50 protein-coding genes (1 of these 50 running past the window's edge) are annotated in these 57,671 nt (G+C 71.1%); 27 read left to right on the top strand and 23 right to left on the bottom strand.

Annotated features, from left to right (window positions below; translation table 11 throughout):
- From ACTYVM_RS31525 to ACTYVM_RS31500, 6 genes are all read right to left on the bottom strand, one after another.
- Positions 1-370, bottom strand: partial view of a response regulator gene (locus tag ACTYVM_RS31525; protein WP_400026814.1) — the 5' portion only. The gene continues 314 nt to the left of window position 1, outside the view; only the first 370 of its 684 coding nucleotides appear in the window; it begins with the start codon at positions 368-370; its stop codon lies off the left edge, out of view.
- Entirely contained in the window at positions 367-2,910 is a 2,544-nt protein-coding gene (locus ACTYVM_RS31520; RefSeq protein ID WP_445529242.1) for a sensor histidine kinase, read from the bottom strand. The genes ACTYVM_RS31525 and ACTYVM_RS31520 overlap by 4 nt, the downstream gene beginning before the upstream one ends.
- Before the next feature lie 146 nt (positions 2,911-3,056).
- Positions 3,057-3,749 (bottom strand): ABC transporter ATP-binding protein, encoded by a 693-nt coding sequence (locus ACTYVM_RS31515; RefSeq protein WP_400026810.1) that lies wholly within the window; start codon positions 3,747-3,749, stop codon positions 3,057-3,059.
- 182 nt (positions 3,750-3,931) lie between these two features.
- The gene (locus ACTYVM_RS31510; protein ID WP_445529241.1) at positions 3,932-4,699 is read right to left on the bottom strand and encodes a DUF3710 domain-containing protein; all 768 of its coding nucleotides are present in this window, start codon (positions 4,697-4,699) and stop codon (positions 3,932-3,934) included.
- Position 4,700: 1 nt separating this feature from the next.
- Positions 4,701-5,252: a dUTP diphosphatase gene (gene dut / locus ACTYVM_RS31505; RefSeq protein WP_400026806.1), complete on the bottom strand. Its 552-nt coding sequence runs from the start codon at positions 5,250-5,252 to the stop codon at positions 4,701-4,703.
- Positions 5,249-5,833: a PaaI family thioesterase gene (locus ACTYVM_RS31500; RefSeq protein ID WP_400026804.1), complete on the bottom strand. Its 585-nt coding sequence runs from the start codon at positions 5,831-5,833 to the stop codon at positions 5,249-5,251. Before ACTYVM_RS31500 ends, dut begins: the two co-directional genes overlap by 4 nt.
- A 58-nt stretch (positions 5,834-5,891) precedes the next feature.
- Between ACTYVM_RS31500 and ACTYVM_RS31495 the strand changes: the two genes are divergently transcribed.
- Positions 5,892-6,368 carry a DUF3093 domain-containing protein gene (locus ACTYVM_RS31495; protein WP_445529240.1) on the top strand — a complete coding sequence of 159 codons (477 nt, stop codon included), beginning with the start codon at positions 5,892-5,894 and terminating at the stop codon, positions 6,366-6,368.
- Between the two features lie 66 nt (positions 6,369-6,434).
- On the opposite strand, the gene ACTYVM_RS31490 is transcribed toward ACTYVM_RS31495, so the two are convergent.
- From ACTYVM_RS31490 to ACTYVM_RS31475, 4 genes are all read right to left on the bottom strand, one after another.
- Complete coding sequence (locus ACTYVM_RS31490) at positions 6,435-7,406, bottom strand: hypothetical protein (RefSeq protein WP_445529239.1); 972 nt, start codon at positions 7,404-7,406, stop codon at positions 6,435-6,437.
- A gap of 13 nt (positions 7,407-7,419) precedes the next feature.
- Positions 7,420-7,716, bottom strand: a complete 297-nt coding sequence (locus tag ACTYVM_RS31485; RefSeq protein ID WP_003997302.1) for a DUF4193 domain-containing protein — start codon at positions 7,714-7,716, stop codon at positions 7,420-7,422.
- Positions 7,717-8,108: 392 nt separating this feature from the next.
- Positions 8,109-9,410 carry a sensor histidine kinase gene (locus tag ACTYVM_RS31480; RefSeq protein WP_445529238.1) on the bottom strand — a complete coding sequence of 434 codons (1,302 nt, stop codon included), beginning with the start codon at positions 9,408-9,410 and terminating at the stop codon, positions 8,109-8,111.
- Positions 9,411-9,416: 6 nt separating this feature from the next.
- Positions 9,417-10,070, bottom strand: a complete 654-nt coding sequence (locus tag ACTYVM_RS31475) for a response regulator transcription factor (RefSeq protein WP_306189769.1) — start codon at positions 10,068-10,070, stop codon at positions 9,417-9,419.
- A gap of 423 nt (positions 10,071-10,493) precedes the next feature.
- On the opposite strand from ACTYVM_RS31475, the gene ACTYVM_RS31470 reads away from it, so the two are divergent.
- Complete coding sequence (locus tag ACTYVM_RS31470) at positions 10,494-10,667, top strand: hypothetical protein (RefSeq protein ID WP_019981855.1); 174 nt, start codon at positions 10,494-10,496, stop codon at positions 10,665-10,667.
- An 80-nt stretch (positions 10,668-10,747) separates the two neighbouring features.
- Here ACTYVM_RS31470 and ACTYVM_RS31465 read toward each other — a convergent pair whose 3' ends face one another.
- Both ACTYVM_RS31465 and ACTYVM_RS31460 read right to left on the bottom strand, forming a co-directional pair.
- Positions 10,748-11,563 (bottom strand): inositol monophosphatase family protein, encoded by an 816-nt coding sequence (locus tag ACTYVM_RS31465; RefSeq protein WP_445529237.1) that lies wholly within the window; start codon positions 11,561-11,563, stop codon positions 10,748-10,750.
- 8 nt (positions 11,564-11,571) lie between these two features.
- Entirely contained in the window at positions 11,572-12,699 is a 1,128-nt protein-coding gene (locus tag ACTYVM_RS31460; RefSeq protein ID WP_445529236.1) for a ferrochelatase, read from the bottom strand.
- A gap of 147 nt (positions 12,700-12,846) precedes the next feature.
- Here ACTYVM_RS31460 and ACTYVM_RS31455 point away from each other — a divergent pair, with 147 nt between their 5' ends.
- Together ACTYVM_RS31455 and ACTYVM_RS31450 are read left to right on the top strand one after the other, a co-directional pair.
- Positions 12,847-14,085 carry an MFS transporter gene (locus tag ACTYVM_RS31455; protein ID WP_445529235.1) on the top strand — a complete coding sequence of 413 codons (1,239 nt, stop codon included), beginning with the start codon at positions 12,847-12,849 and terminating at the stop codon, positions 14,083-14,085.
- Entirely contained in the window at positions 14,045-15,364 is a 1,320-nt protein-coding gene (locus tag ACTYVM_RS31450; RefSeq protein ID WP_445529234.1) for a D-arabinono-1,4-lactone oxidase, read from the top strand. The genes ACTYVM_RS31455 and ACTYVM_RS31450 overlap by 41 nt, the downstream gene beginning before the upstream one ends.
- Here the strand turns inward: ACTYVM_RS31450 and ACTYVM_RS31445 are convergent.
- Positions 15,288-16,205, bottom strand: coding sequence for a hypothetical protein (locus tag ACTYVM_RS31445; protein ID WP_445529233.1), 918 nt, complete (start codon positions 16,203-16,205; stop codon positions 15,288-15,290). The two genes, ACTYVM_RS31450 and ACTYVM_RS31445, sit on opposite strands and share 77 nt — an antisense overlap.
- A gap of 499 nt (positions 16,206-16,704) precedes the next feature.
- Here ACTYVM_RS31445 and sepH point away from each other — a divergent pair, with 499 nt between their 5' ends.
- A complete protein-coding gene (sepH, locus tag ACTYVM_RS31440) occupies positions 16,705-17,724 on the top strand; it encodes a septation protein SepH (RefSeq protein WP_445529232.1) in 1,020 nt (339 codons plus the stop codon).
- A 186-nt stretch (positions 17,725-17,910) separates the two neighbouring features.
- On the opposite strand, the gene ACTYVM_RS31435 is transcribed toward sepH, so the two are convergent.
- Positions 17,911-18,762 (bottom strand): sulfurtransferase, encoded by an 852-nt coding sequence (locus ACTYVM_RS31435; protein WP_445529231.1) that lies wholly within the window; start codon positions 18,760-18,762, stop codon positions 17,911-17,913.
- Positions 18,763-19,064: 302 nt separating this feature from the next.
- Here ACTYVM_RS31435 and ACTYVM_RS31430 point away from each other — a divergent pair, with 302 nt between their 5' ends.
- A complete protein-coding gene (locus tag ACTYVM_RS31430) occupies positions 19,065-19,868 on the top strand; it encodes a VOC family protein (RefSeq protein WP_445529230.1) in 804 nt (267 codons plus the stop codon).
- Between the two features lie 563 nt (positions 19,869-20,431).
- Here ACTYVM_RS31430 and ACTYVM_RS31425 read toward each other — a convergent pair.
- The 7 genes from ACTYVM_RS31425 to ACTYVM_RS31395 form a co-directional block, all read right to left on the bottom strand.
- Positions 20,432-21,457, bottom strand: coding sequence for a Gfo/Idh/MocA family protein (locus tag ACTYVM_RS31425; protein WP_445529272.1), 1,026 nt, complete (start codon positions 21,455-21,457; stop codon positions 20,432-20,434).
- Positions 21,454-22,851: an NDP-hexose 2,3-dehydratase family protein gene (locus ACTYVM_RS31420; RefSeq protein ID WP_445529229.1), complete on the bottom strand. Its 1,398-nt coding sequence runs from the start codon at positions 22,849-22,851 to the stop codon at positions 21,454-21,456. Before ACTYVM_RS31420 ends, ACTYVM_RS31425 begins: the two co-directional genes overlap by 4 nt.
- A gap of 174 nt (positions 22,852-23,025) precedes the next feature.
- The gene (rfbH, locus tag ACTYVM_RS31415) at positions 23,026-24,330 is read right to left on the bottom strand and encodes a lipopolysaccharide biosynthesis protein RfbH (RefSeq protein ID WP_445529271.1); all 1,305 of its coding nucleotides are present in this window, start codon (positions 24,328-24,330) and stop codon (positions 23,026-23,028) included.
- 2 nt (positions 24,331-24,332) lie between these two features.
- The gene (locus ACTYVM_RS31410) at positions 24,333-25,331 is read right to left on the bottom strand and encodes an NAD-dependent epimerase/dehydratase family protein (protein ID WP_445529228.1); all 999 of its coding nucleotides are present in this window, start codon (positions 25,329-25,331) and stop codon (positions 24,333-24,335) included.
- Complete coding sequence (gene rfbB / locus ACTYVM_RS31405) at positions 25,318-26,304, bottom strand: dTDP-glucose 4,6-dehydratase (RefSeq protein ID WP_445529227.1); 987 nt, start codon at positions 26,302-26,304, stop codon at positions 25,318-25,320. Before rfbB ends, ACTYVM_RS31410 begins: the two co-directional genes overlap by 14 nt.
- Entirely contained in the window at positions 26,301-27,368 is a 1,068-nt protein-coding gene (locus ACTYVM_RS31400) for a glucose-1-phosphate thymidylyltransferase (RefSeq protein WP_445529226.1), read from the bottom strand. Before ACTYVM_RS31400 ends, rfbB begins: the two co-directional genes overlap by 4 nt.
- Positions 27,369-27,430: 62 nt before the next feature.
- Positions 27,431-28,720 carry a nucleotide disphospho-sugar-binding domain-containing protein gene (locus tag ACTYVM_RS31395; protein ID WP_445529270.1) on the bottom strand — a complete coding sequence of 430 codons (1,290 nt, stop codon included), beginning with the start codon at positions 28,718-28,720 and terminating at the stop codon, positions 27,431-27,433.
- Positions 28,721-29,083: 363 nt separating this feature from the next.
- Between ACTYVM_RS31395 and ACTYVM_RS31390 the strand changes: the two genes are divergently transcribed.
- The 4 genes from ACTYVM_RS31390 to ACTYVM_RS31375 all read left to right on the top strand — a co-directional run bounded on the left by ACTYVM_RS31390 (position 29,084) and on the right by ACTYVM_RS31375 (position 35,594).
- Positions 29,084-30,064 carry an AfsA-related hotdog domain-containing protein gene (locus ACTYVM_RS31390; RefSeq protein WP_445529225.1) on the top strand — a complete coding sequence of 327 codons (981 nt, stop codon included), beginning with the start codon at positions 29,084-29,086 and terminating at the stop codon, positions 30,062-30,064.
- A gap of 7 nt (positions 30,065-30,071) precedes the next feature.
- Positions 30,072-32,765: an AfsR/SARP family transcriptional regulator gene (locus ACTYVM_RS31385; RefSeq protein ID WP_445529224.1), complete on the top strand. Its 2,694-nt coding sequence runs from the start codon at positions 30,072-30,074 to the stop codon at positions 32,763-32,765.
- Between the two features lie 302 nt (positions 32,766-33,067).
- Positions 33,068-33,844 (top strand): thioesterase II family protein, encoded by a 777-nt coding sequence (locus ACTYVM_RS31380; RefSeq protein WP_445529223.1) that lies wholly within the window; start codon positions 33,068-33,070, stop codon positions 33,842-33,844.
- Positions 33,845-33,911: 67 nt separating this feature from the next.
- Positions 33,912-35,594: a 1-deoxy-D-xylulose-5-phosphate synthase N-terminal domain-containing protein gene (locus ACTYVM_RS31375; RefSeq protein ID WP_445529222.1), complete on the top strand. Its 1,683-nt coding sequence runs from the start codon at positions 33,912-33,914 to the stop codon at positions 35,592-35,594.
- A 46-nt stretch (positions 35,595-35,640) separates the two neighbouring features.
- On the opposite strand, the gene ACTYVM_RS31370 is transcribed toward ACTYVM_RS31375, so the two are convergent.
- Complete coding sequence (locus ACTYVM_RS31370) at positions 35,641-37,179, bottom strand: MFS transporter (protein ID WP_445529221.1); 1,539 nt, start codon at positions 37,177-37,179, stop codon at positions 35,641-35,643.
- A 257-nt stretch (positions 37,180-37,436) separates the two neighbouring features.
- Between ACTYVM_RS31370 and ACTYVM_RS31365 the strand changes: the two genes are divergently transcribed.
- The 4 genes from ACTYVM_RS31365 (at position 37,437) to ACTYVM_RS31350 (ending at position 42,349) form a co-directional block, all read left to right on the top strand.
- Complete coding sequence (locus ACTYVM_RS31365) at positions 37,437-38,720, top strand: FAD-dependent oxidoreductase (RefSeq protein ID WP_445529220.1); 1,284 nt, start codon at positions 37,437-37,439, stop codon at positions 38,718-38,720.
- Positions 38,717-39,943, top strand: coding sequence for a cytochrome P450 (locus ACTYVM_RS31360; protein ID WP_445529219.1), 1,227 nt, complete (start codon positions 38,717-38,719; stop codon positions 39,941-39,943). Before ACTYVM_RS31365 ends, ACTYVM_RS31360 begins: the two co-directional genes overlap by 4 nt.
- Before the next feature lie 65 nt (positions 39,944-40,008).
- Positions 40,009-40,389, top strand: a complete 381-nt coding sequence (locus tag ACTYVM_RS31355; RefSeq protein ID WP_445529218.1) for a YrdB family protein — start codon at positions 40,009-40,011, stop codon at positions 40,387-40,389.
- Positions 40,390-40,432: 43 nt separating this feature from the next.
- Positions 40,433-42,349, top strand: a complete 1,917-nt coding sequence (locus ACTYVM_RS31350; protein WP_445529217.1) for an HAD-IIIC family phosphatase — start codon at positions 40,433-40,435, stop codon at positions 42,347-42,349.
- A 93-nt stretch (positions 42,350-42,442) separates the two neighbouring features.
- On the opposite strand, the gene ACTYVM_RS31345 is transcribed toward ACTYVM_RS31350, so the two are convergent.
- Positions 42,443-42,904 carry an SRPBCC family protein gene (locus ACTYVM_RS31345; protein ID WP_445529216.1) on the bottom strand — a complete coding sequence of 154 codons (462 nt, stop codon included), beginning with the start codon at positions 42,902-42,904 and terminating at the stop codon, positions 42,443-42,445.
- Positions 42,905-43,133: 229 nt separating this feature from the next.
- On the opposite strand from ACTYVM_RS31345, the gene ACTYVM_RS31340 reads away from it, so the two are divergent.
- From ACTYVM_RS31340 to ACTYVM_RS31280, 13 genes are all read left to right on the top strand, one after another.
- A complete protein-coding gene (locus tag ACTYVM_RS31340) occupies positions 43,134-44,894 on the top strand; it encodes a fatty acyl-AMP ligase (protein ID WP_445529215.1) in 1,761 nt (586 codons plus the stop codon).
- A gap of 1 nt (position 44,895) precedes the next feature.
- On the top strand, positions 44,896-46,707 hold the full coding sequence (locus ACTYVM_RS31335; RefSeq protein ID WP_445529214.1) for an acyl-CoA dehydrogenase family protein: 1,812 nt from the start codon (positions 44,896-44,898) through the stop codon (positions 46,705-46,707).
- Complete coding sequence (locus tag ACTYVM_RS31330; protein WP_445529213.1) at positions 46,701-48,464, top strand: acyl-CoA dehydrogenase family protein; 1,764 nt, start codon at positions 46,701-46,703, stop codon at positions 48,462-48,464. Before ACTYVM_RS31335 ends, ACTYVM_RS31330 begins: the two co-directional genes overlap by 7 nt.
- A 45-nt stretch (positions 48,465-48,509) precedes the next feature.
- On the top strand, positions 48,510-48,803 hold the full coding sequence (locus ACTYVM_RS31325; RefSeq protein WP_445529212.1) for an acyl carrier protein: 294 nt from the start codon (positions 48,510-48,512) through the stop codon (positions 48,801-48,803).
- On the top strand, positions 48,803-51,805 hold the full coding sequence (locus ACTYVM_RS31320; protein WP_445529211.1) for a type I polyketide synthase: 3,003 nt from the start codon (positions 48,803-48,805) through the stop codon (positions 51,803-51,805). Before ACTYVM_RS31325 ends, ACTYVM_RS31320 begins: the two co-directional genes overlap by 1 nt.
- A complete protein-coding gene (locus ACTYVM_RS31315) occupies positions 51,802-52,836 on the top strand; it encodes a 3-oxoacyl-ACP synthase III family protein (RefSeq protein WP_445529210.1) in 1,035 nt (344 codons plus the stop codon). The genes ACTYVM_RS31320 and ACTYVM_RS31315 overlap by 4 nt, the downstream gene beginning before the upstream one ends.
- Positions 52,833-53,078: an acyl carrier protein gene (locus tag ACTYVM_RS31310; RefSeq protein WP_445529209.1), complete on the top strand. Its 246-nt coding sequence runs from the start codon at positions 52,833-52,835 to the stop codon at positions 53,076-53,078. The genes ACTYVM_RS31315 and ACTYVM_RS31310 overlap by 4 nt, the downstream gene beginning before the upstream one ends.
- Complete coding sequence (locus ACTYVM_RS31305; RefSeq protein WP_445529208.1) at positions 53,075-53,956, top strand: 2-oxo acid dehydrogenase subunit E2; 882 nt, start codon at positions 53,075-53,077, stop codon at positions 53,954-53,956. Before ACTYVM_RS31310 ends, ACTYVM_RS31305 begins: the two co-directional genes overlap by 4 nt.
- Positions 53,862-54,740, top strand: coding sequence for a 4'-phosphopantetheinyl transferase family protein (locus tag ACTYVM_RS31300; protein ID WP_445529207.1), 879 nt, complete (start codon positions 53,862-53,864; stop codon positions 54,738-54,740). Before ACTYVM_RS31305 ends, ACTYVM_RS31300 begins: the two co-directional genes overlap by 95 nt.
- A gap of 130 nt (positions 54,741-54,870) precedes the next feature.
- The gene (locus tag ACTYVM_RS31295; protein WP_445529206.1) at positions 54,871-55,320 is read left to right on the top strand and encodes a DUF4260 family protein; all 450 of its coding nucleotides are present in this window, start codon (positions 54,871-54,873) and stop codon (positions 55,318-55,320) included.
- 18 nt (positions 55,321-55,338) lie between these two features.
- Positions 55,339-56,445, top strand: coding sequence for an alpha/beta fold hydrolase (locus tag ACTYVM_RS31290; protein WP_445529205.1), 1,107 nt, complete (start codon positions 55,339-55,341; stop codon positions 56,443-56,445).
- Complete coding sequence (locus tag ACTYVM_RS31285) at positions 56,438-56,620, top strand: hypothetical protein (protein ID WP_445529204.1); 183 nt, start codon at positions 56,438-56,440, stop codon at positions 56,618-56,620. Before ACTYVM_RS31290 ends, ACTYVM_RS31285 begins: the two co-directional genes overlap by 8 nt.
- 5 nt (positions 56,621-56,625) lie before the next feature.
- Positions 56,626-57,594, top strand: coding sequence for an alpha/beta fold hydrolase (locus ACTYVM_RS31280; RefSeq protein WP_445529203.1), 969 nt, complete (start codon positions 56,626-56,628; stop codon positions 57,592-57,594).
- The last annotated feature ends 77 nt before the right edge of the window (positions 57,595-57,671 follow it).

Below are 57,671 nucleotides of genomic sequence, written 5' to 3'. Positions count from 1 at the left end.
TCCCGACGGGCTCGGCGCGGCGGACGGCGGCCCGCAGCCGGGCCAGCAGTTCGTCCATGCCGAACGGCTTGGTGACGTAGTCGTCGGCGCCCGCGTCCAGCGCCTGGACCTTCTCGTCGGAGGAGTGCCGGGCGGACAGGACCAGGATCGGCACCCGGGTCCAGCCGCGCAGGCCTCTGATCACCTCGACGCCGTCCATGTCGGGCAGGCCCAGGTCGAGGACGACCACGTCGGGGTGGCGGGAGGCGGCGAGGTCGAGGGCGGCCCTGCCGTCGGAGGCGGAGTCGACCTCGTACTTGCGTGCCTTGAGGTTGATCACGAGGGCCCGCACGATCTGCGGCTCGTCGTCGACCACCAGCACCCGCGTCATGTGGTTTGCCTTTCTGGTTCTGCGAGTCGTGCGGGCACACGAAGGCTCTTCGCGGCCCGCAGGGTGAGGACCATCGTCAGACCGCCGCCGGGCGTGTCCTCGGCGTCGAGCGTGCCGCTCATGGCCTCGGCGAAGCCGCGTGCCACGGCGAGACCGAGGCCGACGCCGGCTCCGCGCGGGGCGTCGCCGTGCCGCTGGAACGGCTCGAAGATGCGGTCCTTGGCCTCGTCCGGGACGCCGGGTCCGCGGTCGACGACCCGGACCTCGACGCGGGCGGCCATGGCGCTGGCGGACACCAGCACCGGCTCGTCCGGCGGACTGTACTTCACGGCGTTCTCCACCAGGTTGGCGACCGCGCGCTCCAGCAGTCCGGGGTCGACGGCGACCATCGGCAGGGACTCGGGGATGTCCAGGTGCACGCTGTCCTCGGGCACCCCGCCCAGCGCCATCGGCACCACCTCGTCGAGGTCGATCTCGCGGATCAGCGGGGTGACGGTGCCGGTCTGGAGGCGGGACATGTCCAGCAGGTTGCCCACGAGGTGGTCGAGCCGGTCGGCGCCCTCCTCGATGCCCTGGAGCAGTTCCGCGCGGTCCTCCTCGGACCAGTCGACGTCCTCGGACCTGAGCGAGGAGACGGCCGCCTTGATCCCGGCGAGCGGCGTGCGCAGGTCGTGGCTGACGGCGGCGAGCAGCGCGGTGCGGATCCGGTTGCCCTCCGCGAGGGCGCGGGCCCGGTCGGCCTCCTCCTGGAGGCGACGGCGCTCCAGGACGACGGCGGACTGGGCGGCGAAGGCGGCCAGCACCCGGCGGTCGGAGGCGGGCAGCACCCGTCCGGTCAGCGCCAGCGCCATGTGGTCGCTGACGGGCATGTCCACATCGGCGTCCTCGGGGCGCTGGAGGGGTCCGCCGGTGCCCACCCGGCCGGCGCAGGTCCAGGGGTCCACGTCGCTCTGCCGCTCCAGGAGCGCCACCGACTCCATGCCGAAGGTCTCGCGGACCCGCTCCAGGAGGGCCTCCAGGCTGGTCTCGCCGCGCAGCACGCTGCCCGCGAGGAAGGACAGTATCTCCGCCTCGGCGCGCAGCCGGGCGGCCTGGTGGGTGCGGCGGGCCGCGAGGTCCACCACCGAGGCCACGGACACGGCGACCCCGACGAAGATCGCGAGAGCGACGATGTTCTTGGGGTCGGCGATGGTCAGCCGGTGCAGGGGCGGGGTGTAGTAGTAGTTCAGCAGAAGCGATCCGACGGCGGCCGAGGCGAGCGCCGGCAGCAGCCCGCCCAGCAGGGCCGCGGCCACCGTCAGGGCCAGGAACAGCAGCATGTCGTTGGCCAGGCCGATGTCCCCGGTGTTCAGCAGCAGCGCGAGGGCCACCGGTCCGGCGACCGCCACCGTCCAGCCCGAGACGATCCGGGCGCGGCCGAGCCGGGCGCCCCGGGCCACCGGCAGTCCGCGCCCCTTGGCGACCTGCCCGTGGGTGACGATGTGCACGTCGAGGTCGGGACCCGACTCACGGGCCACCGTGGCGCCCACGCCCGGCCCGAAGACGTACTGCCAGGTCTTGCGGCGCGAGGAGCCCAGCACGATCTGGGTCGCGTTGACCCCGCGGGCGAAGTCGAGCAGCGCGGCCGGTATGTCGTCGCCGACGACGTGGTGGAAGGTGCCGCCCAGGTCCTCCACGAGGGTGCGCTGGACGGCCAGCTCCTTCGGGGAGGCGGAGGTCAGTCCGTCGCTTCGGGCGACGTAGACGGCCAGGACCTCCCCTCCGGCGCCCTTCTCGGCCAGCCGGGCCGCCCGGCGGATGAGCGTGCGCCCCTCGGGACCGCCGGTCAGGCCGACCACGATCCGCTCGCGCGAGCCCCAGATCCTGGAGACCTGGTGCTCGCTGCGGTAGCGCTGGAGGTACTCGTCCACCCGGTCGGCCACCCACAGCAGGGCCAGTTCGCGCAGCGCGGTGAGGTTGCCGGGCCGGAAGTAGTTGGACAGGGCGGCGTCGACCTTGTCCGATTTGTAGATGTTGCCGTGCGCCATCCGGCGGCGCAGGGCCTCCGGCGACATGTCGACCAGCTCGATCTGGTCGGCCCGCCGCACCACCTCGTCCGGGACGGTCTCGCGCTGCCGTACGCCCGTGATCGACTCGACCACGTCGCCGAGGGACTCCAGGTGCTGGATGTTGACCGTGGAGATGACGTCGACACCGGCCGCGAGCAGTTCCTCGACGTCCTGCCAGCGCTTGGCGTTGCGGGAGCCGGGGATGTTGGTGTGGGCGAGTTCGTCCACCAGGGCGACGGCCGGGGCGCGGCGCAGCGCGGCGTCGACGTCCATCTCGGTGAAGGTGGCCCCGCGGTACTCCAGCTCCTTGCGGGGGACCTGCTCGAGGCCGTGCAGCATCACCTCGGTGCGCGCCCGGTCGTGGTGCTCGACGAACGCCACGACGCAGTCGGTGCCCCGCTCAACCCGGCGGTGCGCCTCGGACAGCATCGCGTACGTCTTGCCGACGCCCGGTGCCGCACCGAGGTAGATCCGAAGCTTGCCGCGTCCCATGGCCCCATTGTCTTCCCGTCACGGCTCTGTGTGCCGCGTCGACCCTACGGCCGATATTCGCGGCATAAGGGGTCGCGCGGGGGCGGATGACCGTCTTTGACGCAACCCTGACGTCCACGGCGTCAGGGCGTCAGGGCGTCAGGGCGTCACGATTCGACGATTTTCCCGTCGCGCAGCTCCAGGACCCGGTCGGCGAGGTCCAGCAGGGTCGCGTCGTGGGTCGCGACCAGTGCGGTGACCTGCTCGCTGCGGACGACCGCGCGCAGCAGCTCCATCACGGCGTGGCCGGTCTCCGCGTCGAGCTGGCCGGTCGGCTCGTCGGCTATCAGGAGCGCCGGCTCGTTGGCGAGGGCGCGGGCGATGGCCACGCGCTGCTGCTGGCCGCCGGAGAGCTCACCGGGCCGCTGCCGGGCGTGGTCGGCGAGGCCGACCAGGGACAGCAGCAGCTCCACGCGCTCCTCCCGCGCGCGCGGATCGGCGCGGCGCAGCCGCATCGGCACGCCGACGTTCTCCGCGGCGGTGAGGATGGGGATGAGCCCGAAGGACTGGAAGACGAACCCGATGCGGTCCCGGCGCAGGGCGAGGAGGCCGTCCTCGCCGAGTTCGGACAGGTCGCGGCCGTCGACGTGGACCCGGCCCCGGTCCGGCTCGTCCAGCCCGCCGACGATGTTGAGCAGCGTGGTCTTGCCCGAGCCCGAGCGGCCCTTGAGGGCGACCAGTTCGCCCCGCGGCACCTCGAAGGAGACGCCGCGCAGGGCGTGCACGGCGGCCGCCGCGTGCCCGTAGGACTTGTGGACGTCCTCGACGCGCACCATGGTCTCGGTGATCACCTGGCTCATATGCCCTCCCCGTTTCCGTCCCCCGTGGACCGGGCGCCAGTATCACCAGCCGCGCGCGTCCCTTCAACATCCCAACGGACGGACGTTCGCGAAGGTTTCCGGCCCAGGCCGCGCGAAGGTCCGCGCACGGCAGAGGGCCGCACCCCCGAAGGTACGGCCCTGGGTCCTGTCGATGACCGTTCTCAGCGGACCTCGGTGATCTCCGGGCCGCGCTGGAGCTGGCCCATCCCGCCGGAGAAGCGGGACTGGCCCTCGTCCTGCTGGACGCCCTCGGGCACCATCTGCGCGTCGTTCGGCAGCTTCAGGACGATCGGGTCGCGGGGCGCCATGGGGCCCTCGCCGCGGACCACGACCGTGTCCCGGAAGATCTGCTCGAGCAGTCCGGCCGCCTGCGGCTGCACCGCGCCCTGCCCGGAGATCACCCCGCGCAGGAACCAGCGGGGACCGTCCACGCCGACGAACCGCACGACCTGGTAGCCGCCCGTGCCGTCCGGAAGCTGCACCGGAACCTGCGCGCGCAGCTCCCAGCCCAGCGGCCCCTCGACCTCGTCGACGATGCCGCCCTGCTGGGTGATGCCGCTGCCGATCTCCTCACGCACCTCGCCCCAGATGCCCTCGCGCTTGGGGGCGGCGAAGGCCTGCAACTGGACGGCGCTGTCCCGCAGGACGACGGTCGCCGCGACGATCGCGTCGCCCGCGACCTCGACCCGCAGCTCCATGCCCTCGACACCCGGCACGAACAGGCCGCCGAGGTCCACCCGGCCCTCGGCCGGCTCGCGCACCTCGGATCGGTCCCAGGGCCCGTCGGGCCGCGGCTCGGGCTCGAGCCGCACTCGCTCGCGCTCGCCCTCCACGTCTACGTCCGCCTCGGTGTCGACGCTGTCGACGACCTGCTCGGCCTCGCCGGCCGCGTCCTCGGCGGCACCCTTCTTCTTGCGACGTCCGAACACGTCACTGTCCTTCCCGGTCGGATACGACCGAAGCGTATCGATTCCCACCCGCCGCGCCGCCTACGGCGGCCCGGCCGTCTGTGCCGCTCACGCCGTCCACGGCGGCGTGGCCGCCGGTGGACCCGAAGCCCCCCTCGGCCCGCGCCGAGCCGGGAAGCTCCGCCACCTCCTGGAAGCGGACCCTCTCGACCTGCTGGACGACCAGTTGGGCAATCCGGTCGAAGCGCTCGAACCGCACGGACTCGCGCGGGTCGAGATTCACCACGATCACCTTGATCTCCCCACGGTACCCGGCATCAACCGTCCCCGGGGCATTCACGAGGGCGACACCGCAGCGGGCGGCGAGTCCGGAACGCGGGTGCACGAAGGCCGCGTACCCCTCGGGGAGCGCGACAGACACTCCCGTGGGCAGAACGGCCCGCTCCCCCGGCGCCAGTTCGCACGCCGCAGTGGTGCGCAGATCGGCGCCCGCGTCACCGGGGTGCGCGTACGCCGGAAGCGGTACGTCGGCGTCGACACGCCGGATCAGCACGTTCAGGGGCTCACGGCTCACGGGTTCACCTCGAAGGCGCGGACGCGCCGGACCTGGTCCGGGTCGCTCATGGCGGCGTGGATCTCCTGCTCACGGCCGTGATCGACGAAGTGGTCGACCTTGACCTCGATGAAGAGGGCCTCGGCGCGGACGGCGACCGGCCCGTCGGGGCCGCCGACGCGTCCGGTGGCCCTGGAGTAGATCTTCCGGCCGGCCACCGCGGTGACCTCGGCCGCCAGATGCAGGGTGGTGCCGACCGGCACCGGACGCACGTAGTCCGTCTCCAGCCGCCCGGTCACGGCGATCGTCCGCAGCAGCCAGTTCAGCGAGCCGAGGGCCTCGTCGAGGGCGGTCGCGAGGACCCCGCCGTGGGCGAGTCCGGGCGCGCCCTGGTGGGCGGGCTGCACGGTGAACTCGGCGGTGATGCCGACGCCCTCTCCGGCCCGCGCCTGGAGGTGCAGTCCGTGCGGCTGCTCCCCGCCGCAGCCGAAGCACGCGGCGTAGTGCGAGCCGAGGAGTTCTCCGGGCGCGGGGGCGTCGGGGTGCCGGACCGGGTCCACGGCGTCGGGCGGGGGCTGAAGAGCTGCGGAACTACCACTCACAGGCGCAGACCTTACCCGCGCGTCGGCGTACGCCCGACACCGTGCCAAGCTTGGTTTCATGCAGCTCTCCGCCCAGCCGTACGAAGAACGCCTCACCGCGCCCCGCTCCTGGTGGCTGATCAGCCTTCTGATGGGTGTCTCCTGCGCCCTGGTCCTGCTTCCGTTCGGCACCCTGCCGCTGCTGGGCGGCCTGGTCGGCGGTACCGCGGCGGCGGCGGTCGTGGTGAGTTCCTACGGCTCGCCGCGCATCCGGGTCGTGGGCGACCAGCTGATCGCGGGCGAGGCGAAGATCCCGGTCGCGGCGCTGGGCGAGGCTCAGGTGCTGGACGCGGAGGAGGCGCGCGCCTGGCGCACGTACAAGGCCGACACCCGCGCCTTCCTGCTGCTGCGTGCCTACATTCCGGGGGCGCTGCGGGTGGAGGTCACCGACCCGGAGGACCCGACGCCCTACCTGTACCTGTCGACGCGGGAGCCGGAGCGGCTGGCTGAGGCGCTGCGTGCGGCACGGACGGCCGCGGCGCCCGAGGCCGCGTAGTCCCGGGGGCCGCGCGGTCCCGAGGCCGCACGGCCTCGTCCACGGGGTCGTGGGGCGGGGGGCTCGTCAGCTCCCGGGTTCCCCGGAGCCGCCGCTGGTGTCGGTGGTGTCCAGGGGCGGCAGCGGGTGCCCGGGCGTCTCCAGGGGCGGCAGCGGGGGCAGTTCGTCCCACGGGACCTGGATCTTGCGCAGGTCGGCCCGGATGCGGGCGGCGAGCCTTCTGGTCTCGCGACGGTTCATGACGGCGCCGGCCGCCGCGCCCACCATGAAGGGCGTCAGCTTGGGCAGGCCCCGCGCCGTCCGCTTCATGATCTGCCGGCGCAGCTGGCGCCTCATCCGGCCCCCGAGGGCCACGTCGATCGACGACGGGTTCCGCACGTCGATCCTGCGCTCGTGCGACCAGACCGACAGATACGCGGTGCTGCGGGCCTTCAGATTTCCGGGGGGCCGCACCCCGTACACCTCGTGGAGTTCCGCGATCAGTTTGAGTTCGACCGCCGCGACTCCGGTGACCTCGGCGGCCAGCTGGGTCGGCATCGCGGGCGGTACCGGCAGCATCGCCGCTGCCCCGACACCTGCTCCGACCGTGGAGGAGGCTCCCGCCGCGCCCGCCACCAGCTTGTCCGCGAGCTGTTCGGGCCCGAGGGCCGGGAACTGCCGGCGCAGCGTGGTGAGGTCCCGTACGGGGATCCGCGGGGCCATGTCGATGACACGGTCGGTGAGGTAGGAGAGGGCCGCCCTGGCGTGGCTGCCGCCCACGCGGGCGCCCGTTCTGGCCGCGTCCTGCGCCTTCCGGGCCCGGTGCCGGATCGCCGCGGCCTGCCGCCGGGCCACGGGCGCGGATCCACCCGCCGGGACGGCGGGGTCACCGCGCCCGGGGACCGATGCGAGCGCGGGCGATCCCGCCGACCCGTCCGGGTCGGATGCACGGGAAGGCCCTCGCTCTTCGTCACGCGCGCCGTGAGGGCCGTCGGACGGCCCCGAGTCCGCTCCCCCGCGGGGGATGCGGCGCTTCCAAGGAGGGGTCGAGCCAGTCACGGCCGACCCTGCCTCAGTCGCAGTCGCGGCAGATCGGCTGACCGTTCTTCTCCCGGGCCAGCTGGCTGCGGTGGTGCACCAGGAAGCAGCTCATGCAGGTGAACTCGTCCTGCTGCTTGGGCAGCACCCGGACGGCCAGTTCCTCGTTCGAGAGGTCCGCTCCGGGCAGCTCCAGGCCTTCGGCGGCCTCGAACTCGTCGACGTCCACGGAGGAGGTCGACTTGTCGTTCCGCCTGGCCTTCAGCTCTTCCAGGCTGTCCGAGTCGACGTCGTCGTCGGTCTTGCGTGGGGTGTCGTAGTCGGTTGCCATGTCGCTCTCCCCCTCTGGGTGTATGCGGTGTCTCCAGCGCACGTAACGCGTGAGAGGCCGGACTTGTGCCCGACCTGAGGCGGAGATTTTGCCTCACATCAAGGTCTGTTACTCAATCGACACCCAACCGCACTCCTCAAGAGTGATCGGCTTGGATGGCGATGGGGACCGTACACGGTCCGAATGTCCCGCTCCAAAGCGGTCTCACCGTGTACTTCCCGTGATCACGCCCTCTGAAAACCGGGATTTTTCCGGCATTTCACGGCCCACTTGGCCACGGAGCGTGGATGGCTGGAAATCCGCCCCTGTGATCGATCACACACGGTGAGACCCGGAACGGTCCCGGGAATTTCCGCCTAAAGCGAACATCCCCGCGTGTCGGCGCAATGATGTCAGATCGGCAACATCACCCGCATCACGAGTCCACCCCCCTCACGCGGCTGGGCCGAGATGTGGCCGCCGTGCGCCCTCGCCACGGAGCGGGCGATGGACAGGCCCAGGCCGACGCCCTTGTCGCTGCCGGTGCGCTCGGTGCGCAGCCGCCTGAAGGGCTCGAAGAGGTTGTCGATCTCGTACGCCGGGACGACCGGCCCGGTGTTCGTGACGACGAGTATCGCCTGACCGTGCTGGACGTCGGTGGTGACCTCCACCCAGCCGCCCTCCCGTCTCCCGCCGCCACCCTTGTTCGGAAGCGCTTCGCGCTGCACCTCCTCATGGGCCACGTTGTACCGCACCGCGTTCTGCACCAGGTTCAGGGCGATCCGCTCCAGCAGCACGCCGTTGCCCTGGACGACCGCCGGCTTGCGCTCGCCACGGATCACGACCCCCTTGGCCTCCGCCTCCGCGTGCACCTGGTCGACGGCCTGCGAGGCGACCTCGGCGAGGTCCACCGGCTTGCGCTCCACGATCTGGTTGTCGCTGCGGGCGAGCAGCAGCAGGCCCTCGACGAGCTGCTCGCTGCGCTCGTTGGTGGCCAGCAGGGTCTTGCCGAGCTGCTGGAGCTCCACCGGCGCGTGCGGATCGGAGAGCTGCACCTCCAGGAGCGTGCGGTTGATCGCGAGCGGGGTGCGCAGCTCGTGCGAGGCGTTGCCGACGAAGCGCTGCTGGGCGGTGAAAGCCCGCTGCAACCGCTCCAGCATGTCGTCGAAGGTGTCCGCGAGCTCCTTCAGCTCGTCGTCCGGGCCGTCCAGCTCGATCCGCCGGGACAGGTCGGAGCCGGCCACGGCCCGGGCGGTACGGGTGATCCGGCCGAGCGGGGACAGCACGCGGCCGGCCATCGCGTAGCCGAACGCGAAGGCGATCACGGCGAGCCCGAGCAGGGCGAGGAGCGAGCGGCTGAGCAGGCTGTCCAGGGCGACCTGGCGCTGGTGGTCGATGCAGGCGCTGATCGCGGCGTTGAACTCCGACAGCGACAGGTTGCCGTTGTCGACGCCCGGGCAGTCGTTGCTGGTGACCCTGAGGGCGTTGAAGTCGACGATCTTGAACAGCGGTTGGTTGCCGGTGCGCAGGGCCTGAGCGGCGAGCAGGTAGATGATCGACAGCAGCAGGATGCCGGCGATCAGGAACATGCCGCCGTACAGCAGTGTCAGCCGTATCCGGATGGTCGGGCGCAGCCACGGGAAGGCGGGCTCCGGCCTTCTGGGGTCCCAGGTGGGTTTGGGGGGCGCCTGGGGCGGCGCCGGGGTCGCGGCCACGGCGGATCAGATCCGGTAGCCGGAGCCGGGCACCGTGACGATCACCGGGGGCTCGCCGAGTTTGCGCCGCAGGGTCATCACCGTGACGCGCACGACGTTGGTGAACGGGTCGGTGTTCTCGTCCCAGGCCTTCTCCAGCAGCTGCTCCGCGGAGACCACGGCGCCCTCACTGCGCATGAGGACCTCCAGGACCGCGAACTCCTTCGGCGCGAGCTGGACCTCCCTGCCGTCGCGGAAGACCTCGCGGCGGTTGGGGTCGAGCTTGATCCCGGCGCGCTCCAGGACGGGCGGCAGGGGCATGCTGGTGCGCCGGCCCAGGGCCCGCACACGTGCCGTCAGCTCGCTGAACGCGAAGGGCTTGGGAAGGTAGTCGTCGGCGCCGATCTCCAGGCCCTCGACACGGTCGCTGACGTCGCCGGAGGCGGTGAGCATCAGCACGCGCGTCGGCATGCCCAGCTCGACGATCTTGCGGCAGACGTCGTCGCCGTGCACCAGCGGGAGGTCCCGGTCGAGGACGACCACGTCGTAGTCGTTGACGCCGATGCGCTCCAGGGCGGCCGCACCGTCGTACACGACGTCGACGGCCATGGCCTCCCGGCGCAGTCCGGTGGCCACCGCATCGGCGAGCAGTTGCTCGTCCTCGACGACGAGTACGCGCACGTCTGGTCCTTCCTGTGTCCACCCGCGTAGCGCCGCTCGGGGCGCACGCCGGCAGGGTCTTCGTGAGTGTGTTCTTCCATCCTGCCCTTTTCGGCCATAAGTCGGCGGTAAGCCGTGGAAGCGGCCGGTGCACGGCGGGCGAGCGGCGGGCGAAGAGGCCGCGAATCCCGAATTTTCTTGTCCGGTCGAGGTTTCCACCGCGATGAGTCGGGGGAGGACGGGTTTACACCCCGCGATCACGCTCTGCATGTGCCGCAGCACCATGCGGTACTCCGCGATCCGCTTCCGCAGAGCGGGTGTGGGTGTCCAGCGCCGTCGCCGCCCGGTCGGGCAGCGCCGGGCACCTGCTGAGACGTGATCGCCCCTTCCGAACGGCACACCCCCGTGCCACCGACCCACCGACCCAGGACGAGGGGGCGCAGCATGGACGCATTCACCGCAGGACTTCTACAGCGCATAAAGGCGACCGAGTCCGACCTGACCCGGGCTCGTGACGAGGGCGACGACTTCCTCGTCGAGGTCGAGCTGGCCGAACTCGACGACCTGCGCCGCCTCGCCGCCGAACACGGTGTGGAGGTCGGCGTGTCCGGCGTCTGATCAGCCTGCACGCGTGAGAGCGGGACCCCGGCGAATCCAGCGCCTGGGTCCCGCTCCTGCGTGGTGCTCCCGCCCTGCCCTCAGTCGTGCCAGGCCCCGAGCTCCTCCAGGAGGCCCTGGAGGGGCTCGAAGACGCCCGGGGTGGCCGCGACCGTCAGGTCGCGGGAGGGACGCTCTCCGGGGCGGCCACCGGTCACGGCGCCCGCCTCCCGGGCGATCAGGTCGCCGGCGGCGTAGTCCCACGGGTTCAGACCGCGTTCGTAGAAGCCGTCCAGGCGGCCCACCGCCACGTCGCACAGGTCCACCGCGGCCGAGCCGCCGCGGCGGATGTCGCGCACCAGCGGAATCAGCCGGCGGGCCACGTCGGCCTGGTGGGCGCGTACCTCGGCCACGTAGTTGAAGCCGGTGGAGACCAGGGCCTGGTCCAGGGGCGGCGCGGCACGGCAGGCCAGCTTGCGCTCGCCGGCCCAGGCTCCGGTGGCCCAGGCCCCGCGGCCGCGCACGGCGTGGAACGCCTCGCCGCGCATCGGGGCGACCACGACCCCGACGACCGCCTCGCCGTCCTGCTCGGCCGCGATGGAGACGGCCCAGGTCGGCAGTCCGTACAGGTAGTTCACGGTGCCGTCGAGCGGGTCGATCACCCAGCGGACGCCGCTCGTGCCCTCGACGGAGGCACCCTCCTCGCCGAGGAAGCCGTCCTCGGGGCGCCGGTCGGAGATCAGGCCGGTGATCAGCTTCTCGGCGGCGATGTCCATCTCGGTGACGACGTCGACCGGACTGGACTTGGTGGCGGCCACCGCCAGGTCCGCCGGGCGGCCGTCGCGCAGCAGCTCTCCGGCGCGCCCGGCCGCCTGGCGGGCGAGTTGCAGCAGTTCCGCGGGCAGGGTGTCGGTCACGGGGTTCCTCACGCGTAGGGGCTGTCGGCGCCCGCGGCGGCCGGCCGGGGCGTGCGGGCGGGGCAGCAGCCCACCGGGCAGAGGTCGTGGTCCGCGCCGAGCGAGCCCAGGGCGCACGGTGCGACCCGCTGTCCGCGTTCGGTGGCGGCACGCTCCGCGATCAGGTCGCGGATGGCGGCGGCGAACCGCGGGTCGGCGCCGACGGTGGCGGCGCGGCGTACCGGAAGGCCCAGTTCCGCGGCCTTGGCCGTGGCCTCCGTGTCGAGGTCGTACAGGACCTCCATGTGGTCGGAGACGAAGCCGATGGGCGCCATGACCACGGCCGGGGCGCCCGCGGCCTGCCGCTCCTCGAGGTGGTCGCAGATGTCGGGCTCCAGCCACGGGATGTGCGGGGCACCGGAGCGCGACTGGTAGACGAGCTGCCAGGGGTGGTCGACGCCGGTGCGCTCACGGACCGCGTCGGCGATCAGCCGCGCCACGTCCAGGTGCTGGCGGACGTACGCCCCGCCGTCCCCGGGGCCGGGGACCGGCCCGGAGGTGTCCGCGGCGGAGACCGGGATCGAGTGGGTGCAGAAGGCGATGTGCGCGCCGTCGCGGACGTCCTCGGGGAGGTCGGCGAGCGACTCGAGGACGCCCTCGATCATGGGCGTCAGGAAGCCGGGGTGGTTGAAGTAGTGCCGCAGCTTGTCGACCTTCGGCAGCTCCAGGCCCTCGGCCTCGAGGGCGGCCAGCGAGTCGGCGAGGTTCTCGCGGTACTGCCGGCAGCCGGAGTAGGAGGCGTAGGCGCTGGTGGCCAGGACCAGGATGCGGCGGCGGCCGTCGCGGACCATCTCCCGCAGGGTGTCCGTCAGATACGGGGCCCAGTTGCGGTTGCCCCAGTAGACCGGCAGGTCGAGGCCGTGGTCGGCGAAGTCCTTGCGCAGGGCGTCGAGCAGGGCGCGGTTCTGGGCGTTGATCGGGCTGACCCCGCCGAACCGGAAGTAGTGTTCGCCCACTTCCTTCAGGCGCTCGGTGGGGATGCCGCGCCCGCGCGTCACGTTCTCCAGGAACGGGATCACGTCGTCCGGCCCCTCGGGGCCGCCGAACGAGAGCAGGAGCAGGGCGTCGTACGGGGTGGCGTCGAGCACGTCAGGCATGCCTCGATCCTGCCACCCCCCACCGACGGGCGGGATCCCGGCCCGCAGGGGTGCCGGGCAGGGCACAGGGGCGCGGTGCACCGGGAGCCGGCCGATCCGTAAGCTGGATCAGCTTCCCTCACTCCTTACCGGATTCGCGGAGACCCTGTGCCCAGCCCGTACCGTGCCCTGTTCGCCGCTCCAGGCTCCAGGGGTTTCTCCGCCGCGGGGTTCCTCGGCCGGATGCCGCTGTCGATGATGGGCATCGGCGTGGTCACGATGATCTCCCAGCTCACCGGGCGCTACGGGCTCGCGGGCGCGCTGTCGGCGACCATCGCCCTGGCCGCCGCGGTCCTCGGCCCGCAGATCTCCCGGCTGGTCGACCGGCACGGCCAGCGCCGGGTGCTGCGCCCCGCGACGCTCGTCTCGCTGACCGCCGCGGCGGTCCTGCTGTTCGCGGCGCACTTCCGGTGGCCGGACTGGGTGCTGTTCGTCTGCGCGGCCGGGATCGGCTCCGTGCCCAGTCTGGGCGCGATGGTCCGCGCGCGCTGGGCGGCCCTGTACCGGGGGACACCGCAGCTGCACACCGCCTACTCGTTCGAGTCCGTGGTGGACGAGGCCTGCTTCATCTTCGGGCCGATCGTCTCCATCGGACTGTCCACGGCCTGGTTCCCGGAGGCGGGGCCGCTGCTGGCCGCGTGCTTCCTGGCGGTGGGCGTGTTCTGGCTGACCGCCCAGCGCGCCACCGAGCCCGCGCCGCACGCGCGCGAGCATCACGGCGGCGGTTCGGCCCTGCGTGCGCGTGGACTCCAGGTGCTGGTGTCGACCTTCGTGGCGACCGGGACGATCTTCGGGGCGGTCGACGTGGTCACCGTCGCCTTCGCCGAAGAGCAGGGCCACAAGGGCGCCGCGAGCCTCGTGCTCGCCCTGTACGCGGCGGGCTCCTGCACGGCGGGCGTCGTGTTCGGCCTGCAGCGCTTCGCGGGACCGCCGGCCCGGCGCTGGCTGCTGGGCATCTGTGCGATGGCCGTGAGTATGATCCCCCTCCTACTGGTCGGAAACCTGCCGTTTCTGGCCGTGGCGCTGTTCGTTGCGGGCCTGTCCGTCGCTCCCACGATGATCACGACGATGGCCCTCGTCGAAGAGCACGTACCACGCTCGCACCTGACCGAGGGCATGACCTGGGTGAGCACCGGGCTCGCGGTCGGGGTGGCACTGGGCTCCTCGGTGGCCGGCTGGGTGATCGACGCGGCCGGGGCGAGCGCCGGGTACGGGGTTCCGGTGGTGTCCGGGGCCGTCGCGGTCGCGGTCGGTTTCCTCGGGTACCGCCGGCTGAGCAGGCCGGCTCCGCGTCGGGGAGGCTTCGTTGAGCAGCACGACGAGCGCGAGGAACGGCACGTGGCATAACTGGGGCGGCAACGTCGGCGCACGCCCCGGGCGGCAGGTCGCGCCGGCGACGGTGGAGGACGTCGCCGCCACCGTACGGCAGGCCGCCGAGGACGGGCTGAAGGTGAAGGCCGTCGGCAGCGGTCACTCCTTCACGAGCATCGCCGCGACGGACGGCGTGATGATCCGCCCGCAGCTGCTGACCGGCATACGCGGGATCGACCGCGAGGCCATGACGGTCACGGTCGAGTCCGGCACCCCGCTCAAGAGACTCAACGTCGCTCTCGCGCGCGAGGGACTCACGCTCGCCAACATGGGCGACATCATGGAACAGACGGTGTCCGGGGCGACCAGCACCGGCACCCACGGCACGGGCCGCGAGTCGGCCTCGATCGCCGCCCAGATCAGCGGCCTTGAGCTGGTCACGGCGGACGGCTCGGTGCTCACCTGCTCCGCGAAGGAGCATCCGGAGGTTTTCGCGGCCGCCCGCATCGGCCTGGGCGCGCTGGGGATCGTCACGGCCCTCACCTTCGCGGTGGAGCCGCTCTTCCTGCTCACCGCCCGCGAGGAGCCGATGCCCCTGGACCGTGTGCTCGCGGAGTTCGACCAACTCTGGGCGGAGAACGAGCACTTCGAGTTCTACTGGTTCCCGCACACCGGCAGCACCAACACCAAGCGCAACAACCGCAGCGCCGGACCGGAGCGGCCGGTGGGGCGGCTGGCCGGCTGGTTCGAGGACGAGTTCCTCTCCAACGGCGTCTTCCAGGTGGCCAACTGGCTCGGCCGCGCGGTGCCCGCCGCCATCCCGTCGATCGCCGGGATCTCCAGCCGCGCGCTGTCCGCCCGGACGTACACCGACATCCCCTACAAGGTCTTCACCTCGCCGCGCCGGGTGCGCTTCCTGGAGATGGAGTACGCCGTGCCGCGCGAGGCCCTGCCCGACGCCCTGCGCGAGCTGAAGGCGATGGTCGACCGCTCCGGACTGCGGGTGAGCTTCCCGGTGGAGGTGCGCACCGCGCCCGCCGACGACATCACCCTGTCCACCGCCTCGGGCCGGGACAGCGCGTACATCGCCGTCCACATGTTCCGGGGCACCCCCTACCAGCGGTACTTCACGGCCGCGGAGAGCATCTTCACCGCGTACGAGGGCCGGCCGCACTGGGGCAAGATCCACACCAGGGACGCCGGCCACCTCGCCGCGGTCCACCCGCGCTTCGGCGAGTTCACGGCGCTGCGGGACCGGCTGGATCCCCACCGGCTGTTCCAGAACGACTACTTGCGGAGGGTGCTGGGGCCGTAGCGCTCGCGCCGGGTGCCGGGGCCGTGGTGCCGGCGCCGGACGGCCGGTCCGCTCCCGCGCCCGCTCCCGCGCCGTCGGAGCCCGCGCTCCCGGTGTCCCCGGTGCTCCCGCCGTCTCCGCTGCTGCCCGTGGCCCCGGGCGTGGGCGTCGGGCTCACTCCGGTCCCCCGGTCGGGGCCGTCGGAGGCGGCGCCGCCCGGCAGCGTCCCGTCCCCGGTCCCGGGCGTACGGGCGGGCGAGGAGGCGGGCACCGGCTCGTCGGACGTCACGGGCGGCCTGCGGTGGCCGCTCACGGCGTCGCCGACCGTCGTGCCCCGGCCGCCGCTGAAGCTGTCGCCCGACACCAGTTCGTAGGCGGTGATTCCGGCCATGGTGACCCCGAAGACGAGGGTGGCGGCGACCACGGGCCGCTTCCAGCTCTTGATCCGGGCCCGGTAGACGGTCCCCTCGGTGAACTCGCCCACCGGCGGTGTGCTCCGCCCGGCGGGGGTGCCCGCCGGAACCGGCTCGGGAACCGGCCCGGAGACCGCCCCGGGGGAGGCGGTCGGAGAGAGGGCCGGGGAGGCGGTCGGGGTGGCGGTCGGGGTGGCGGCCACCCCGCGCAGCTGCTCGCCGGTGCGCCGGAAGAAGTGCTGGAAGACCGTGCCGCCGCAGGTGGCCACGACGCTGACCACGCCGGCCCCGAGGATCGTGCCGTAGACGCCGAAGTACGAGGCGAGCTTCGCGGCCACCACCGCCGCCAGGGCGCTGCCCGCGACCTGGGCGACGCTCAGGTCGACCCGTCTCCTCCTGGTCTCCTCCCCCGCGCTCGGCACCCCACCGCCGTCGGACCTTTCGCTCATCACCGGACCTTGCCTGCCTCTGTCGTACACGGCCGTACACAACCGCGGTCCCTGGTGAATGACCGGCCGGCTGCACGAGAAAGGGACGTACCGACGAAACCGTTAGTTCCGTTTGCGGTGATTAAGTGAAGTTCGCCACGGGCATGATCGAGAGACCGGCCGGGGGCGGCCGGGTATCACCTCTGACAAGAAGTCGGGCGGCGCGCCCATCCACGCACGTGGCCCGAATGGAGTACCGTTATGGGCCCTGGGCCCGGCCTCCCTTCGGGGTGTCCGGGACCTTGCTGGACCGCCGGGAGGGGGCTGCTTGCACAGGGTGACGGAGTTGGTCACTTAGCGTTGTGAACAGGTAACCGTGCCATAACGGCGTTCCAGGGCCCGTGCCCGACACGCCGGGCAACTCGGCAAGGTTGTGGCAGGCTGCACCCGGGCAGGCCACACTCGACTAGCGGAAGCAGCGACGCACGTGACGTCGGCAGGCACCACCCGGGAGGTCCCCATGCCCGAACTGCGTGTCGTGGCCGTCTCCAATGACGGCACACGGCTGGTGCTCAAGGCTGCGGACAGCACGGAGTACACGCTTCCGATCGACGAACGGCTCCGCGCCGCCGTGCGCGGCGACCGTCCCCGCCTCGGCCAGATCGAGATCGAGGTGGAGAGCCATCTCCGCCCCCGCGACATCCAGGCCCGGATACGAGCGGGCGCGACCGCGGAAGAGGTCGCCCAGCTCGCCGGCATCCCCGTCGACCGGGTACGGCGCTTCGAGGGCCCCGTCCTCGCCGAGCGCGCCTTCATGGCCGAGCGGGCCCGCAAGACCCCCGTCCGCCGCCCTGGCGAGAACTCCGGTCCGCTGCTCGGCGAGACCGTCCAGGAGCGGCTGCTGCTGCGCGGCGCCGAGAAGGACACCGCCCAGTGGGACTCCTGGCGCCGCGACGACGGCACCTGGGAGGTCCTGCTGGTCTACCGGGTCGCGGGCGAACCGCACTCGGCGAGCTGGACCTACGACCCGCCGCGGCGTCTGGTGCAGGCCGTGGACGACGAGGCACGCGCCCTGATCGGGGAGTCCGACGACCTAGGCGCCCCGGAACCCAGCTTTCCGTTCGTGCCGCGCATCGCGCGTCTGCCGCGCGAGCGTTCCTTCGACCGGGACCGTCCGGCGCTGCCGGGCCAGGCGCCCGAGCCCGCCGAGGAGAGCGTGGGCGAACGCGACACGCTGACCAGCCTGCTGGAGGCGGTGCCGAGCTTCCGCGGCGACCTGGTGGTGCCCGAGCGCGCGCCGGAGCCCGTGGAGGAGCCCGAAGAGGACCTGGTGGCCGAGGAGCCCCCGGCCCCCGCGGCCTCGGCCGGCTCCGCCTACGCGGACGTCCTCATGCCGCGCTCCGTCACCAGCCACCGCGACCGCCTCACCGGCGCCACCGACCGCCAGGCCGAGGCGGACGGGGTCCGGCCCGGACGCCGGGCCGCCGTGCCGAGCTGGGACGAGATCGTGTTCGGCACACGCCGCAAGAAGCAGGATTAGCGCGCAGCGGCAAGCCCGTACAAGGGAAGGGCACCCGACTGGTGCGGCCCTTCCCTGTGCGGGGCGTCGCCGCAGGGGTCCTGGTGGTCCGGTGGCTCGGTGTGGGCCGTTCCGGCTGACCGACCATCACTCGTTATGAGTATCTTTCCCAGCCGGCGACCTGACGTCCTGTCACTGCCGGTCCCGTCACTGCGGGTCCGGCCCCACCGCGACCGGCCGGGACGGATCCGAGGACCACTCCGACCACGAGCCCACGTACAGCGCGGCCGGGATCCCGGCGACGGCCAGCGCCAGCGCCTCGTGCGCCGCGGAGACACCGGAGCCGCAGTAGACACCGACGTCGCGCCCGTCGGCCGCGCCCAACTTCGCGAATCGCGCCCGTAGTTCCTCGGCCGGCAGGAACTTCCCGTCCGGGCCGGCGTTCTCCGTGGTCGGCGCGGACACCGCGCCCGGGATGTGGCCGCCCACCGGGTCGATCGGCTCCACCTCGCCCCGGTAACGCTCCCCCGCGCGCGCGTCGAACAGCACCCCGGACCGCGCCAGCGCCGCGGCCCCGTCGGCGTCGAGCAGCGGCAGCGCGCCGGGCTCCGGTACGAAGTCACCCTCGGCCGGCTCGGGCACGGCGGTCTCCAGCGGGCCCTCCCAGGCCTCCAGGCCCCCGTCCAGGACCCGCACGTCGGGGTGTCCGGTCCAGCGCAGCAACCACCACGCGCGGGCCGCCGCCCAACCCAGTCCGCCGTCGTACACAACGACCGGCCGGGCCGTCGACACCCCGGCACGGCGCATCGCGGCGCCGAACACCTCCAGGTCGGGCAGCGGATGGCGGCCGCCCTTGCCCGGCGGCGAGGTCAGTTCACGGTCCAGGTCGACGAAGACGGCGCCGGGAATGTGCCCGGCCGCATGGGCGGCGCGCCCGTCGAAGGGCGCCGCGCCGGCCGCCGCGGCCAGGCTGAGCTGCCAGCGGACGTCGAGCAGCACGGGAGGCCGCGGCCCCGCGAGGGCGTTCGCGAGATCGGATGCGGAGATGATGGCGTTCATGGTCCCATCCTTGCGCACGGGGTGGCCGCATCGTCCAGGTCGGGCTACTCTGCTCGGCCGGACAGGTCCGATCACGAGGCGTACGGGATCGGACACATGCTGTACAGCCGATCGACATCCTTCGGTAAGCGCGACGAAACAGGCCGGACACCGCACACCGGGCACATTCCGGACGGGACCCGGCCTCGCAGGCACCTCGGGGTGCGCGCCCGCGCGCGCCCGGCACGGGTGACGGAGCGTCGGCAACGGGTCCGGGGAACGGAATCGAGGCGCCCGTCGCAGGGGCCGAGGGGAAGGTGACGATGACCGAGGCACCGGAGCCGGATGTCCCGAACGGCCGGGCACACGCCCGCAACAGACCCGGAACACCCTGCCGGGTAAGCCTGATGGTCCAGGAGATGGCCGCCGCCCAGGCCTTCTACGGGGAGTTCTTCGGCTGGGAGTTCCAGCCCGTACCCCGTCGGCTCGGTCCCGGCGTCCGGGCCCTGCTGGACGGCCGCGAGGTGGGAGGTATCGGACAACTTCCGCCCGGCGAGCATCTGTCGGTGGCGTGGACGCCGTATCTCGCCTCGGACGACGTGGACCTGACGGCTGAGCAGGTACGGCTGTGCGGCGGCACGATCGGGGTGGGCCCGCTGGACGGGGGCGGCAACGGGCGGCTGGCGATCGGCTCCGACCCGTGGGGCGCGGTCTTCGGCCTGTGGCAGGCCGAGGCGCATCCCGGCGCGGAGCTCGCCGGGGTGCCCGGCACACCGGTGTGGCACAAACTGCTGACCTACGAGACCGCGGGCGCCGCCACGTTCTACACCAGGCTGTTCGCCTACGACCCAAAGCCGCACGGCTCCGCCGACGCCGACCGGGTGGCCCTGCACCTCGACGGCCGTCCGGTCGCCGGAGTGCACGGGGTGGGCCGGGCCCTACCACGCGACCGGGGCCCGCACTGGATGACGTACTTCGAGGTCGCCGACACCGACGAGGCGACCGAACGTCTCGTCGCCCTGGGCGGGCGCGTCCTCACCCCCGCCCGGGACACCACCCACGGCCGCGTGACCACCGTGGCGGATCCCGAGGGGGCCCGGTTCGCCCTGATCCGGAGGGCACGTTGATTCCAGGCAAACCGTGTTGACGACAGGCGTCACTCAGGAGGTTGATGCCGGCAGGGCATCCCGTGACCACGCCGCGACACAGGCCTCGGCAGCCGTCACGCTTCGCCGCGGCGGGTGAGATGGCCGGAAACCGACCCTGTCCTGGTGGATGCCGTGGCCGAACCTCCCCTGGACGGCGTTCGTCATGGGTGGGACGGCGGTCGGACCGTCGCCTCGTTTCGGACAGCGAGCCCGTATCGGTGCCAGGGGCGACGCGGTAGGGCCCCGTCCATCGCTTTGCGGACAGGGCCAGGTGGGGTTGGCGAGTTGGGAAAAGACGATCTCGGTCAGGGATTGACTGCGGCCCGCTCGCCGTCGGTGAGGGGCGGCTCGGACAGGAACGGCCGCTTCGGCCCGAGCAGCATCGGGGGCGAGTATGTCCGAGGAGAACAAGCGGGTGGCCCGCTTCTCCACAAGCAATCCCGCTCCGATCGCTCAGCACCGGCGGCTCGCGCTGCTGCGACAGCTCCTGTCCACGACGACGTGCCGCTCCAGGACCGCGTCGCCGCGGTGCTCGTCCTTCTCTACGCGCAGCCGCTCACCCGAATCGCCCGACCCGGCACTGACAACGTCCCGACACGTCTGCTGCGCGAGGCAAGTCGGCTTATCCTACTGAGAAGTTCTGACTGCCGCAGTGTGTCGCCGACATCTGGGCGGGTTCCAGCGCGCACCGCAGCGACGAAGGTCGCCACGGTGGCCGCCACCTGATCGTGCGGCTCAAGCCGGATCTCCTCGGCCTTCGCGCCGCGGTGGAGGCCGATCACGGGGACATCGCCGGCGGGCGGGGTGAACGCCCGGTCGACGGTAATGCCGCCCTCGCTTCCCCGCAGCTCGTAAGATGAGCGGTAGGTGTGCTCCATGCCGAAGGTGATCTGGGCCGTGACGCTGCCGGGAGTACTCAGCAACGCAGCGCCGGAGGTTTCGACCTGCCGTCCGGCACCCTGGACGAGGCAAGCGCCGATGACGTCGAGTTCGGGGCCCAGGAAGTGCAGTGCGGCCCGGAGGGGATAGACCCCGACGTCCGCCAACGCCCCACCGCCGAGGTTCGCATTGTACCTGATGTCACTGTCCGCAAGCGGGGGAATGGTGAACGCCGCGTGGAATGAGCGCAGTTCACCTATCGCGCCGTCTGCGACCATGCGCTGTACGACCCTGTGCCGGTGATGATGGACGAACATGATGTTCTCCATGAGCACCAGGTCACGAGAGGCGGCGAGTTCGAGTAGGTCCCTGGTGCGGTCGTAGTGGGTGGTCACGGGCTTCTCGGCGAGAACGTGTCTGCCCGTATGCAGGGTCGCCTCGATCCACCGGGCGTGCAGGGCCGCGGGGAGCGGCACATAGACGGCCTGGATGTCGTCCAGTTCCAGGAGCTCGCCGTATCCGTGGATGGCACGGCAGCCGAAGCGCTCCGCGACCTGCCGCGCCTTGGCCAGGTCACGGCTGGCCACTGCCGCAATCTCGATGTCGGGACAGGAGGCGAAGGCGGGAAGCATGCGGCGTACCGCTATATCCGCGCATCCGATCACCCCCACACGGAGGGGGCCGGTCATCGGGTGCTGGTCTTCATTGCGTTGAGACAAGCAAGCATGGTGCGCGCCTGGACGTTGAGGTAGTGGCTGTGCTGGACCAGGGACGTGAGTTGCGCGGGGGTGACCCAGGCGTAGCCAGGCGGAGGGTCCAGCGGAGCGTCTGCCTCGTCTGCCTCGACGACGAGACAGCGGCTCTCGGCGTTGAGGAAGCGGCCGCCTTCCTCTGCATGCACGACGTCGTAGCGGATGCGGTCGGCACCGGCACGAAGCACCGAGTCCGCGAACAGGGGGTGCTCCTTCTCGTGCACGTGGGCGTAGTTGTGCGGCGTGTACTGCACGGTCGGTCCCAGCTCGATGGTGTCGAGGAGTCCGGGTTCGATCCGGGCATGCACCAGCACATGTGGGATACCACCGAAATCGCGCGTGAGGAAGGCGATGATGCCCGAGCCGACCGGCTCGAACAGGGGCTGGGTCCAGCCCGCCACCTCACGGTTCTCTGCCTGTGCGGACACGGCCACGACATTGAAGTAGCTGCCCGTTTCGTGTTCGATCACACTGTCGTGGCGCTTCCAGTCGGGAAGGAGGTCCAGCGGGACCCGCTCGGTTCGCACACAGTGCCGTGTGCGCTCACCTGTGATCCATGAGAGCAGTTCGGTGTCGGAGAGCAGGGCGTCGCCCGACGCGTCCCCGACAGGCAGGCAGGACAGCACCGTACGCGAGTCCATGTTGACCACATTGTCCCGGTGTAGCAGCTCGTTGATCTGACCGAGAGTAAGCCAGCAGAAGTCGTCCAGCAGCGGCACGTCGCCCACTGCCTCCACAACCATGTTGCGGTTGGACTTGCGGAAGAACCACGAGCCGTGCTCGGACTGGCGCACGTCCGCGACAATCCGGCCGCGGTTCGGCCCGACGAAGTACTCGATGTACTTGACGTCCCCGCCCTTGTGGGCCTTGGTGTAGTTGCTGCGGGTCGCCTGGACCGTGGGCGAGAGCTGGAGCAGGTTCGGATTGCCCGGCTCCATCTTCGCCTGCATCAGAAAGTGCAGCACCCCGTCGAACTCCTTGACGAGAATACCGAGGATGCCCACCTCGGACTGTCTCATGATGGGCTGGTACCAGTCGTTGTACGGACCGTCGCCATGCGGTTGCCCGTCCTCCGTGAAGTGCAGGCCCTCGATGGTGAAGAACCGGCCGCTGTGGTGCACCAGGTTCCCGGTGTGTTCCTGGAACGACCAACCGTCCATTTCCGCGAACGGTATTCGGTCCACCCGGAAGGTGTTGGCCTTGCGCCGTTCGGCAAGCCAGTCATCGAAACGCTCGGTGCCCAGCTGTACACCTTGAGTGATTGCGGCCGACATGGCGATGCGTGCCGACAGGCTCTGGATCTCACGCGCCTGGAGAACGTGGGACGGCATCGGAGTAACTCCCCTGCCTTTCTGGTGATGTGGATGCGGCCGTGTCGCGCATGTCACGCCGCGTCGAGGCGGCCGAGTGGATCGGCAGTCGCCGACTTGTGGCCGCGTGCTGGTGCGCGACCTCGTACAGCAGCGCCCCGGCCTCTTCCGGAAGCGGGTTCGGCCGGCGGACTCTCAGCCATGCCGGGCCACAAACTCCTTGATCGTGGCGACCACGTAGTCCAGCATCTCGTCCGTGAGCCCCGGGTAGACACCGATCCAGAAGGTGTGCTCGGTGATGATGTCGCTGTTGGTGAGGTCGCCGACGACGCGGTGCGGTTGGCCGATGTACGCGGGCTGGCGCGTGAGGTTGCCGGAGAACAGCCGCCGGGTTCCGATCTTGCATTCCTCCAAGTGCGCGACCAGTTCGGCGCGCGTGTAGCGGGCCTCGGGTTCGACGGTGATGACGAAGCCGAACCAGCTCGGATCGGACCGTCGGGTCGGCTCGGGGAGCAACAGGCCCGGCAGGCCGTCCAGCCCCTCGCGCAGCCGCCGCCAGTTGTGCCGTCGCGCCTCGATGAAGCTGTCGACCTTGGCGAGCTGCGTCAGGCCCAGCGCCGCCTGGATGTCGGTTCCCTTCAGGTTGTAACCCACGTGGGAGAAAATGTATTTGTGGTCGTACCCGGCGGGAAGGTTGCCCATCTGGTACTCGAACCGTTTGAAGCAGGTGTTGTTCTTACCGGGTTCGCACCAGCAGTCCCGCCCCCAGTCGCGCAGCGATTCCACGACGCGGGCCAGGCGGAGGTCGGAGGTGAGGACGCAACCGCCCTCACCCATGGTGAGGTGGTGCGCGGGGTAGAAGCTGACGGTGCTCATGTCGCCGAAGGTGCCGGTGATCCGACCGTCGTAGGTGGAGCCGACCGCGTCGCAGTTGTCTTCGACGAAGAAAAGGTCGTGGTCCTTGGCGAGCTGGGCCACCTCGGCCACCTCGAAGGGGTTGCCGAGCGCATGAGCGATAATGATCGCCCGCGTCTTGGGTCCGATCGCCTGCGCCACCCGGTCGGCTGTGGTGTTGTATGTTGGCAGGTCCACGTCCACAAAGACGGGTATGAGCCCGTTCTGCAGGATCGGGTTGACGGTGGTGGGAAACCCCGCCGCGACAGTGACCACCTCGTCCCCCGGTTTCAGCCGCCTGTCACCGAGCGTGTGCGAAGTGAGAGCCGAGACAGCAAGGAGGTTCGCCGACGAACCCGAGTTCGTCAGATGGGCCTTTCGTCGCTTCAGGAGCTTGGCGAAGTCGGATTCGAACTTCCTGGAACTGGGTCCGGCGGCGATGCGCATGGTCAGTGCGGCCTCGACGATGGCGACCCGGTCCTCTTCATCCAGGACCGCGCCGGACGGCCAGATCTCGGTCACGCCGGGCTCGAACCGGACCTCTGGTGCGGTCTCCTGGTGGTACCTGCGGACCGCGTCCAGCACCATTTCCTTGTTGTCGCTCATCGTCATTCCCTTCCATTGGCCGGCACCGGCACTGTGGCCGCGAGCAGGTTCCGCAGCGAGGCATCGAGGGCGCGCCGCGGCTTCCACCCCAGGAGTCGCATCGCTCGTGAGATGTCCAGTTGCTGCCACTGCGCGGCAGAGCGTGGCGACTGGTCAGGAACGGCCTCGACGACCGGGATGTTCACGCCGCTGAGTTCGACCATGCGGTCGATCAGCACACGCATCGAGACCGCTTCGCCGCCACCGATATTGATCACCTGGCCGCTGACGTCCGTTCTTGGTGCAGTGGCAGCGGTCCGTACGGCGTCGACAACGTCGTCCACATCCACGACGTCGCGGTGTACGCGCAGCGGCGGGAGTCTGAGCTCTTGGGGCTTCTCGCTCAGGGACCGGGCACGGGCGGCCTCGCCGAGGTGCGCGGCGACCATGCCGAAGAGGCTACGGGCCGGCACCACGGCACCGATCACATTGGCGAGGCGCAGCACCACACCGTCCACGCCGTGGTCCGCCGCGGCCCGTAGCACGACCCGGGTGCCGACGAGTTTGGTGCGCCCGTACGGTGTGACGGGATCAGGCTCGTGCTCCTCGGAGAGGCCGACGCCCGGTATACCGGCGCCGTACTCGTGGACGCTGCCGAGCTGGATCAGCCGTGGCGGACGTGGCAGGCCGCCAAGTGACTCCAGGACACGGACGACCAGCTCTGCGTTGCTCGCGGTCATCTGGGCCTCGTCGCCGTCCCAGACCCGGCCGGCGGCGTTGACGATCACATCAGGCCGCAAAGACCCGAAGAACCCGGTGAGTTCCCGTGGGCCGGTGGCCAGCAGGTCCATGGGGACGAAGCGCGGGTCCCCCGGGCCGTCCGGTGCCGGGCTCCGGGACACCAGGTGCACCACGGAACCGTCGGCGGAGAACGCCTCTCCGATACAGCGGCCCAGGTACCCGGTGCCCCCGAGCACCGCGACACGAAGCCCGGCGGCTCCGCCGTTGTCAGACGCCCGCACCCTCAGCCCCGTACTTGACGGCCTTCCACCAGCCGGGATTGTCGCGGTACCACTCCACTGTGGCGGCCAGGCCCTCCTCGAATCCGGTCCACGGCTCGTAGCCCAATTCTTCACGGATCTTGGAATCATCGATGGAGTACCGCAGGTCGTGTGCCTCGCGGTCGGCGACGTGGCGGATCATCTCCTGCCCCGAGCCGGTCAGTTCGAGCAGACGCTCGGTGATGGCGCGGTTGGTCCGGTCGTTGCCGCCGCCGATGTTGTAGATCTCGCCGGCCCGGCCGCTTTGGAGCACGAGATGGATACCGCGACAGTGGTCGTCCACGTGCAGCCACTCGCGGATATTGCGTCCGTTGCCGTACAGCGGCACCTGCTTCCCCTCGAGCAGGTTGGTGACGAACAGCGGGATGAGCTTCTCGGGGTGCTGGTACGGCCCGTAGTTGTTGGAGCAGCGCGTGACGGAGAGGTTCACTCGGTGTGTGCGCCAGTAGGCGCGGGCCACCAGGTCGGAACAGGCCTTGGAGGCCGCGTAGGGACTGTTGGGCAGCAGCGGACTGCCCTCGGTCCAGGAGCCCTCGTCCATCGAGCCGTACACCTCGTCAGTGGAGACGTGCACAACCCGCTGGACACCGCTGGCCGGCATGGCGTCGAGCAACGTCTGGGTGCCCAGGACATTGGTGCGGTAGAACTCTCCTGCGTCGGCCAGCGAGCGGTCCACGTGGGACTCCGCCGCGAAGTGCACCACGGCGTCGTGTCCGGGCAGCAGTTCGTGCAGCAGCCCCCCGTCGCAGATGTCGCCCCGGACAAACTCCAGGCGCGGGTGCGAGGCCGGCAGGTTGTCGCGGTTACCCGCGTAGGTCAGCTTGTCCAGGACGGTGACCTGGGCGTCCTCGTACCCCTTGTAGTTGTTCGCGAGGAGGTTGCGGACGAAATTGGAGCCGATGAAACCGGCTCCACCGGTGACGAGGATCTTCATGCCGCGACTTCCACTTGGGTGTGGTCTCCGACGACCAGTCGGTAACGGTCCGCGCTCTGACTTGTGATGCCGACGGAGGCGGAGCGACCGACGACTGAACTGTGCAGGCCCTGGACGCCGGTGACCGACGCCCCGTCCAGGACTATGGAGTGCTCCAGTCGGCTTCCGATGACCGCGCAGCCGCGCCCCACGGACGTGTGCGGGCCGATGTGACTGTCCTTCACCAGCGTGCCCGCACCGATGATCGCCGGTCCCTTGATGCGGGAGCGCACGATGCGTGCCCCTTCCTCCACGACGACCGGCCCCACCAGCACGCTGACGTCGTCGACTTCTCCGTCCATGGAGGACCGGAGGCCGTCCAGGATGCGCTCGTTGCACGCGAGAACGTCCCCGACCTTCCCGGTGTCCTTCCAGTACCCCTCGTACCGGCTTGCCCGTACGTCGGCGCCCGCCGACACCAGCCACTGGATCGCATCGGTGATCTCCAACTCACCGCGGCCACTGGGCCTGATGGCCGCGATCGCCTCGTGGATGGCCGCGGTGAAGAAATACACGCCGATCAAGGCCAGGTCGCTGCGCGGTTGCTGCGGTTTCTCCACCAGGCGCAGCACCTCACCGCCGGGCCCCAGCTCAGCCACGCCGAAGGCGCGCGGGTCCGCGACCTTGCACACCACAACGTGGGCTGCCGAGCGGCCTACGGCGAACTCCTCGGCGATATCCGCGATTCCGTCGGGCAGCATGTTGTCGCCCAGGTACATCACGAAGTCGTCGTCACCAAGGAAATCCCGGGCGATGGAGACGGTGTGGGCAAGGCCGAGGGGAGCCTCCTGCCGGATATAGGTCAGACGCGCTCCGAATCGCGATCCGTCCCCGAGTGCCTGTTGGATCTCGTTGACGCGGTCACCGACGATGATACCGATCTCGGTCACGCCCAGGTCCAGAATGTTCCTCACGACGTATTCCAGGACCGGCGTGTTCGCTATGGGGATGAGCTGTTTGGGCATCGAGTAGCTGAAAGGCCGAAGACGGGTGCCCGATCCGCCGGCCAGCACCAGAGCTCTCATGGAGGTCCTCTCAATTCGTGTGTGGTGATGCCGCTTCGATCCGGCGCGCGGCTCGCGGCCGCTCAGCCGCGATGCTCCGCGGTCAGCCTCTCCAGGACCGGAAGCACGTCCTTCGGTGCCGGGGCAGCCAGCATGTCCTCGTACAGGCTGCGGGCCCCAATCTGGAAGGACGGTTCCGATATCAGCCGGAGCAGGTCTTTCCGCATGCTGTCGACGTCGATCGCCGCGGGGTCGGCGACCAGTCCCGCGCCCCGGCGGCGGACGTACTGCGCCACGACCTTCTCGTCCCACAACGGGAGCGGTACGACCAACTGCGGTACTTGAAACGCCACCGAGGCACCGAAGGTACCCGCGCCACCGTGGTGGATGATGGCCGAGCTGGTGGGAAGTATCTGATTGAGCGGTACGTACTCGAAGGCACGGATGTTGTCCGGGAGCGTGCCCATGGTGGCCAACTGGTCACTGTTCAGCGTCGCGACGATCTCTAGGTCCAGGTCGGAGACAGAGTCAAAGAACTCCCGCAACGGGAAGCCGTTCGGCTGACCAGCGATGAGTCGGCGGCTCTGGCCGAGTGTGAACACCACACGGGACCGCTCGGGCCGGTGGTGCAGCCACTCCGGAAGCCTGCTGCCGCCGTTGTACGGGATCCGGCGGACCGGTACGTACGGCAGGTCCACCAGGTAGCTCATGCGCGCCGGATTCAGGTCCAGGGTCCACTGACCGACCAGCGTCTCCTCAGTGAAGTCGAGACCATACCGCTCCAGTACCGGTCCCAGCCACGGCATCCACGGGTCCTCCGTCAGGCCGGAGGACGGATCTGCCAGCTCCTGCCGCGTCTTGGAACGGACCAGACCGACGTTGTCCATGCCGAACAGAAGACGGGCGTGGGCGGCGCCGCAGGTGCGTGCGGCCACCGCCCCAGTCGGCGCCAGTGGGTCCCACAGCACCAGGTCCGGGCGCCAGTCCCGGGCGAATTCCACCAGCGTGTCCAGGACCGGCCGACGTCCGCCGCTCACCGACTCTGGCGGATAATACGCGTTGAGCAGGCCAACCAGCATGGCCCGGGACGCGCACCAGGCGTTCTCGTCATCCGGGTCGATCGCCGCCGTGCCCCGGCTGGGCCTGCCCGCAGCGGCGATGAGGGGCGCCAGCGAGGCGGTGAGTTCCTCCTTGCCGCCCAGTGACACTGCGGTGAGGCCTGCTGAGGCGATGTTCGCAATTACGTTCGGGTCGATCACACACTCAGGGCTAGCCACCACGACCTCGTGGCCGGCACTCTGCAGCGCCCATGCCAGGGGGACGACTGGATATACATGTGACGATGCCGGAAAGACGGTAAAGAGAATGCGCATCGCTGACCCCTTGAGACTGCCCGCACGACGGCGGCGGCTACCGTTCCCCAGTAGCGTGCGGGCTGGCTCTAAAGAGCCGCTTGCGCAGACGAGGCAGCCGTAAGTTGCGATCACGCCGCCCCACCATCGCAGCCCTGCACCCCAACCGGTCACTCCCCAACCAGGCGCAACACACCGGAACTTGCAACCGCCCTGCTCTCCCAGAGGAACAAGACCAGTTGATGGCCGAGATCCTCGTGTTTCCTTGCAGCCGCACCCATGAATGCGTCATGGCCAAGGCATGAGTTGCTTCCTTTCCGGAAACCGGCCGGTGCGCGAGACTCGTGGTCTCCCAGGATCCAGCACACGCCGCGGAGGAACGTTATGAACCGCTCGGCCACACACATCCCTTCCTTCCCCGGCCCTCAGCATCTCGTGCACAAGCCGGACAGTCCCGAGGCGTACCTGCTCGGCACGAACGCACCGGTCCGCCAGCACTTCGCCTTCGCTGCCGAGCTGCCCTCCGCGCGGTCGGCGCCCGACGAACCGACGCCGCGCTTCCACGATCTACTCTTCCCCGTCGAGGCGCTGCGCCGGACCGCGCTGTTCGCTGCTCGCCAGTACTTCCGGGTGCCGGACAAGCGCGTCACCGCGATGTCCACCGCGACGGCCCAGATCACCGATGTCGAGCCATGGCGGCACACCGAAGAGCTCGCCCATCTCGCACTCGACCTGGAGCTCATCCCCATCGACGTTGTCACCGGCGTTCCGCGGGGGCTCGGGTGCCGGGCCACCGTGGCGATCGACGGGCAGACCTGCGGTACCGCGCAGGGGCGGCTCGTCTTCCTCACCCCCGGAGTGCACCGCGCCCATCGCGCGGCCGGACGGCGGCAGAGCGAGCAGAGCACGGCCGGGCTGCCTGCGGGTGTGACCTCGGCCGACAGCCCGGCCCCCGAACAGGTGGGGCAGCCGGCCGCACATCTCGTCTGCGTCGGACTGCCCGTGCGGGACAAGGACGGCGGACTGATCATGCCCGTGGACACAGCGGCTGCCGGGGCCCTGGTGCCCGACGACACGTCAGATGACGTACCCGCCGCCCTCTACCTGGAGGTCTCCCGACAGGCCGCGCTCTTCGCCGCCGCCGAACTCCACGGCTTCCTGCCCAAGCACAGCCTGATCACCCGTTGGCGCGCTGCGTTCCGCGGATACGCCGAACCGGACCTCCCGCTGCACTGCGATGTGCAGGCGAAGGGCCAAACGGTGCGGGACGTGGCGGGCCGGCCGCAGGCCCGGTTCCATCTGTCGTTCCTGCAGGGCGCGCGCGAAGTGGCGCAGGTGGCCGTGACCGTCCTGCAGGATTGCTGAGTCCACTATGCGATTCCGTGTCCTCGGCCCGATCCGGATGGCCCCGGTCACCCCGTCCGCGGCCAAGCCGCGGGCCGTGCTCGCCACACTGCTGACCCAGGCGAACAGCATCGTGTCGACCCACACCCTGATAGACGAACTGTGGGGCACCGAGCCGCCGCGCACCGCCACGACCACGCTGCAGGTCTACGTCTCCCAACTGCGCAAAGACCTCCTGAGCGGCGCCCCCGACGGAAAGCAGCCGCTGCTGACCAGACCACCCGGCTACCTCCTCCAGGTGGGCCAGGACGACCTCGACCTGTTGGTCTTCGAAGCCCTGCGCGAACACGGCCGAGCCGCCCATGCCCGTAAGGAGTACGCCGAGGCGTCCGCCGTGCTCAGCCGCGCCCTGGCCCTGTGGACCGGTCCTGCGCTGTCCGGCATCGCGCACGGCTCGGCCCTGGAGAGCTCCGCGATCCGGCTCGACGAGTTGCGCACGGAGGTCCTGGAACAGCGCATCGGCGCCGATCTGTACCTGGGCAGGCACCAGGAGCTCATCGGCGAACTGCGGTCCCTCGTCCACGACCAGCCGCTGCGCGAGACCCTGCACTGCCATCTGATGGTGGCGCTGTACCGCTCGGGCCGGCAGTCGGACGCGCTGAAGGTCTACCGCCAGGCACGACTCGCGCTCGTCTCCGAACTCGGGGTCGAGCCCGGTCCGGTGATGAGTCGGCTGCACAAACGGATCCTCGCTGGTGACCCGCGGCTGGCCTGGGCGGGTGACGAGCAGCGGACGACGGCCGTGCGTCCCGCCGCGCCCCAGGACACACCGACGCTGCTGCCGCCTCTGATTCCCGACTTCACGGGCCGCAGCGCCCAACTCTCAGTGGGGCGGCGCTTCCTGGACGCGGCCGGTACCACGGCGGAACGGATCCTCGCGGTGTCCGGACGCCCAGGTGTCGGCAAAACTGTGCTGGTCACGCGGCTCGCGCACGAAGCAGACGAGCACTTCCCCGACGGGCGTGTTTTCCTCCGGCTTCGCAACGCGAGCGGAAAGCCACTCGCCCCGCAGGACGTGGTGGGCGCGCTGTTGCAGCGGCTGAACGACGGTGCTCCCACCTCCGACGGCACTGGGCACGACGCCCTCGGCGATGTGCCGCCGGAGAACCTGCTGCGCAAACGGACGGCGGGCCGCAAGATGCTCTTCGTACTGGACGACGCCGTCTCCGAGGCACAGATGCGATCCGTGCTCTCTGCTCTGCCGGACAGCACCGTGGTTCTGACGAGTCGGCACCCGCTCAGCGCGATCGGCGAGGCCCGGCATGTAGTGCTCGACGTGTTCGACGCGGCAGAGGCACGCGCCTTTCTGCTGCGCTGCGGCGGCGCGCGGATACAGGCGGGGCAGGACGCCTGCGCCGAGATCGCCCGACTGTGCGGGCATCTGCCGCTGGCGCTCCGGATCGCCGCCGCCGGCCTCGCCTCCCGCCCGCACTGGACCGCGCGGGACGTGGTCCGCCGACTCGCCGACGACCGGACCCGGCTCAGCGCCCTCACTCTCGGCGACCTCGACGTCCGCAGCAGCCTGCTCGCTGCCTACGAGGAGATGGGTGCGCCGGAGCGCCACGCCTTCCGACTGCTCGGCCTCGCCCCGCAGCCGACCTTCGCCCCGTGGTCCGCGGTCGCCCTGCTCGGCACGAACATGCCGGGGGCCGAACAGAGCGTGGAGGAGCTGGTCCGCGCCCAACTCCTGGAGGCCCGCACCGCCGCAGGACGGTCGGCGCGGACCCGCTACGGATTCCATCCGCTCCTGCGGTCGCTTTCACTCGAACTCCTCGGCAACGGCTCGCCAAAGGCGACCGAGCGGCTCTGCCAAGCCTGCACGGTCCTGGCCAGGACCGCGGACGCCCTGCTCACGCCCGGTCGCGACCTGCGCGTGCACGCGGTGGCGACGCCGACCGGCATCGACCCGGCGCCGCTGGTGGGCCCGGCGCCGCTGCTGTGGTTCCAGGACGAGGCCAAGGGGATCCTCGAGATCGTGCGGCAGGCGCACGCGGTAGAGCTGTGGCAACTGTGTGTCTCGATCGCCTCCGCGGCCACGGGTTTCTATGAGGCGACGGCCCGTTGGGAGGAGTGGGAGCAGAGCCACCGTCTCGCCCTGGAGGCCGCGCGGCGGTCAACCGACGAACACGGTGAGGCCGTGGTGGTGTTGGCACTGGCCGACCTCGACTGGCAGCGCCACTGCTTGCGCGCGGCCGTCGACCGTTACCGGAACGCCCGGCGGCTGTTCACCCGGCACGGCGACCGTGCCGGCGAGGCCCGCTGTCTGTGCGGTGAGGCGGACGTTGCCCTGAGCCTGGGACTGCTGGACCACGCGGAACGGCGATACTCGGGCGCGCTCTCAGCCGCCCGCACGGCCGCGGACGCCCGCGCCACCGCGCACGCGCTGCGCGGCCTCGCGCTGACCGCACAAGCGCAGGGCCGCGACGCCGAGGCGCGGCACTACCTCGCCGACTGCTCAGCGGCGGCGCGGGAGACGGGCGACCGGCGCTGGCAGGAGCACACGGTCCGGCTCACCGAGGCCGGTGGCGCACTGCCCGACGCGCGGCACCCCGCATTCGCGGCGGGCGGGCACCTGGAGATGCGTCCCGGCGTCTGGCTGGTGCCCGCGGATCTCCGCCAGGACGAGGAAGATGGCCATGACCTTGCCGTCGGCCGACGCTGACGCATCCGTCGACCCTGCCGCTCCACCGGGTGGCACCCCCGTCGGCCTTCAGCAGCGTTTGTCAGCCATCATCGGCCTCAGTTGGTTTGGTCGTCCTTTAGCCGCCTTTGGCATGCTGCTCTCTGTGTCGGCCGGGGTCCGCCCCGCCAGTGAGGGCGACGTCCTCCCGGTCGGGTGTGCTCCCCTCCCGTGCCGCTTCCGCGACACCGGCCGGGCCGCGCCCCTCCGGTCGTCCGTCGGATCCACCGCGTGGCGGATCCTGCCGACGCACCGACGCCGGACTGACCCCGAGGCGGAGCAACATGACACGATACCTGTCCCGGAGCAGCATCGACGAGTGCCTGAGCTCGGACGTACGGCTGTTCTGCTTTCCGTACGCGGGCGGCGGCGCCTCGGCGTACGGCCGCTGGCAGCGCACCCTGGACGCCCATGGCGCACACATACGGGTCCTGCCCGTACAGCTCCCCGGCCGCGAGGGCCGGATCGACGAGCCGCGCTTCACGGATCTCAGCACGCTGATCGACGACATGGACGCGGAGCTCGACGAGGAGCTGGAGCGTCCGCACCTCTTCTACGGGCACAGCATGGGCGCGCTGATCGCCTACTCGCTGGCCTGGCGGCGCCAGCAGCGGAGCGCCCCGCTGCCGCTCGCCGTCGTCCTCAGCGCCTACCGGGCGCCCCATCTGCCTGCTCCCCAGATCGCCCGTCCGGAGGCCAGCGACGAGGAGCTGATCGAGAGTCTCGCCGCGCTCGGCGGGATTCCCCAAGTCCTCCTTTCTCACCCCGACTTCCTCTCCGCGCTGCTGCCCGTGGCCCGTGATGACCTGATGCTGTGCACGGGGTCCCCAGTGGCGCCGACGTCGGCGCCACTGCGCGTTCCGCTGCATCTCTTCGCGGGGCGCCGGGACCGGCTGGTGTCGGTGCCCGAGGTGGTGTCGTGGCGCAAGCACGCGGGGCGCGGCTGCGAGGTGCGCACCATGCCGGGCGGGCACTTCTTCGTCCGGGCGCACGAGGACTCCTTCCTGCGTGAACTGGCCTTGCTGTCACGCCGCTACGCGGAGGTCCCGGTCGCCGCGTGAGCCCCCGGGGCCCCGGTCCGCTTTCCCGATCCCCGTCCCGGCCGGTCCCGATCAAGGAAAGAGTGCCTTGTCACCGACAGCGCAGACCCACACGCCACTGCTCGCCGAAGTGCACGGCCCCCACGACGTACGCGCACTTGCCCCACAGCGCCTCTCCCAGCTCGCCGCCGAACTTTGCGCCGCGGCGGGCGGCCGCCCCGGAACAGCAGAGCTGGCCATCGCCCTGCACCGTGTCTTCGACGCCCAGCGCGACCATGTGGTGTGGGAGGACGAGGCTCTCGCGCGCCCGTACCGGCTCCTGGCCCCGGATTCCACTGCTGGCGGGGCCGCACGGCACACCGGATCCGTCGTGCAGGCCGATCGTGCCGGGCACGCGGACGGCGCGGCCCTCGCGTACGCGGAGGGGACGGCCCGGGCCCTGCGGCTACGCGGCCGCCCCGAACATGTGGTCGCGGTCGTGAACGCCTCAACCGTGGCGGACGGCGCCACCCTGCGCGGCCTGGCCGCCGAATCGGGGCTGCGCCTGGTAGTCGTCGTCCTTACCGACGGCGGGCAGCCGCTAGCGCCCGACGGCTCCTGGCCCGGTGCGGCCGTCCTGCGGCACGCCCGCACGCTCGGGGGGCCGCTGGCCAGCCCGCTGCGCGCGGCCGGCCGGGGGCTGCTCGAGCGCCTGGATCCACTGGCCGCGGCGGTCCCCGCGGGCCTGCGTCCGAGCCCGTACGAGGTGGTCGACGGCCGGAGCACCGCACGATTGGAGGCTGCCCTGCGTACCGCCGGGTCGGCGGGCCGCCCCGTGGTCGTGCACAGCATGACGCGGGCGGCCGAGGAGAGCGTGCCACGGCCCACCACGGGCGACCGATCATGGACCTCGCTCCTCGCCACAGAACTCGCGCGGGCCGGCATGCGGCATCCGGAGGCCGTGGCCGTCCGGGCGACGGCCCGGCCGGCCGATGAGTTGGCGCTGTTCGCCGACCGTTACCCGGACCGGGTGGTCGACTGCTCGCACGGCCCCCGGCTCTCCGCTGTCCGCGCCACCGGTCTGGCCGCCGGCGGGCTACACCCGGTGCTGACGGTGCCGGACGGCTTGCTGGGGCAGGTTCTGGGGCAGCTCGTGCCGGACCGCATGCGGCCGTCGTGCGGGGCTACCCTGATCTACCGCGAGGCAGGCCCGCCCGAGGGCGGGGACTCGACGGTCCTGTCCGCGCCGGTCCCCGGGCTGCGCTGCGCCAACCCGCGCGACGGCTCCCGGCTGCGCGCCGAGCTGGACCGCGCGCTCGCCCGCGACGACGCGCCCACGGTGCTGTACGTTCCCCGCGGCTCCGCCGCACCCGACGTCGACGCCCTCTCCCAGGAGCAGGGCGTCGACGTCCTCTACGCCGGCCCCGGCGGGCACCGCGACGTCCTCATCGTGTCCGTCGGGGCGTCGGCCGGGGTGTGTCTCGCCGCAGCCGAGCTGCTCGCGGAGCACGGCGTCGTGGCCACGGTCGTCGACCCGGTCCAGCTTGTGCCGCTTCCGCACGGGCTCGCCGAGCTCTCGGGCACCCACCGCCTGTGCGCCGTCGTCGAGGACGAGCGCGGCATCCGCACCGTGGCGCCGGCCCTGGCCCAGCACCGCGCGACCGTGCTTCCGGTGCGCTACCGCATCGCTTCCGGCCATCCGCTCTCGGACGCCGCGAGCTCCGTCGCGCAGAACGTGGTCCTGCGGCTGACGGAGCTGGGTAGGTTCGGCGGGCAGGCCCTCGGGCTCTGACGTGGCGGCGGGCACCGTCCCGGTCCCTGGTTGTATCTGTCTGGGGTCAGCCGCCGACCCGTTCCGGGCGGGGCTCCCGCACGGCGCCGGTCTCCTGGACGTGCGCAGGAGCAGGGACGGTCGGAGCCGGGGCCGCGTCGGCGGCGGCATCGGCGGCGTCCGGCGGCACGATCACACCGCGCCGGAACCCGAAGAGACCGTTGACCACGGACAGCGCCAGGAAGACCAACAGGACGGTGAAGGCCGCCTGCAGTCCGTGCACGAACGCGACATGCGGGCCGGCACCCGCGGCTGTCTGCGAGGCGACCCGGTTGTTGAGCACCGTGACGCTGATGGCGATACCGAATGCGGCGCCGATCTGCGTCGAGGCGTTGAGCAGCGCCGACGTTGTGCCCGCGTCCTCGTCGGTGGCCTCGGAGGTGCCCACCATGGGTGTGGGAATGAGGCAGCACACGAGCGCCACGCCGAACAGCGCCGTGACGGGCAGAAGGAACTGCCAGTAGCCGCTGTGCACCGGCATCCGGGTCAGCATGGCGAGCGTCGCGGCGAACGCGACGGCACCGGTCAGATACATCTTCTGCGGTCCGGTTCGCCCGATCAGGTTCGACGCGAGCGGCGCGAGGACCATGAAGGCGATAGTCACCGGCAGATACGCAAGGCCGGTCTGCAAGGGGCTGTACCCGAGCACTCCCTGCATCCACAGCGGCAGCAGGAAGAAGATCGGCATCATCATGGCCGCAGTGAGGAACTCCCCGAGGCCACCGGCCACCACGGACCGCGTCCGGAACAGCCGCAGCGGCACGAGCGGTGCGGCGCTGCGACGCTCCACGACGACGAAGGCGACGAGCAGCGCCACGGCCGCAGCCAGCGAGCCGAAGGTCCGCCAGTCCGTCCATCCGCGGTCGCTGCTGGTCACGGTCCCGTACACGAGCAGCAGCAGTCCGCCGGTGGCCGTTACTGCACCCGCCAGGTCCTTGGGCGGACGCTCACCCGACGGCCGGGGCAGCTTGATGAGGGCGACAGCGGCCGCGCCGACGATCAGCCCGACCGGCACGTTGATCCAGAACGCCCACCGCCAGTCGGCGTCGACAATGGCGCCGCCCAGGATGGTGCCGATGCCGGCGCCGATCCCGATGACCGCGCCCCACACGCCGAACGCCTTCGCCCGTTCCTTGGCGTCCGGGAACACCGTCACCAGGATGGAGAGCGAGGCCGGCGAGAGCGCTGCCGCGCCGATCCCCTGCAGTGCGCGCGCCGTCAGCAGCGCGCCTTCGGATTCGGCGAGGCCCGCGCCCAGCGAGGCGAGCGTGAACAGGGCCACGCCGGTCAGGAAGATCACGCGGCGGCCGATGACATCGGCCAGTCGGCCGCCGAGCAGCAGGAGCCCTCCAAAGAGGAGGACGTAGATGTTCATGACCCACTGCAGTCCGGTCGTGGACAGGCCGATGGCTTCCTTCAGCCGCGGGCCCATCACGTTGACCACGGACGAGTCGATGGCGATCACGAACTGGGCAAGTGAAATGACTCCGAGCACCCACCAACGCCGAGGATCCGGTGGGGCGGTTACGGCCGAGTCGGTGTTCATGGGGGGTCTCCTCGCACGCCGGGCCGGGGGGACCGGCCAAGGCTGGATACAGGGGTGGACCGCGCGGCTGCCGCACATGGGCACGGCACGGTATGTCGCAGCAGGGTGCCCGCGCTCTCTTGTGCGGCGCTGAAGCCGGTGGCCATCCGAGGTTGCGGACGGCGGTGCAAGGGGGCCTTTAGGGGGCTGGTGCACGGTGGGGCCGTTCGGACAGCAGGACGTGAACAGCAGGCGGGAACAGGCAGGAAGGGGAAGCCATGGCTGCGGCAGTGTCCGCGCAGGTGTGCGTCGTCGGGGGCGGTCCGGCCGGCTTGACGCTCGCCCTGGAACTGGCCCGGCGCGGCGTCGAGGTCGTGGTCGTCGAACAGAGCGCTCACTTCGACCGGTCGTTCCGAGGCGAGTCCATCTCACCCGACTCGGTGTGGCTGCTGCGCCGGCTCGGCATCCTCGACAAGGTCGAGGACCAGACCCTTGTGACCCGGCGTATGGAGGTCGTGGACGCCGGACGCACCGTACTGTCCGCCGACTTCTCAGCGTTCCGGCAGCCGTCCCCCTACCCGATGGAGCTGCCGCAGCCGCCGCTGCTGGAGGCGCTCGCCGCAGAGGCGGACACCCTGCCGTCGTTCCGCATGCTGCGGCGTGCCAAAGCCGTACGGCTGCTGGAGGAGGGCGGCCGGACCACTGGTGTGGTGGCCCAACTGCCGGACGGCCCTGTGGAGATCGAGGCGGCGCTGACCGTCGCAGCCGACGGCCGGTTCAGCAAGGTCCGGGAGATGGCGCGCATCGCCTACACGAAGATCCCGCTGGAGCGCGACTTCGTGTGGTTCAAGGCGCCGATGCCCGCTGTCTGGGACCTGCACACCTATCGGGTCCGCATCCTCGGCGACCGGCACGGCCTGTTCATCCCCACGGTACCGGACCTGGTGCGGATCGGCTTCAACATCCCCAAGGGCGGCCTGCGGGAGCTGCGCGCCCAGGGCATCGAGGCGCTGCACGCCCGTATCGACGAGCTGGCCCCGCAGGCCGGTCCTGGCGTGCGCGAGCACGTCACCAGCTGGTCCGAGACCACCATGCTGGACATCTTCACCACCGTCGTGCCCACGTGGTGGCGGCCGGGCGTGGCACTGATCGGGGACGCGGCGCACACGCTGACGCCGGTCCTTGGGCAGGGCGTCAACCACGCCATTATCGACGCGGTGACGCTCGCCCCGCTCGTCGCGCGGGCCCTGGCGCGCCCCGGCGCGCCGGGGACACGGCTCGACCGGGCCTGTGCCGCGTTCCAGGGCGCCCGCGAGGCCTCCGTCGCCACAGCGCGCGGTCTGCAACTGCGCCAGGAGAAGGCGTTCTCGCTGGCCTCACCGCCCGCCGTCGCGCTGCGCCGCGCGGCCTACCGAGCCGTCTCCGCCAGCGACCTGCTCAAGCGCCGAATCCTCTCCGGCGTCTATTACCAGCTGCAGCAGTCGGTCGGTCAGGGCCGCACCCTGCTGGACCTGGCCGACCGTTCCGTTTCCCCGTCCCACACAGGAGGACAGCGCTCATGACCGAGCAACTCGTGAAGTCCACTACGCAGGAGGCCGGAGAGGCTCTCGGCTATCCGTTCCCCCGGACCTCACCGCTCGAGCCCTGCCCGCACTACGCGCGACTGCGCGCCACGTCCCCGGTGCAGCAGGTCCGTATGCCGAGCGGCGACCCGGCATACCTGGTCACGACCTACGAAGACGTGCGCACGGTGCTGTCCGACGCCCGCTTCAGCCGCGCCGCCACCACTCGGCCCGACGCGCCGCGCATGGGCAAGGCGACCCAGAACTTCCGCAGCCTGTTGAACATGGACGCGCCCGAACACACCCGGGTACGCAAGCTCGTGTCACGGGAGTTCACCGCGCGCCGGGTCAACGAGCTGCGACCGCGGATCCAGGAGCACACCGACCGTTTCCTGGACGCGATGGAGGCGTCCGGCTCGCCCGCGGACCTGATCCCGGCGCTGGCCTTCCCCCTGCCGGTCACGATGATCTGTGAGCTGCTCGGGGTGCCCTTCGAGGACCGGGAGAAGTTCGGATCCTGGTCGGCGACGTTCCTGGCCGCCGGGTCGCTGCCGGCCGAGGAGGTGCTCGCCTCGCAGGTGGCGCTCCGCGACTATCTGGCCGAGCAGGTCGCGCTCAAGCGCGCGAACCCGGGCTCCGACCTGCTGTCGGCGCTGGTGTCGATCCATGACACGGACGAAGGGCGCCTGGACGAGCAGGAGCTGATCTTCCTGGGGATCTCGCTGCTCGTCGCCGGTCACGAGACGACCGTCAACCAGATCGGCAACAGCGTCCTGGCGCTGCTCACCCACCCTGAGGAGCTGGCCGCGGTCCGCGAGGACCCGGAGCGGATCGGGCGGGCCACCGAGGAGCTGCTGCGGATGTACCCGCCGGGCGACGAGGCGCTGCTGCGGATCGCCCTGGAGGACGTGGAGCTGAGCGGCACCGTGGTACCGGCCGGCAGCGCGGTGTTGCCCTCGCTCGGCTCCGCGAACCGAGACGCCTGCCAGTTCACAAACGCCGACGTCCTGGACATCGACCGCGAGGTCAACCCCCATCTGACGTTCGGCCAGGGCACCCACTACTGCCTGGGCTCCGGTCTCGCCCGCGCCGAGCTGCAGATCGCGGTCGGCACCCTACTGCGCCGCTTCCCGAACCTGCGGCTGGCCGCCGACAAGGATGAACTGCCCAGGCCCGAGGGAAGGTTGGTGCACGGAGTGACCAGCCTTCCGGTCGCCTGGTGACCAGCCGGACACCGACGGTCCCGCACGGGCCCGACAGCGCATCACATGGAAAGAGCAGGATTCGGATGACCACGGGAATCGGCTACCACCCGGCCATGCTCGCCCTCAGGTTCGTGCTTGAGGTGACGGCCCTCGTCTGCTTCGGCTACTGGGCCTGGAAGGCGACCCCCGGCGTGCCGCGGTACTTCACGGTGGCCGCTGCACCGCTTCTGGTGGCCGTCGTCTGGGGCGTGTTCGCCACGCCGGGTGACGCGTCGCGCAATGGCGAGGCCGTCGTCGCGACGGCGGGAGGCGTGCGGCTTCTCCTCGAACTCGCCGTGTTCTTCGGAGGCGCCAGCGCGCTGTACGCGGCCGGCGCCCGCACCCAGGCCGTGGTGCTCACCGCGGTCCTCGTCGCCTACCACGCCGCGTCCCTCGACCGGATCGCCTGGCTGCTGCGGCACTGACCCGGCAACCGGCACCGGTCCGCATCGACAGGAGAAGACAGACGTGACCCAAGCAGTGACGACCGACGAGGCCACCCCCCTCGGGCCGCTGGACCGGCTGCGCGCCCTGCACCAGGGGGGCCGCATCGCGGACGCCTACTCGGAGATCGGCCCTCTGCTAAACGAACTCTGCGTGCCCAAGGCCGACTTCGCTGCGTTGGCACGCGCGGGGCGGTTGCTGGCGCGCACCGCCCCGGACCAGATCGTGCAGCGGCACCCGCAGGCGACACCTCTCCGGGTGGCGGTGACGGGGCACGGCATGCTGGACGCTCTGTCGCCGGCGCTGACCGCCCAGTTCGCACGGCACGGCATACCCGTACGGATCGACGAGCCCGAGTACGACGCGTGGTTGCGGGACCTGCAGGACCCCGCGAGCCCGCTGTACGAGCCAGAGACCGCGCTAGCCCTATGCGTTCTGGACGCACAAATCGTCTTCGACGAGCTGCCGCTGCCGTGGACCGCGACGGATGCGGTCGCGGCTCTGGAAGCCAGATTGAAGCAGCTGACCGCGCTGGTGGCCCGGTACGGCGAACACGGGCCCGGCACTCTCGTGCTCAACACCCTGCCGCTGCTCGCCACCCACACACGCCAGCTGTTGGACCATGCGAGCCGGGCCGAACTATCGGCATCCTGGCGGGAGTTCAACGCCGGGCTGTTGCGCCTCGCGGCCGCCCATCCACGGCTTCACGTGGTCGACCTCGACGTTCTGGTCGCCGAGTCGGGGCCGGTGCGCGACCCCCGGCTCGCCTGCTACGCCAAGGTCCACCTCGGCGAGGAGCTCCTGGGCCGCTACGCCCAGGAGGTCGCCCATCTGGGCCGGGCGCTGCACGGCCGGGCGAAGAAGGTTCTCGTGGTGGATCTTGACAACACCTTGTGGGACGGAATTCTGGGGGACGACGGCCCCGACGGTATCGCGGCCGCCACCACCTACCGCGGCGAGGCGTTCGGCCGGTTCCAGAAGATCGTCAAGCAGATCGGCGCGCAGGGCGTGCTGCTCGCGGTGAGCAGCAAGAACGACAAGGAGCTCGTCCTGAGCACGCTGCGCGACCACCCGGACATGGTGCTGCGTGAGAGCAACTTCGCCCGGATCAACGCCAACTGGGAGCCCAAGCACGGAAACCTACGGGACATCGCGGCGCGGCTGAACCTGGGCGTCGACAGTTTCGTCTTCGCCGACGACTCGCCGTTCGAGTGCGGTCTGGTGAACGTGTCACTGCCGGAGGTCGCCGTGGTGCAGCTCGACGACGAGCCGGCGCTGCACGTGGACCGGCTGCTCGCGGACGGCTGGTTCGACGTGCGGAGCCTGACCGCGGAGGACCGGCTGCGTGCCCAGCAGTACCGTGCCGAGGCCGAGCGGCAGGATCTCGAGGCCGCATCCGGTTCGATGGAGGAGTATCTGCGAGCGCTGAACATCCGCCTGGAGATCTCCGCCGTACGCGATCACGAGGTGGCCAGGATCGCCCAGATCACGCTGCGGACCAACCAGTTCAACCTCACCACGCTGCGGCTGCAGCAGGCCGAGGTGCAACAGCGGCGCGAGGACCCGAACCACCTGGTCCTCGCTGTGCGCACCCGGGACCGGTTCGGCGACAACGGTGTCGTCGGGGCGGTCTTCGCCCACCGGGAAGGCGACGTGCTGCATGTCGACAACATGCTACTCAGCTGCCGCGTCTTCGCCCGGGGCATCGAGCAGGCGACCCTGTCCTCGGTCCTCGCGTACGCCCGGGACACCGGCGCCACGGCCGTGCGCGCCCGCTACCGGCCCACCGCCAAGAACCACCGGGTCCGCGACTTCTACCCGTCGCTCGGCTTCACGGCCAGTACCGAAGGGCCCGACGGTGAGCTGGCGTTCACACACGATCTGACCAGTATCACGCCGGTGCCCGGACATCTGGCCCTCGACACCGATCTCGGCGACTGAGCGAGACGGTACCGGCTCTCCCACTACGTCCCGCGCCCCACCGACTCCTGGCGCCCGCCCATCCCCCGGGGCGGGCGCCAGGTCATTGCCGCGTCAGCTGTCTTCCGCACGGGGACGGCCCCCGACGCCGGATTCGACCCGGGTTCGCAGCCCGTCGTTGAGGTCCGTGAAGCGACCCACCGTCTGCCGGATGATCTTCTGTGTGAACGGCACCAGCAGGCCGGAGAACGACTCGGCCTGCACCAGGAGCGTGCCGCCGCCGGGCCGCTCGGTCAGCTCGAAGGAGTGTTCTCCGTCGAAGATGCCCGGCAGCAGCAGTCGGCCGCGCCAGCGCAGCAGCCGTCCGGGCTCGGCCACCAGCACGGTGGGCCGGATACCCAAGTGCCGGCCGTTGGCCTGCCTGAAAGTGAGGTCGAGCTGGTGCCCCGGCTCGACGCGCCCCACCGCCTTGACGATGAAGGGGTTCCACTCAGGGAAGCGCTCGAAATCGGTGAGCACGGCCCAGACCTCGTAGGGAGAGGCGTCGATCACGACCTCTGTAGAGATTCGGCGCACCAGCGGTTCTCCTTCCGCGACCCCGGAGCGGGCCGCCGCAGACACGTGCTGTCACGCTATCCGCTCGGTGGTCCGAGCCCCAGGGCGTCTCCGTCTCGCACAAGCGTCGCCTTAGGGGGCCGTCGGAGCATCACCCTTGCCCAAGCAGCCTCGCCGGCGCAACGCCAGCGGATCCTGGAGAGGTCAGGGAACGACGTTGACATCCTTTCCCACATTCACGGAACTGGTATTGGCGCGCACCGACGCGCTCGGCCCCAAGGACGCCTTCATCTTCCTGCCCAACGACGCCAAGGGCTCGGTCCCGCAGCATCTGACGTACGCGCGGCTCGACCAGGAGGCCCGCCGGATCGGCTCCTGGCTCCAGGAGAACGGCGCCACAGGGCGGCAGGTGCTGCTTCTGTACCCGTCGGGCCTGGACTTCGTCAAGGCCTTCGTCGGCTGCCTGTACGCCGGGGCCGTCGCGGTCCCCGCACCGCTCCCCACCGAGCAGGGCAATCACTTCACCCGGGTCACGAGCATCCTGCAGGACGCGCAGGCCCGTGCCGTGCTCACCGACTCCACCAGCGCCCCGGAGATATCGGCCTGGCTGCGCGCCGAGCAGATGCACGACGTGCTCTGCCTGGCCACCGACGCCGACGACTACGGCGACCCGGCCGCGTGGCACGAGCCCGAACTGACCGGTGATGACCTGGCGTTCCTGCAGTACACTTCGGGCTCGACCAGCGAGCCCAAGGGCGTCATGGTCTCGCACCGCAACCTGCTCGCCAACGAGCAGGCCATCAAGAATTCCGTCGGTTCCGACTCGAACACCCGCTTCGGCGGCTGGCTGCCCTTCTACCACGACATGGGGCTGATCGGGCACATCCTGCAGCCGCTGTTCCTGGGCGGCTCAGCGGCCCTGATGTCGCCAGTGTCATTCCTCAAGCGGCCGCACCGCTGGCTGCAGATGATCGGCGACTACAAGGTCACCATCGGCGGCGGCCCCAACTTCGCGTACGACCTGTGTCTGCGCCGGGTCACGGACGAGCAGCTGGCCACGCTCGACCTGTCCAGCTGGCAGGCCGCCTGCAACGGCGCCGAGCCGATCCGCGTCGAGACCATCCGCGCCTTCACCGAGCGGTTCGGCCCCGCAGGGTTCAAACCCGAGACGTTCTTTCCCTGCTACGGCATGGCGGAGACGACCCTGTTGGTCTCCGGAACCCCGCGCGGCACCCGTCCGGTGGTGCTCTCGGTCGACTCCGAGGCGCTGGAGTCGGGCCGGCTCGCCGACCCGCGCGACCAGGCGCCCAGCCGCACCCTGGTCAGCAGCGGCATCGTCAGGGGCGAGGACTTCGACGTGCGGATCGTGGACACCGAGACGTTCCAGGAGCAGCCCGAGGGCAGCGTCGGCGAGATCTGGGCCAAGGGCGCCTCCGTGGCCTCCGGTTACTGGCAGCGGCCACTGACCAACAAGGAGATCTTCGACGCGGCCATCGCGGACGGCAAGGGCGGCCAGGACGAGGGCGGCTGGCTGCGCACCGGCGACCTGGGTGTGCGGGAGGATGGCCAGCTGTATGTCACCGGCCGCCTCAAGGAGCTGGTCATCTTCGCCGGGCGGAACCTGTACCCGCAGGACATCGAGCGGGCCGTGCAGGGCACCGACAAGGCGCTCGGTATCGGCGCCGGTTCGGTGTTCGCCGTCGAGACCACTGACCGTGAGCACCTGGTCGTCGTCCAGGAGGTGCGTGCCAGTGCGCTGTCGACCGATCTGCGCACCCTCGCGACCGGCATCCAGGCCTTCATTGGCCGCGAGTTCAACATCCCGGCGGGCAATGTGCTCCTGGTCCGTCCGGGCACGATCCGCAAGACGACCAGCGGCAAGATCCAGCGCACGCTGATGAAGCAGCTGTTCCTCAAAGGCCAGATCACCCCCCTGTACGAGGTGCTGGAGCCCGCCGTGCGGGAAATGGTCGCCGACGCCATCGAGCGTCCGCTGGACACGGTGGCCTGACATGGAACATCCGCCGTACCGACTGGCCGAGGAGCTCGACCGTTTCCTCGGCGACCCCGACGATCCGCAGGCGATCTTCTCGTACGCGCGTACCGTCGCGCTCGACGACGCCGAGGAATTCCCTGCGGACATCTGCCGAAGCCTCCAGGAGTGGGGCCTGTCCGACTACTACGTGCCGGAACGGCACGGCGGAGCGCTCACCAACTACGAGCAGCTGCTGCAGCTCATCCGCACCGTGGCCCGGCGCGATCTGACGACCGCGATCGGCCACGGCAAGACGTACCTGGGCGGCGTCTGTGTCTGGGTGGCCGGCAGCGCCGAGCAGGCGCAACGGCTCGGCGCCGACATCCGCGCCGGCGTCCCGGTCTCCCTCGGCCTGACCGAGCGGGCGCACGGCAGCGACCTGCTCGCCGGTGAGGTCAGTGGCGAGACGCCGCCCCGGCTCCCGGACGGGGGCTGGCTGGTGAGCGGCGAGAAGTGGCTGATCAACAACGCCACCCGTGGTTCGCTCATCTCCTTGCTCACCCGTACGAACCCGGCGGGCGGCCCGCGCGGCTTCAGCGTACTCCTCGTCGACAAGCGGGAGCTGGACGAGCGCACGTACCGGCATCTACCGAAAGTGCACACGCACGGCATCCGCGGCGCCGACATCTCCGGCATCGCCTTCGACGGCGCGAAAGTACCGGCGGGCGCGCTGGTCGGCGCCGAGGGCAGCGGTGTGGAGACCGTCATCAAGGCGTTGCAGCTGACCCGCACCATGTGCGCCGCGCTCTCGCTCGGCGCCGGTGACCACGGGCTGCGCATCGCCCTGGACTTCGCCGAGGAGCGCGAGCTGTACGGGAGGCGCCTGATGGAACTTCCCAAGGCGCGCCGGACGCTGGGCGAGGCCGCCGCCGACGTTCTGCTGCACGAGGCGCTGGCGCTGTTCGCCACACGGGCCGTGCACACCCAGACCGCCGAGATGAGCCTGACCGCGGCGGTCACCAAATACTTGCTGCCGACCGGCACCGAGGAGGTACTCACCGAGCTGACCCGGCTGCTCGGTGCCCGCGCCTTTCTCAAGGACGTGCACGCGCACGGCCGGTTCCAGAAGCTCGAACGGGACCACAGGATCGTGGGGCTGTTCGACGGCAACACCTTGGTGAACCTCAACTCACTGGTGAACCAGTTCCGTTCGCTGGGGCGCGGCCACCGTCGCGCGACCGGCGACACAGCCGGCGCGGCCGCCGCCTATGACCTGGGCGGGCCGCTGCCGGAGCTGGACCCGACGGCTCTGTCCGTCGTCGCACGGCGGGGCAGTGGGGTGATCGCGGGCCTCGGCGCGTCGGTGGCCAGTCTCGAAGAGCAGGCGCGACAGAACCCGGCGCTCGGCCCGGCACTCGACGCGGCCCGCCGACTGCTCGGCGCCACCGACGCGGTGCATGAGGAGATGACGGCGCAGCAGGACGTCCTGACGGATGTGCCGCCCGCCGCCTTCGAGACGGCTCGCCGCTACGCGCTGTGTTACGCGGGCGCCGTCTGTACGGGCCTGTGGGCGGCGAACGCGGACGAGCTCGCCGCCGATCCGGCCGTCGGCGCGCTGTGGCAGGACGGTCTGTGGCTGCACGGCGCGCTGGAGCGCATCCTGGTCCGGCTCGACCCGGGCCCCCCACGGGACGCCGCGCACGACACGTACGAGGAGCTGCTCGCCCAGCTGCGGGCGGCCCGGTCCGCGGGACGGCTGTTCGCGCTGCTGGCACAGCGCTCCCCGGCCGCCCCGGCACGCGAGAAGGCCGCCGCGGCGGCCGGTGAGAACGAGAGGACGTCATGCTGACCGGTTCCCCACCCCACGGGGCGTCCCAGGCGCCCGTCACCGACCAGGAGGCCGAGGTCGCCGCGCGGGTGGCCGAGCTGGAACGCCGCCTGGGCGACCCCAACGACGAGGCCAACGAGGTCTCGTACGCCCGACTGCTGGCAGCCGACGAGGCCGGTGAGATGCCGGTGGCCGGTGAGCGGATCCTCGACGAGGCGGTACTGAACGCGGAGTTCGTGCCGCGCGAGTACGGCGGCCGGCTCGATCGGATCGACTCGCTGGTGCGCGTCATGCGGCAGGTGTTCCGCCGGGACGTGGCGCTCGGTCTCGGTTACGGCGTGACCTCGTTCATGGCGGGTGTCAATGTGTGGACGGCCGGCTCCACCGAGCAGCGCGAGCGGCTCGCCCGGATCCTGCTGGGCGGCGGCAAGGTGTCGGTCGCGTACCACGAGCTGGCGCACGGCAACGACTTCGTGCGCAATGAGTTCGAGGCACGGCCCGGGCCGGACGGCGGTTTCCTGCTGGCCGGTGAGAAGCAGGTCATCAACAACGCGGACCGGGCCGACGCCTGGGTGCTGTTCAGCCGCACCGACTCGGCGCCCGGCAGCCGCAGCCACTCGGTGGTGCTCGCCGAACGCTCCGCGGTCGACGCCGGCACCTTCCGGGTGCTGCCCCGCTACAGCGCGACCGGGGTGCGCGGCTGCCACCTGTCGGGGCTGCACTTCGAGGACACCCCGGTGGACGCCGACTCGCTCGTCGGCGAGGTCGGCCAGGGCGTTGAACTGGCCCTGCGCGCCTTCCAGATCACCCGCAGCGCAGTGCCCGGCATGGCGCTCGGCGCGGCGGACACGGCGTTGCGCACGGTGGTGTCGTTCGCCCGCGGCCGTGAGCTGTACCGCAAGTCCGTGATGGACATCCCGCACGCCCGGGCCACCCTGTCCGGTGCCTTCCTCGACCTGCTCCTCTGCGACAGCCTCTCGCTGACCGCGACGCGGGCGGTGCATCTGCTGCCCGAGGAGACGAGCGTCTACGCCGCCGCCACCAAGTACCTGTTGCCGAAGATACTCACGGAGACGATGCACGACCTGTCGATCGTGCTCGGCGCCCGGTTCTACGTCCGCGAGGGCGAGTTCGGCATCTTCCAGAAGCACATCAGGGACCTTCCGGTGCTCAGCCTTGGGCACGCGGGATCGGCAGCCTGCCAGGCCACCATCATCCCGCAGCTCGCCCGCCTGGCGCGGCGGTCGTGGTTCTCGGAGGAGCCCGCGCCGGCCACCCTGTTCCGGCAGCGCGAGGACCTGCCGGGCATCGCCTTCGAGCGGCTGACCCTGGCCAGTGGCCGCGACAGGCTCTCCGCCTCGCTGGTCGCCGCCGTCGACACGCTGCCCTCCGGCTCCCCCGAGGAGCGGGCCGTGCACGGCATCGCCCTGAAGCTGATGGACGAGCTGCGCCAGCTGCAGGAGGCCTCGCTCGCGCTGTCCCCACAGGACCGCACGGCGCTGGCCAGCCCCGCCACGTTCGCCCTCGCCGACCGGTACGCGGTACTGCTCGCCGCCGCCTCGGCGATCGGGGTGTGGCAACAGGCGCAGGGCGGGTCCGACCCGTTCCTCGCCGACCCGGCCTGGCTCGCCGCGGTGCTGCACCGACTCGCCGGACGGCTGGGGCAGCGCCCCGCCGACCTGCCGGCGTCCGTCGACACCCGCATCCACGACGAGGTGCAGCGCCGCTTCGAGCAGCGCCGCAGCTACGACCTGTACGACACCCCGCTGGCCGGCTGACCGCGCCTGCGACCGATTTCCGACCGCTTCGCCGAGGAGTGCACCGTGTCCGCTTCGTCTCCCGCTTCGCTCACAGGCCACACCCGTGACTCGCTGATCACCTGGTTGTCCGACCGGATCGCCCTGTACCTGAAGCGGCAGCCCGCCGAGATCGACCCGACCGTGCCGCTGGCCGAGTACGGGCTCGACTCGGTGGCCGCGTTCAGCCTGTGCGGTGACATCGAGGAGGACTTCGACTTCGTCATGGAGCCGACGGCCGCCTGGGACTACCCGACCGTGCAGGCGCTCGCCGACCACCTGCTGGCGGAGTTCGCCACGGCAGAGGGCGGCGCCAGCTGATGGAACCCATCGCCATCGTCGGCATCGACTGCAGGTTCCCCGGGGCGCCGGACACCGGCGCCTACTGGGACCTGCTGATGCGCTCGGGCGACGGGGTCGGCGAGGTGCCCCGGCTGCGCTGGAACGCCGAGGAATTCCACTCGGCGTCCGGCGCCCCGGGCCGCACCAACACCACCAAGGGCGGTTTCATCAGCGACCCCGACGCGTTCGACAACGAGTTCTTCACCATCTCGCCGCGCGAGGCGCAGGCCATGGACCCGCAGCAGCGGCTCCTGCTGCAGTGCTCCTGGCGGGCCGTCGAGGACGCGGGGCTCGCCCCGCAGTCCCTGGCGGGCTCGTCGGCCGGCGTGTTCGTCGGCATCATGGGCAACGAGTGGGCACAACTGCACCTGACCGACTACGACCATGTCACCGCGCAGATCGGCTCGGGCAACGGCTACTGCATGACCGCCAACCGGATCTCGTACCACCTCGATCTGAAGGGCCCCTCACTCGCCGTCGACACCGCCTGCTCGTCGTCGCTGGTCGCCGTGCACCTGGCGACGAACGCCCTGCTGTCCGAGGAGTGCGACATCGCGCTCGCGGGGGGCGTGAACGTCGCGATGACCCCGGCCCTGTCGATCTTCTACACGCAGGCGGGGCTCTCCTCGCCGGACGGCCGGTGCAAGCCGTTCAGCGCGCAGGCCGACGGCATCGGCCGCGGCGAGGGCGTCGGCGTGGTGGTACTGCGACGTCTGAAGGACGCGCTCGCCGACGGACAGCGGGTGTACGCGGTGATCCGCGGCACCGCCGTCAACCAGGACGGGCGCAGCAACGGCATCACCGCGCCCAACCGCTGGGCCCAGCAGGAGGTGCTCGGCGCCGCCTACCGCAGGGCTCGGGTCGAACCGTCCGACGTCACCTTCGTCGAGGGCCACGGCACCGGGACCGCGCTCGGCGACATGATGGAGATCAAGGCGCTCGGCCACCATCACGCGCAGCGCACCGGGAAGCCGTTGGCGCTCGGCTCCGTCAAGGGCAACCTCGGTCACACGGAGGGGGCGGCGGGTATCGCCGGGCTCATCAAGGTGGCGCTCTCCCTGCACCACCGGGTGGTTCCCGCGAGCCGGCACGCGGCCAAGGAGAACCCGGGCCTGAAGCTCCGCGAGCACGGCATCCGTCTGCTGAAGGCGCCACTGCGGCTGCCCGCGCGGGGCGTTGTGGCGGGCCTGAGCAGCTTCGGCATGGGCGGCACGAACGCGCACGCCATCCTGGAGAGCCCCCCGCCCCCCGCCCAGCGCCCCACGGACGACACGGGCGGTATCGGCGCCAGCGTGTTCACCCTGACCGCGCCGGACGCGGACGCGCTGCGCCGCAACCTGGTCGCGCAGGCCGACACCATGGAGCGGGGCCGGACATCGGTGGGGGCGCTCGCCTGGAGCAGCAACAGGGTCAAGACCGGGCACCGCTACCGGTTCGCGGTCGGCGCCGAGGACACCGGGCGGCTCGCGGACCGGCTGCGGGCCGCGGCCGGTGACGACGCCCTGCTGACCCGTCTCGCCGGGCAGCCGACGGCCCGGCCCGAGACGGCGTTCCTGTACACCGGGCAGGGCGCGCAGTACCCGCGGATGACGGCGGGCCTGTACCGGGACTCGGCGCTGTACCGCGGCTTCCTCGACGAGGCGGGCGCGGCGCTTGCCCCGCACACCAGCCGCTCGGTGCGCGATCTGGTCCTGGACGGCGACAAGGACGTCCACCGCACCGAATGGACCCAGCCCGCCCTGTTCGCGGTCGAGTACGCGCTCGGCCGCACCCTGGAGGCGCTCGGCGTGACGCCATCGGCGCTGCTCGGGCACAGCGTCGGCGAGTACGCGGCGGCGGTGCTCGCCGGGGCGCTGCCGCTGGACGGGGCGGCCCGGCTGATCGCCGCGCGCGGCGCGCTGATGCAGCGGCTCCCGCAGGGCGGCGGCATGCTGTCCGTGCGGGCGTCCCGCCAGGAGATGGCGGAACGGATCGCGGACGAGCCTCTGGTCGGGATCGCCTCGGTCAACGGCGCGCGAGCCACGGTCCTCTCCGGCGATCTGGGCGCCCTGGAACGCATCGAGCGGGAGCTGACCGCCGAGGACGTGCGCACTCGACGCTTGCAGGTCTCGCACGCCTTCCACTCACCACTCATGGAACCGATGCTGGAGGAGTTCGCCGCCGTCGCCGACGAGGTGGGCGGCACAGTGCCGCGCCTCCCCGTCTACTCGACGGTGCACGGGCGGCTGCTCGAGGACGAGCCGTTGGACGCCGCGTACTGGGTGGCGCACATCAGCGCACCGGTGCTGTACGCGGACGCGGCCCGCGCCCTGCTGGACGACGGCGTCACGCACGCCGTGGAGATCGGGCCACGCCCGGTGCTCCTGGGCATGCTGCGCACCCTGGGCGCCGGGCCCGCGCAGGTGGTCCCGGTCCCCGACGAGGATGCCGGCGGCGTCCAACTGGCCGATGCGCTCGCCCAGTTGTACTGCGGTGGCGTCGACCCCGACTGGGACGCGGTGTACGCGCCGCGCGACCGGGTCGGCCGGCCGCTCGCCCCGTACGCGTTCAACGGCCGGCACCGTTACTGGGCCGCGCACACCCCGTCTCGCCACGCCACGGCCGGGGTCGCAGCGACTCCGGTGGCCACGGCACCGGCCGCTGCTCCGGCGTCTGAGCCGGTGCGTCCGGCCGTCGCCGTGCTCGGCGCCAGCCACGGCCGGGCCGACGGGCCGGTCGTGCGCGCGGCGGTCGAGGCCGTCGGGCAGGTCGGCGGGTATGCCCCCGACGAGCTCGGCCCCGAGCTGCGGCTCTACGAAGACCTCGGTTTCGACTCCGTGATGGTCATGGAGCTGAAGACGCGCCTCGAGGAACGCCTCACCGGTCTCGGGTCGGTGACCGTCCAGGAGCTGCTGCCGCGGCTCGCCACCATCGGGGACCTCGTCAGTTTCCTCCACGAACTCGACGCCGTCACACCCGGAACGGAAGAGAGGACGGCATGACGCCGCAAGAGACTGCCCCGACCGCCCACCTCGCCGCCATCGGCACCGCCCTGCCGGGCGACCCGGTGGACAACGCCACTCTCGCCAAGGTGCTCGGCGTCAACGAAGAGTGGATCGAGGTCTTCATCGGTACGAAGACTCGGCATTTCGCCCGCGACCTGGCCACCGGTGAGGTCCGCTGGTCGCTCGCCGACCTGTGCGCGAGTGCGGCCCGCAAGGCCCTGGACGCCGGCGCGGTGGACCCTGCGGACATCGACTTCGTCGTCCTCGGCACGGCGACCCCTGACACCCTGATGCCTGCCACCGTCAACAACGTCGTCGACCAGCTGGGGCTTGACCAAGTGCCCACGTTCCAGCTGCAGTCGGGGTGCGCGGGAGCCGTGCAGGCGCTCAGCGTCGCACAGACCATGATCGCCTCTGGCCAGTACCGCAAGGGCCTGGTCATCGGCGGCGACGTGTGCAGCAAGCACCTCGACGTCCAGCGCGACCTGTCCGACGCGGCCCCCAGCGACCTCGTCAACTTCGTGCTCTTCGGGGACGGCGCGGGCGCGGCCGTGCTCACCGACGAGCCGGTCGGGCAGCGGGTCGCGGTGCGCCATGTCCTCAATCGGTTCACCGGCCTGGGCCGCAAGGCCGGCCAGGTCATCGAGTGGTTCGGCCTCGCCGATCGGTACGACGACCGGCAGGCTCTCACCGAGGACTACAAGGCCATCGAGGATGGCGTACCAGTGATGGCCGTGGAGATCCTGTGGGAGCTCCTCGGTGAACTCAACTGGGAGGCAGCTGACTTGGACTATCTGCTGCCGCCACAACTGTCCGGCCGGATGACAGCCAAGATCACCGAGGAACTCGGGGTGCCCACGGCCCGCGAGGTCTCCTGTGTCGCGGACACCGGCAACAACGGCAACGCGCTGCCCTTCCTGCAGATCGCCGGGCTCCTCGACCAGATGCGCGTGGGCGAGAAGGCCCTCGCGGTCGCCGTCGAGTCCAGCAAATGGATCAAAGCCGGTTTCGCCCTGGAGAAGATATGAGCCACACCACCAGCACCTTCAGCATCGACGACTTCACGAGGCTGGTCCGCGACGAGATCGGCATGCCCCTGGAACCCGAGCAGGTGCACGCCGACTTCGACGAACTGCCGGACTGGGACTCCCTCTATCTGCTCAAGCTGGTCACCGCCCTGGAACTGGCAACCGGCCGTCCGGTCCCCATCGGCAAGGTCCTGGAGGCCAGATCCCTGAAAGGCATCTATAACCTGGCGGTGACTGGATGAGCAGCCCATTGCCGCACGGGGCGCACACCGTCGTCGAGCGGCGACGCCGGCACACCCTGTTCTTCCTGGAGTGGGCGAACAGGCAGCGCCCGGTGCACCTGGACACCGACATCGACATGACGCGGATCCTGGAGCACCGGGAGCAGGCCCGCGCCGACGGGCTGCGCTACTCGTACGTGACGTATCTGCTGCACGCCGCGGGCCGCGCGCTCGCCCGCCACCCGGAGGCCAACGCGGTGATGGCGGCGGGCTGGCCGAGCCGGTGGCGCGCACCGCGAATCGTACGGTTCCGCTCGGTGACCGCGAAGCTCGCCCTCGACCGGCCCGTGGACGGTGAACGGGCCGTGCTGTCCGCCCTGTTGCCCGGCCTGGAGCAGGCTTCGCTGCACGAGATCCAGCAACAGGTCGACCGGTACCGGGGGGAGGACGCGGCGCGGTTGCCCGAGTTCAAGGGCGTACGGATGCTGGGGCGGCTGCCGCTGCCGGTGGGCCGGGCCGCGTTCGGCGCCGCGCTGCGCGACGCCCGCAAGCGGCCAGGCGTGTTCGGCACCGTCTCCGTCAGCTCGCTCGGGCACGGCGCGGTCGACGGCTTCCACTCGGCAGGCGGCACCGCCGTCACGCTGTGCGCGGGCCGCGTCGCGCAGCGGCCCGTGGTCGGCGCGGACGGCACCATAGTGGCCGCGCCGGTGATGCGCCTCGGCCTCACCTTCGACCACCGGGTGATCGACGGGGGAACCGCGGCCGACCTTCTGACCGATCTTCACCACACCATGGAGGCCTTCGATGACGGCTCCAGGGGCCACGCCCCCGCCGCGCACACTCGGGGAGCCGATCGTCATCACGGGACCGGGCGGGAACTGGCAGGCAGTCAGAGCTGATCTGGACCGGCACGCGGCCGCGGTCCTCTACGCCCGCCTGGACGACTGGCGTCCGGAGCGGGCCGGAGGGCCGCGGCTGCGGGCGCTGCTCGGCCGGGACTGGGCCCGGTTCCTCGAGCTGACGCACCCCGATGTGCGGACCCGCTTCGCCTCGTCGCGGGTGCTGCTCAAGTTCGCGGCGGCAGCGGCGCTCAACGTGCCGCCGCCCTCAGTGGAGCTGGGCTACACACAATCCGGGCGGCCGTTCCTGCGCGGTTACGACGGAGTGCACATCAGCCTCAGCCACACCGACGAACTCCTTCTGGTGGGCCTCGCCACCGGCGGGGTGATCGGCGTGGACGCCGAGCGCGCGGACCGCACGCTGTACGGTCCCGGTCTCGGCAGGCACCTGTGCACCCCGCACGAGGTCCGGGAGATCGAGGCCATGCCGGAGCAGGACCGCAATCCGGCGCTGGTACGACTGTGGACACTGAAAGAGGCGTACAGCAAGGCGATCGGCCTGGGCATGCAGTTCCGCTTCACCGATTTCGGCTTCCGGCCCGACGGCACCGCTACGGACGTGCTTCAGCCGGACGGGGAGCGCGGCTCGGACGGCGAGTGGACGTTCCGCACGTACACCCTCGACGGCACGTACGTGGTAAGTGTCGCAGTCGGCGACGCCGGGTTCGGGGCCGCCGCCGACACGGCCGCGCACACCGCCCTGGACGCCGGCATCGTCGACGCGCTCTCCGTGGTGCTCGATAACGACGAGGCGGACGGTCCGGAACCGGACGACTGGTGGTGAACACAGCAAGGAGGCCGGGCTGTTGCCCGGCCTCCTTGCTGTGTGGCGCCCGCCGCGTACAAGCGGGCCACAAGCCTCTGCGAGAAGACTCGGCCGTACATCGCGGCCCGCTCACGAGAGGAGACACCGCATGACAGCCGGCCTCGAGATCGCTCGCCCCGCTCCCCGTACCAGCACACCCCCCGCTCCCTCGGGCACCGCCGCCCCCGCCGACCGGTGGACCTGGCGCAGCCCCCGCGGGAGGATGCTCAGCGCCGCCGTGGGAGCCGCCACCTTCGGTACCGGTCTCGCCGTCGGCGGCGTCGCGAGCCTGCCGTTCTGGGTCGCGCTCGCCGCACCGGACCTGGCGTTCCTGCACAAGGGGGCCACGTCGCCGCCAGCCCGCGGCCATCTCTCACCGAACACCGTCCGCCTCTACAACACGCTCCACGACCCACGACTGGCCACCGGTCTGATCGCCGCGGGCGTGCTCACCACGTCCCGGCCGCTGCTGCTCGCGGGGCTGGGCTGGACCACGCACATCGCCATGGACCGGGCGGTCGGCTTCGGTATCCGGCGCCCCGACGGCGCCATCCACTGACTCGACGGACGGGAAGCCATGGACCACCTCGAAGAGCTGACGGAATTTGCGCGACTGCACGCCCGGGGCCAAGGCATGAAGTCGGCCCACGCGGCTGCGGTGCTGGCCAGGATCGACAACGACACCGCGGGCGCCGCTGCCTCCTGGGCCGCCCAGTGGACCGCGGCCGGCAAGGTCGCCGAGGCCCGCGGCGACCTCTTGGACGCCTGCCGGCACTACGCCTTGGCCCGCTTCCCGTACCCCGCCGACGACGACCGGATCCTCGCCCAGCGGCTGTGCGTGACGGCCTTCGAGCGCTGGCAGCAGGAGAAGCAGGGCATCGCGCGCCTCGAGTTCAGCACCGACGACGGCACGTTCACCGCCTGGGCTGCCGGCCTGGACGGGCGCCGGCCGCGACCGCTGCTGATCGTCATGGGCGGCATCGTCAGCGTCAAGGAACAGTGGGCGCCACTGCTGCCGCTCCTGCGCAAGCTGGGCTTCGCCGCGGTGGTGACCGAACTGCCCGGAGTCGGCGAGAACACCCTGCGATACACCCCCAACTCCTGGCGCATGCTCACAGGCCTCCTCGACCGCCTGACGGGCCGCGCGCGCGTCACCGAAACTTCTCTGCTCGCCCTCAGCTTCAGCGGACATCTGGCGCTGCGGGCGGCCGCCCAGGACCGCAGGATCCGCCGGATCCTGACCGTGGGTGCGCCCGTCGCGGACTTCTTCACCGACGAGCAGTGGTGGCCGCGGGTGCCCCGCATCACCGTCGACACGCTGCAGCGCCTCACCCACACCGCCGACGAGGCCGAACTGCGCTCACTGCTCGGCGAGTTCGCGCTCACCCCCCATGAATTGCGAAGGGTCCGCATTCCCGTGCGGTACGTGGTGTCCGGCCGGGACGAGATCATCCCGGCCCGCGACCCGGCGCTGCTGCGCCGCGGCCTCGAGGACGTCCGTTTCAAGGAGTTCGACGACGTCCACGGTTCCCCCGCCCACCTGGGCGCGATGCGCCGCTGGCTGTTCTCGTCCCTGCTGCGGATGCGACTGAGGGGCGCCCCCGACGAGGAACTGGCAGTGCCCGCCGCACGCGACACGTCCGCCACACCCGAACCGATCGACGAAAGGCCTCGCCATGACTGACGTCGCACCGTCCGCGCGCCCCGCCGCCACGGTCCGCCCCTGGCTGTCCCTGGCCTCGCTCGGGGTGACCGAGACCGATCTGACCACCATTCACCACCGGCCCATGGGACCGGCCCGGCTGCCAGGCGAGCACCCGGGAGAGCGGCACCACCGCCGCGGTCACAAGGGGGCCTGACCGCCATGACCTCGCCGACCGGCAGCTCCCAGATCCGGATGCGCTTCCGCACCGTGCACGGGCACCGACGCGCCTTCCGGATGGCGGGCAAGGGCCGGGCCATCCTGCTGATCCACGGTATCGGCGACTCCTCCGACACCTGGCGCGACGTCATGCCCGGCCTGGCCCGCAGTTACCGGGTCATCGCCCCGGACCTGCTGGGCCACGGGGCCTCGGACAAACCGCGCGCGGACTACTCGTTGGCCGCCTACGCCAACGGCATGCGGGACCTGCTCGGTGTGCTGGGCATCGAGCGGGTCACACTGGTGGGGCACTCGCTGGGCGGCGCAGTCGCCATGCAGTTCGCCTACCAGTTCCCCGAGCGCTGCGAACGGCTCGTGCTGGTCGGCACCGGGGGCATCAGCCGCCAGGTCACGCCGCTGCTGCGGGCGGCGACGCTGCCTGGCGCGGGGCTGCTCCTGACGGCGCTGCGGATGCCGACGATGCGCGCCCAAGTCGGCCTGGCTGTCAAGGCGTTGCAGTTCCTGGACACCGGCCTCGGGGTGGACGCACCGGATTTGCTGCGCGTGGTGGACGCGCTGCCCGACGGCATCTCCCGCAACGCCTTCATCCGCACTCTGCGGGCTGTCGTGGACTGGCGCGGCCAGGTCGGCACGATGCTGGACCGCTGCTATCTGGCCCAGGGCATGCCGACAATGCTGGTGTGGGGTGGCCGCGACCAGGTGGTGCCGTCCACGCACGCCGGGCTCGGCCATGTGGCGATGCCCGGCAGCCGCCTGGAGATATTCGAGGACGCCGGGCACTTCCCGTTCCGCACCGACCCCCGGCGCTTCGAGACCGTGTTGCGAGACTTCATCGCGACCACCGAGCCCGCGCAGTACAGCGCCGAGCAGTGGCGGCGGATGCTTCGTACGCGCAAGACGACGGTCCGCGCCCCCGCCCCCGACACGGACCGGGTCACCCGCACGGCCTGACCGTCACCGTGGGGGGGGGGGGGGGGGGGGGGTAGGGATATGGGAGGAAAGGAATGTATAAAATCCTTTACTTTCAA

Source organism: Streptomyces cyslabdanicus (assembly GCF_052663305.1).
This window is presented reverse-complemented; position numbering and strand designations above follow the sequence as displayed.

Coding starts and splice junctions, on each gene's coding strand:
- ACTYVM_RS31520 (WP_445529242.1), bottom strand. CDS start 2,910: ATGGGACGCGGCAAGCTTCGGATCTACCTCGGTGCGGCACCGGGCGTC.
- ACTYVM_RS31515 (WP_400026810.1), bottom strand. CDS start 3,749: ATGAGCCAGGTGATCACCGAGACCATGGTGCGCGTCGAGGACGTCCAC.
- ACTYVM_RS31495 (WP_445529240.1), top strand. CDS start 5,892: ATGCAGCTCTCCGCCCAGCCGTACGAAGAACGCCTCACCGCGCCCCGC.
- ACTYVM_RS31485 (WP_003997302.1), bottom strand. CDS start 7,716: ATGGCAACCGACTACGACACCCCACGCAAGACCGACGACGACGTCGAC.
- ACTYVM_RS31470 (WP_019981855.1), top strand. CDS start 10,494: ATGGACGCATTCACCGCAGGACTTCTACAGCGCATAAAGGCGACCGAG.
- ACTYVM_RS31460 (WP_445529236.1), bottom strand. CDS start 12,699: ATGCCTGACGTGCTCGACGCCACCCCGTACGACGCCCTGCTCCTGCTC.
- ACTYVM_RS31445 (WP_445529233.1), bottom strand. CDS start 16,205: ATGAGCGAAAGGTCCGACGGCGGTGGGGTGCCGAGCGCGGGGGAGGAG.
- sepH (WP_445529232.1), top strand. CDS start 16,705: ATGCCCGAACTGCGTGTCGTGGCCGTCTCCAATGACGGCACACGGCTG.
- ACTYVM_RS31435 (WP_445529231.1), bottom strand. CDS start 18,762: ATGAACGCCATCATCTCCGCATCCGATCTCGCGAACGCCCTCGCGGGG.
- ACTYVM_RS31430 (WP_445529230.1), top strand. CDS start 19,065: ATGACCGAGGCACCGGAGCCGGATGTCCCGAACGGCCGGGCACACGCC.
- ACTYVM_RS31425 (WP_445529272.1), bottom strand. CDS start 21,457: ATGACCGGCCCCCTCCGTGTGGGGGTGATCGGATGCGCGGATATAGCG.
- ACTYVM_RS31420 (WP_445529229.1), bottom strand. CDS start 22,851: ATGCCGTCCCACGTTCTCCAGGCGCGTGAGATCCAGAGCCTGTCGGCA.
- rfbH (WP_445529271.1), bottom strand. CDS start 24,330: ATGAGCGACAACAAGGAAATGGTGCTGGACGCGGTCCGCAGGTACCAC.
- rfbB (WP_445529227.1), bottom strand. CDS start 26,304: ATGAAGATCCTCGTCACCGGTGGAGCCGGTTTCATCGGCTCCAATTTC.
- ACTYVM_RS31400 (WP_445529226.1), bottom strand. CDS start 27,368: ATGAGAGCTCTGGTGCTGGCCGGCGGATCGGGCACCCGTCTTCGGCCT.
- ACTYVM_RS31395 (WP_445529270.1), bottom strand. CDS start 28,720: ATGCGCATTCTCTTTACCGTCTTTCCGGCATCGTCACATGTATATCCA.
- ACTYVM_RS31390 (WP_445529225.1), top strand. CDS start 29,084: ATGAACCGCTCGGCCACACACATCCCTTCCTTCCCCGGCCCTCAGCAT.
- ACTYVM_RS31385 (WP_445529224.1), top strand. CDS start 30,072: ATGCGATTCCGTGTCCTCGGCCCGATCCGGATGGCCCCGGTCACCCCG.
- ACTYVM_RS31380 (WP_445529223.1), top strand. CDS start 33,068: ATGACACGATACCTGTCCCGGAGCAGCATCGACGAGTGCCTGAGCTCG.
- ACTYVM_RS31370 (WP_445529221.1), bottom strand. CDS start 37,179: ATGAACACCGACTCGGCCGTAACCGCCCCACCGGATCCTCGGCGTTGG.
- ACTYVM_RS31365 (WP_445529220.1), top strand. CDS start 37,437: ATGGCTGCGGCAGTGTCCGCGCAGGTGTGCGTCGTCGGGGGCGGTCCG.
- ACTYVM_RS31360 (WP_445529219.1), top strand. CDS start 38,717: ATGACCGAGCAACTCGTGAAGTCCACTACGCAGGAGGCCGGAGAGGCT.
- ACTYVM_RS31355 (WP_445529218.1), top strand. CDS start 40,009: ATGACCACGGGAATCGGCTACCACCCGGCCATGCTCGCCCTCAGGTTC.
- ACTYVM_RS31335 (WP_445529214.1), top strand. CDS start 44,896: ATGGAACATCCGCCGTACCGACTGGCCGAGGAGCTCGACCGTTTCCTC.
- ACTYVM_RS31330 (WP_445529213.1), top strand. CDS start 46,701: ATGCTGACCGGTTCCCCACCCCACGGGGCGTCCCAGGCGCCCGTCACC.
- ACTYVM_RS31320 (WP_445529211.1), top strand. CDS start 48,803: ATGGAACCCATCGCCATCGTCGGCATCGACTGCAGGTTCCCCGGGGCG.
- ACTYVM_RS31315 (WP_445529210.1), top strand. CDS start 51,802: ATGACGCCGCAAGAGACTGCCCCGACCGCCCACCTCGCCGCCATCGGC.
- ACTYVM_RS31310 (WP_445529209.1), top strand. CDS start 52,833: ATGAGCCACACCACCAGCACCTTCAGCATCGACGACTTCACGAGGCTG.
- ACTYVM_RS31305 (WP_445529208.1), top strand. CDS start 53,075: ATGAGCAGCCCATTGCCGCACGGGGCGCACACCGTCGTCGAGCGGCGA.
- ACTYVM_RS31300 (WP_445529207.1), top strand. CDS start 53,862: ATGACGGCTCCAGGGGCCACGCCCCCGCCGCGCACACTCGGGGAGCCG.
- ACTYVM_RS31295 (WP_445529206.1), top strand. CDS start 54,871: ATGACAGCCGGCCTCGAGATCGCTCGCCCCGCTCCCCGTACCAGCACA.
- ACTYVM_RS31290 (WP_445529205.1), top strand. CDS start 55,339: ATGGACCACCTCGAAGAGCTGACGGAATTTGCGCGACTGCACGCCCGG.
- ACTYVM_RS31285 (WP_445529204.1), top strand. CDS start 56,438: ATGACTGACGTCGCACCGTCCGCGCGCCCCGCCGCCACGGTCCGCCCC.
- ACTYVM_RS31280 (WP_445529203.1), top strand. CDS start 56,626: ATGACCTCGCCGACCGGCAGCTCCCAGATCCGGATGCGCTTCCGCACC.